General features: G+C 43.3%; 55 protein-coding genes and 4 pseudogenes. 43 read left to right on the forward strand and 16 right to left on the reverse strand.

Annotation, left to right across the window (positions count from 1 at the left end):
* Positions 1-53: 53 nt before the first annotated feature.
* Positions 54-854 (forward strand): annotated as a pseudogene (locus LIQ05_RS13350) (VirD4-like conjugal transfer protein, CD1115 family); the annotation flags it as partial.
* A 152-nt stretch (positions 855-1006) separates the two neighbouring features.
* On the opposite strand, the gene LIQ05_RS13355 reads toward LIQ05_RS13350, so the two are convergent.
* Positions 1007-1858, reverse strand: a complete 852-nt coding sequence (locus LIQ05_RS13355; RefSeq protein ID WP_013976927.1) for a helix-turn-helix domain-containing protein — start codon at positions 1856-1858, stop codon at positions 1007-1009.
* 388 nt (positions 1859-2246) lie between these two features.
* Between LIQ05_RS13355 and LIQ05_RS13360 the strand changes: the two genes are divergently transcribed.
* From LIQ05_RS13360 to LIQ05_RS13390, 7 genes are all read left to right on the forward strand, one after another.
* On the forward strand, positions 2247-2540 hold the full coding sequence (locus tag LIQ05_RS13360) for a hypothetical protein (RefSeq protein ID WP_013976928.1): 294 nt from the start codon (positions 2247-2249) through the stop codon (positions 2538-2540).
* On the forward strand, positions 2524-2829 hold the full coding sequence (locus tag LIQ05_RS13365) for a hypothetical protein (RefSeq protein WP_013976929.1): 306 nt from the start codon (positions 2524-2526) through the stop codon (positions 2827-2829). Before LIQ05_RS13360 ends, LIQ05_RS13365 begins: the two co-directional genes overlap by 17 nt.
* A gap of 473 nt (positions 2830-3302) precedes the next feature.
* Positions 3303-4547: a serine/arginine repetitive matrix protein 2 gene (locus LIQ05_RS13370; protein ID WP_226821396.1), complete on the forward strand. Its 1245-nt coding sequence runs from the start codon at positions 3303-3305 to the stop codon at positions 4545-4547.
* A 33-nt stretch (positions 4548-4580) separates the two neighbouring features.
* Positions 4581-5282 carry a CHC2 zinc finger domain-containing protein gene (locus LIQ05_RS13375; protein WP_207742213.1) on the forward strand — a complete coding sequence of 234 codons (702 nt, stop codon included), beginning with the start codon at positions 4581-4583 and terminating at the stop codon, positions 5280-5282.
* On the forward strand, positions 5209-6567 hold the full coding sequence (locus tag LIQ05_RS13380; RefSeq protein WP_118217504.1) for a virulence-associated E family protein: 1359 nt from the start codon (positions 5209-5211) through the stop codon (positions 6565-6567). The genes LIQ05_RS13375 and LIQ05_RS13380 overlap by 74 nt, the downstream gene beginning before the upstream one ends.
* Positions 6568-6822: 255 nt before the next feature.
* Entirely contained in the window at positions 6823-6990 is a 168-nt protein-coding gene (locus tag LIQ05_RS13385) for a hypothetical protein (protein ID WP_013976933.1), read from the forward strand.
* 71 nt (positions 6991-7061) lie between these two features.
* Positions 7062-8714: a recombinase family protein gene (locus LIQ05_RS13390; RefSeq protein WP_013976934.1), complete on the forward strand. Its 1653-nt coding sequence runs from the start codon at positions 7062-7064 to the stop codon at positions 8712-8714.
* Positions 8715-8810: 96 nt separating this feature from the next.
* On the opposite strand, the gene LIQ05_RS13395 is transcribed toward LIQ05_RS13390, so the two are convergent.
* The 5 genes from LIQ05_RS13395 to LIQ05_RS13415 form a co-directional block, all read right to left on the reverse strand.
* The gene (locus LIQ05_RS13395; RefSeq protein ID WP_013976935.1) at positions 8811-11144 is read right to left on the reverse strand and encodes an ABC transporter permease; all 2334 of its coding nucleotides are present in this window, start codon (positions 11142-11144) and stop codon (positions 8811-8813) included.
* The gene (locus tag LIQ05_RS13400) at positions 11141-11824 is read right to left on the reverse strand and encodes an ABC transporter ATP-binding protein (protein ID WP_013976936.1); all 684 of its coding nucleotides are present in this window, start codon (positions 11822-11824) and stop codon (positions 11141-11143) included. The genes LIQ05_RS13395 and LIQ05_RS13400 overlap by 4 nt, the downstream gene beginning before the upstream one ends.
* Positions 11825-11934: 110 nt before the next feature.
* The gene (locus LIQ05_RS13405) at positions 11935-12972 is read right to left on the reverse strand and encodes a sensor histidine kinase (protein ID WP_041727635.1); all 1038 of its coding nucleotides are present in this window, start codon (positions 12970-12972) and stop codon (positions 11935-11937) included.
* An 8-nt stretch (positions 12973-12980) separates the two neighbouring features.
* Entirely contained in the window at positions 12981-13667 is a 687-nt protein-coding gene (locus tag LIQ05_RS13410; RefSeq protein WP_013976938.1) for a response regulator transcription factor, read from the reverse strand.
* Positions 13660-13848 (reverse strand): helix-turn-helix domain-containing protein, encoded by a 189-nt coding sequence (locus LIQ05_RS13415; protein WP_013976939.1) that lies wholly within the window; start codon positions 13846-13848, stop codon positions 13660-13662. The genes LIQ05_RS13410 and LIQ05_RS13415 overlap by 8 nt, the downstream gene beginning before the upstream one ends.
* A gap of 143 nt (positions 13849-13991) precedes the next feature.
* On the opposite strand from LIQ05_RS13415, the pseudogene LIQ05_RS13420 reads away from it, so the two are divergent.
* From LIQ05_RS13420 to LIQ05_RS13440, 5 genes and pseudogenes are all read left to right on the forward strand, one after another.
* Positions 13992-14222, forward strand: a pseudogene (locus tag LIQ05_RS13420) (type IV secretory system conjugative DNA transfer family protein); the annotation flags it as partial.
* 241 nt (positions 14223-14463) lie between these two features.
* A pseudogene (locus LIQ05_RS13425) lies at positions 14464-14616 on the forward strand (Maff2 family mobile element protein); the annotation flags it as partial.
* 161 nt (positions 14617-14777) lie between these two features.
* The gene (locus LIQ05_RS13430; protein WP_002593556.1) at positions 14778-15050 is read left to right on the forward strand and encodes a helix-turn-helix domain-containing protein; all 273 of its coding nucleotides are present in this window, start codon (positions 14778-14780) and stop codon (positions 15048-15050) included.
* Entirely contained in the window at positions 15010-15387 is a 378-nt protein-coding gene (locus tag LIQ05_RS13435; protein WP_005335912.1) for a TnpV protein, read from the forward strand. Before LIQ05_RS13430 ends, LIQ05_RS13435 begins: the two co-directional genes overlap by 41 nt.
* 29 nt (positions 15388-15416) lie before the next feature.
* Entirely contained in the window at positions 15417-16379 is a 963-nt protein-coding gene (locus LIQ05_RS13440; protein WP_005335911.1) for a DUF3658 domain-containing protein, read from the forward strand.
* Positions 16380-16440: 61 nt separating this feature from the next.
* Here LIQ05_RS13440 and LIQ05_RS13445 read toward each other — a convergent pair whose 3' ends face one another.
* Positions 16441-17247, reverse strand: coding sequence for a helix-turn-helix domain-containing protein (locus tag LIQ05_RS13445; protein WP_008372835.1), 807 nt, complete (start codon positions 17245-17247; stop codon positions 16441-16443).
* Between the two features lie 482 nt (positions 17248-17729).
* On the opposite strand from LIQ05_RS13445, the gene LIQ05_RS13450 reads away from it, so the two are divergent.
* The 7 genes from LIQ05_RS13450 to LIQ05_RS13480 all read left to right on the forward strand — a co-directional run bounded on the left by LIQ05_RS13450 (position 17730) and on the right by LIQ05_RS13480 (position 23192).
* Positions 17730-17918 (forward strand): hypothetical protein, encoded by a 189-nt coding sequence (locus LIQ05_RS13450; RefSeq protein ID WP_002304353.1) that lies wholly within the window; start codon positions 17730-17732, stop codon positions 17916-17918.
* Entirely contained in the window at positions 17915-18256 is a 342-nt protein-coding gene (locus LIQ05_RS13455) for a DeoR family transcriptional regulator (protein WP_005335900.1), read from the forward strand. The genes LIQ05_RS13450 and LIQ05_RS13455 overlap by 4 nt, the downstream gene beginning before the upstream one ends.
* A complete protein-coding gene (locus tag LIQ05_RS13460; RefSeq protein ID WP_005335898.1) occupies positions 18249-18545 on the forward strand; it encodes a DUF3847 domain-containing protein in 297 nt (98 codons plus the stop codon). Before LIQ05_RS13455 ends, LIQ05_RS13460 begins: the two co-directional genes overlap by 8 nt.
* A gap of 525 nt (positions 18546-19070) precedes the next feature.
* Complete coding sequence (locus LIQ05_RS13465; protein WP_003509323.1) at positions 19071-19409, forward strand: helix-turn-helix domain-containing protein; 339 nt, start codon at positions 19071-19073, stop codon at positions 19407-19409.
* A 186-nt stretch (positions 19410-19595) separates the two neighbouring features.
* Positions 19596-21176, forward strand: a complete 1581-nt coding sequence (gene mobQ / locus LIQ05_RS13470; protein WP_226821398.1) for a MobQ family relaxase — start codon at positions 19596-19598, stop codon at positions 21174-21176.
* 65 nt (positions 21177-21241) lie between these two features.
* On the forward strand, positions 21242-21886 hold the full coding sequence (locus tag LIQ05_RS13475; protein ID WP_116705726.1) for a CHC2 zinc finger domain-containing protein: 645 nt from the start codon (positions 21242-21244) through the stop codon (positions 21884-21886).
* The gene (locus tag LIQ05_RS13480; protein ID WP_116705727.1) at positions 21855-23192 is read left to right on the forward strand and encodes a virulence-associated E family protein; all 1338 of its coding nucleotides are present in this window, start codon (positions 21855-21857) and stop codon (positions 23190-23192) included. Before LIQ05_RS13475 ends, LIQ05_RS13480 begins: the two co-directional genes overlap by 32 nt.
* A gap of 28 nt (positions 23193-23220) precedes the next feature.
* Here the strand turns inward: LIQ05_RS13480 and LIQ05_RS19920 are convergent, their stop codons facing one another.
* A complete protein-coding gene (locus LIQ05_RS19920) occupies positions 23221-23460 on the reverse strand; it encodes a tweety protein (RefSeq protein ID WP_101105774.1) in 240 nt (79 codons plus the stop codon).
* On the opposite strand from LIQ05_RS19920, the gene LIQ05_RS13485 reads away from it, so the two are divergent.
* From LIQ05_RS13485 to LIQ05_RS20360, 14 genes and pseudogenes are all read left to right on the forward strand, one after another.
* Positions 23434-23631 (forward strand): hypothetical protein, encoded by a 198-nt coding sequence (locus LIQ05_RS13485; protein WP_015524259.1) that lies wholly within the window; start codon positions 23434-23436, stop codon positions 23629-23631. The genes LIQ05_RS19920 and LIQ05_RS13485 overlap by 27 nt on opposite strands.
* On the forward strand, positions 23632-25302 hold the full coding sequence (locus LIQ05_RS13490) for a recombinase family protein (RefSeq protein ID WP_003509313.1): 1671 nt from the start codon (positions 23632-23634) through the stop codon (positions 25300-25302). It abuts the gene before it with no gap.
* 89 nt (positions 25303-25391) lie between these two features.
* Positions 25392-25475: pseudogene (locus LIQ05_RS13495) on the forward strand (Maff2 family mobile element protein); the annotation flags it as partial.
* A gap of 4 nt (positions 25476-25479) precedes the next feature.
* Positions 25480-26352, forward strand: a complete 873-nt coding sequence (locus LIQ05_RS13500; RefSeq protein WP_226821400.1) for a VirB6/TrbL-like conjugal transfer protein, CD1112 family — start codon at positions 25480-25482, stop codon at positions 26350-26352.
* Between the two features lie 14 nt (positions 26353-26366).
* On the forward strand, positions 26367-26795 hold the full coding sequence (locus tag LIQ05_RS13505) for a PrgI family protein (protein ID WP_005426563.1): 429 nt from the start codon (positions 26367-26369) through the stop codon (positions 26793-26795).
* A gap of 55 nt (positions 26796-26850) precedes the next feature.
* Positions 26851-29232 (forward strand): VirB4-like conjugal transfer ATPase, CD1110 family, encoded by a 2382-nt coding sequence (locus tag LIQ05_RS13510; RefSeq protein WP_226821461.1) that lies wholly within the window; start codon positions 26851-26853, stop codon positions 29230-29232.
* 27 nt (positions 29233-29259) lie between these two features.
* A complete protein-coding gene (locus LIQ05_RS13515) occupies positions 29260-32100 on the forward strand; it encodes a CD1108 family mobile element protein (protein ID WP_226821402.1) in 2841 nt (946 codons plus the stop codon).
* Between the two features lie 12 nt (positions 32101-32112).
* The gene (locus tag LIQ05_RS13520; RefSeq protein ID WP_021652602.1) at positions 32113-32361 is read left to right on the forward strand and encodes a DUF4315 family protein; all 249 of its coding nucleotides are present in this window, start codon (positions 32113-32115) and stop codon (positions 32359-32361) included.
* Complete coding sequence (locus LIQ05_RS13525) at positions 32345-33841, forward strand: CD1107 family mobile element protein (RefSeq protein WP_226821404.1); 1497 nt, start codon at positions 32345-32347, stop codon at positions 33839-33841. The genes LIQ05_RS13520 and LIQ05_RS13525 overlap by 17 nt, the downstream gene beginning before the upstream one ends.
* A gap of 48 nt (positions 33842-33889) precedes the next feature.
* Positions 33890-35992, forward strand: coding sequence for a DNA topoisomerase 3 (locus LIQ05_RS13530; protein ID WP_129795753.1), 2103 nt, complete (start codon positions 33890-33892; stop codon positions 35990-35992).
* The gene (locus tag LIQ05_RS13535) at positions 35982-42719 is read left to right on the forward strand and encodes a SpaA isopeptide-forming pilin-related protein (RefSeq protein WP_226821406.1); all 6738 of its coding nucleotides are present in this window, start codon (positions 35982-35984) and stop codon (positions 42717-42719) included. Before LIQ05_RS13530 ends, LIQ05_RS13535 begins: the two co-directional genes overlap by 11 nt.
* 63 nt (positions 42720-42782) lie before the next feature.
* The gene (locus LIQ05_RS13540) at positions 42783-43253 is read left to right on the forward strand and encodes a helix-turn-helix domain-containing protein (RefSeq protein WP_226821408.1); all 471 of its coding nucleotides are present in this window, start codon (positions 42783-42785) and stop codon (positions 43251-43253) included.
* A gap of 130 nt (positions 43254-43383) precedes the next feature.
* A complete protein-coding gene (locus tag LIQ05_RS13545) occupies positions 43384-43485 on the forward strand; it encodes a putative holin-like toxin (protein ID WP_015524590.1) in 102 nt (33 codons plus the stop codon).
* Between the two features lie 1085 nt (positions 43486-44570).
* The gene (locus LIQ05_RS20360) at positions 44571-44912 is read left to right on the forward strand and encodes a TnpV protein (RefSeq protein ID WP_118049814.1); all 342 of its coding nucleotides are present in this window, start codon (positions 44571-44573) and stop codon (positions 44910-44912) included.
* A 1076-nt stretch (positions 44913-45988) separates the two neighbouring features.
* On the opposite strand, the gene LIQ05_RS13555 is transcribed toward LIQ05_RS20360, so the two are convergent.
* A complete protein-coding gene (locus LIQ05_RS13555) occupies positions 45989-47740 on the reverse strand; it encodes a BlaR1 family beta-lactam sensor/signal transducer (RefSeq protein ID WP_226821410.1) in 1752 nt (583 codons plus the stop codon).
* A gap of 10 nt (positions 47741-47750) precedes the next feature.
* A complete protein-coding gene (locus tag LIQ05_RS13560) occupies positions 47751-48125 on the reverse strand; it encodes a BlaI/MecI/CopY family transcriptional regulator (RefSeq protein WP_092073165.1) in 375 nt (124 codons plus the stop codon).
* A 118-nt stretch (positions 48126-48243) separates the two neighbouring features.
* On the opposite strand from LIQ05_RS13560, the gene LIQ05_RS13565 reads away from it, so the two are divergent.
* Entirely contained in the window at positions 48244-48657 is a 414-nt protein-coding gene (locus LIQ05_RS13565; RefSeq protein WP_118045776.1) for a winged helix-turn-helix domain-containing protein, read from the forward strand.
* A gap of 23 nt (positions 48658-48680) precedes the next feature.
* Here LIQ05_RS13565 and LIQ05_RS13570 read toward each other — a convergent pair whose 3' ends face one another.
* Both LIQ05_RS13570 and LIQ05_RS13575 read right to left on the reverse strand, forming a co-directional pair.
* Positions 48681-50060 carry a relaxase/mobilization nuclease domain-containing protein gene (locus LIQ05_RS13570; RefSeq protein ID WP_226821412.1) on the reverse strand — a complete coding sequence of 460 codons (1380 nt, stop codon included), beginning with the start codon at positions 50058-50060 and terminating at the stop codon, positions 48681-48683.
* Positions 50009-50350, reverse strand: coding sequence for a plasmid mobilization protein (locus tag LIQ05_RS13575; protein WP_005426517.1), 342 nt, complete (start codon positions 50348-50350; stop codon positions 50009-50011). The genes LIQ05_RS13570 and LIQ05_RS13575 overlap by 52 nt, the downstream gene beginning before the upstream one ends.
* Positions 50351-50750: 400 nt before the next feature.
* Between LIQ05_RS13575 and LIQ05_RS13580 the strand changes: the two genes are divergently transcribed.
* A complete protein-coding gene (locus LIQ05_RS13580) occupies positions 50751-51110 on the forward strand; it encodes an MmcQ/YjbR family DNA-binding protein (protein ID WP_008703804.1) in 360 nt (119 codons plus the stop codon).
* Positions 51111-51163: 53 nt separating this feature from the next.
* On the opposite strand, the gene LIQ05_RS13585 is transcribed toward LIQ05_RS13580, so the two are convergent.
* From LIQ05_RS13585 to LIQ05_RS13595, 3 genes are all read right to left on the reverse strand, one after another.
* Positions 51164-51502, reverse strand: a complete 339-nt coding sequence (locus LIQ05_RS13585) for a type II toxin-antitoxin system RelE/ParE family toxin (protein WP_019162149.1) — start codon at positions 51500-51502, stop codon at positions 51164-51166.
* A complete protein-coding gene (locus LIQ05_RS13590) occupies positions 51489-51662 on the reverse strand; it encodes a hypothetical protein (protein WP_005426514.1) in 174 nt (57 codons plus the stop codon). Before LIQ05_RS13590 ends, LIQ05_RS13585 begins: the two co-directional genes overlap by 14 nt.
* A 94-nt stretch (positions 51663-51756) precedes the next feature.
* Positions 51757-52020 (reverse strand): helix-turn-helix domain-containing protein, encoded by a 264-nt coding sequence (locus LIQ05_RS13595; protein ID WP_015541275.1) that lies wholly within the window; start codon positions 52018-52020, stop codon positions 51757-51759.
* A gap of 171 nt (positions 52021-52191) precedes the next feature.
* Here LIQ05_RS13595 and LIQ05_RS13600 point away from each other — a divergent pair, with 171 nt between their 5' ends.
* Positions 52192-52527, forward strand: coding sequence for a hypothetical protein (locus tag LIQ05_RS13600; RefSeq protein WP_005426510.1), 336 nt, complete (start codon positions 52192-52194; stop codon positions 52525-52527).
* A 63-nt stretch (positions 52528-52590) separates the two neighbouring features.
* Here the strand turns inward: LIQ05_RS13600 and LIQ05_RS13605 are convergent, their stop codons facing one another.
* The gene (locus LIQ05_RS13605; protein ID WP_015524620.1) at positions 52591-52950 is read right to left on the reverse strand and encodes a helix-turn-helix domain-containing protein; all 360 of its coding nucleotides are present in this window, start codon (positions 52948-52950) and stop codon (positions 52591-52593) included.
* 504 nt (positions 52951-53454) lie between these two features.
* Between LIQ05_RS13605 and LIQ05_RS13610 the strand changes: the two genes are divergently transcribed.
* From LIQ05_RS13610 to LIQ05_RS13635, 6 genes are all read left to right on the forward strand, one after another.
* Positions 53455-53892, forward strand: a complete 438-nt coding sequence (locus tag LIQ05_RS13610; RefSeq protein ID WP_005426505.1) for an RNA polymerase sigma factor — start codon at positions 53455-53457, stop codon at positions 53890-53892.
* Positions 53879-54151, forward strand: a complete 273-nt coding sequence (locus tag LIQ05_RS13615; RefSeq protein ID WP_118248127.1) for a helix-turn-helix domain-containing protein — start codon at positions 53879-53881, stop codon at positions 54149-54151. The genes LIQ05_RS13610 and LIQ05_RS13615 overlap by 14 nt, the downstream gene beginning before the upstream one ends.
* A gap of 459 nt (positions 54152-54610) precedes the next feature.
* Positions 54611-54805 (forward strand): excisionase, encoded by a 195-nt coding sequence (locus LIQ05_RS13620; RefSeq protein ID WP_118608528.1) that lies wholly within the window; start codon positions 54611-54613, stop codon positions 54803-54805.
* Positions 54806-54891: 86 nt separating this feature from the next.
* Positions 54892-55128 carry a type II toxin-antitoxin system Phd/YefM family antitoxin gene (locus LIQ05_RS13625; RefSeq protein WP_118608554.1) on the forward strand — a complete coding sequence of 79 codons (237 nt, stop codon included), beginning with the start codon at positions 54892-54894 and terminating at the stop codon, positions 55126-55128.
* 64 nt (positions 55129-55192) lie between these two features.
* Positions 55193-56449, forward strand: coding sequence for a tyrosine-type recombinase/integrase (locus LIQ05_RS13630; RefSeq protein WP_226821414.1), 1257 nt, complete (start codon positions 55193-55195; stop codon positions 56447-56449).
* A 486-nt stretch (positions 56450-56935) separates the two neighbouring features.
* The gene (locus LIQ05_RS13635; protein ID WP_226821416.1) at positions 56936-57163 is read left to right on the forward strand and encodes a hypothetical protein; all 228 of its coding nucleotides are present in this window, start codon (positions 56936-56938) and stop codon (positions 57161-57163) included.
* The last annotated feature ends 508 nt before the right edge of the window (positions 57164-57671 follow it).

Raw genomic sequence — 57671 nt, forward strand, 5'->3', positions numbered from 1 at the left:
GTGGAGTGGGGGAAAATCCGGCGATAACTTCAAAGGATTACCTATCACTATAGGCGGAAAAACTTTATTATTGTGCCCTGATTGGCTATATCTGGTATGAAGGCAGGGAAGAAGAAAAAAATTTTAATACTCTGTTGGAAATGATCAATGCGTCAGAAGCCAGGGAAGATGATGAGAATTTCAAGAATCCAGTAGATCTGATGTTTGATGAACTGGAGCAGAAAGACCCGAACCATTTTGCGGTAAGGCAGTACAAAAAATACAAGCTGGCCGCCGGTAAGACAGCAAAATCTATTCTGATCAGTTGTGGTGCAAGACTCGCACCCTTTGATATTGCGGAACTGCGGGAGCTTATGAGTTATGACGAACTGGAACTGGATCTGGTTGGTGACAGGAAAACTGCATTGTTTGTTATTATTTCAGATACCGATGATACCTTCAATTTTATTGTTTCTATTATGTACACACAGCTTTTTAATCTGCTCTGTGACAGAGCTGATGATGTATATGGAGGCAGACTTCCAATTCATGTGCGGTGTCTCCTGGACGAGTTTGCGAACATCGGACAAATTCCTAAATTCGAAAAACTGATTGCTACGATTAGAAGCCGGGAAATCTCAGCTTCTATTATTTTGCAGTCAAAGTCTCAGCTTAAGGCAATTTATAAGGATAATGCCGATACCATCGAAGGGAACTGTGATACGACCTTATTCCTGGGTGGAAAGGAAAAAACGACATTAAAGGAAATAGCGGAGATTTTGGGAAAAGAAACCATAGATCTTTATAACACATCGGATACGAGAGGCAGTCAGCGGTCTTATGGAATGAACTACCAGAAAACAGGAAAGGATATGCCATACTTGTTGATGAAGAGTTCAGTTGCCTTGAATTTTACATGAACAGGGACACGATCAGCTGGATTCTGAAAAAGGTAGGATGTCTGTCAGAAATAACAGCATATCTTTTTTGAGCCACTCACTGGATTACCCAGCGGGTGGTTCTTTTATTAACGCTTCTGTCTGCCATTCCGGTTGGGAGGAATTGGGCTGCCCTTTCCCCGCATACTTTTAGTTCGTTTTGCTTTTTTGGATTTTCTGAGGATTCCCAAAAAGGCAGTAAATTCCGCAGAAGTCAGTTTCTCATAAGGAATTTCCATCTGGTCGCAGAAAACCTGAATAAAGGCTTCCTCTCCGCTGGTTCCCGTCTGCACAAGCTTTTCAAACTTTTGCCGGACTTCGGCTACGGTTTCCTGCCGTTCATCAGCGGTGGTAGCGTCGTTTGTGTGTGCTGTTTGGATGTCTTTTACGATCTTGTCAATGTCTTTATGGACGATGTGATTGAAATAATCCTCTCCGTCTATCTGTGCGACTTCAAGGGTTCGCATATAAAGGTCATCGTCTCCCGGCGCATAGCTTTCCATGACGCTCTGCCGGGCAGCTTCCAGTTCCAGATTCATCTGGCTGACACGCATACCGGCGATACGGTCAACGATAACGGTAATGTCCGTCATGAGCCGGGGAAAACCTTCATGGGTGGCAAGCTCGCAGAGCAGACGGTTGTTGATCCTGCCGCTTCTTAATAGCTCAATCATTTCATCGCTCAAATGGAGCGACTGGAGATCAGAATTAGGGATGGTCTTATTTTCCGACAGCCCCATCAGATAGTCGGTGGACACGCCGTAAAACTCTGCCAGCGTTGCAATCGCAAATGGGCTGATGTCCTTGTAGTCATCGCCCTCATATTTCCCCAGCGCCGACTTGGACAGGCCGGTTTGTTCTGCCAGCTGTTCCAGTGTCAGGTGCTTATCCACCACCCGCAGGTCTTTGAGCCGTTCCGGGATTGACAGTTTTGTGTACATCAAAGCACCCCCCTCTCGTCAACATTTTTCAATATTTTTTTCATTATAGCACGTTTCCGAGAGCGTGGAAATATGCGGTTTTTGTGCGCTATTCCAACGTCTTGGACATACGGGAGCAGCCCCCTTTTTTCGGTAAACTGGTTCTTGTCAGGAGACACAGAACCTTGAAAATCGAATGACCGGCTGCAAGGGGTATGACCTCCGGGGAAGTGACGCGATAAAAGGGTTCCCGCAAAATCATGGATTTTGTGACGACGGGAGCGCACCAAAGAGGACAATACGCCGGGAGAAAATCCGGGCAGGAGCGGCTTGCAGACAGACCGGCAGATAGAAAAGTAAACCATGCGGGGCATACCGCACCGCAGCAAATGAATGGAGGTAGATCATTATGAAACTGAATATGAAGGAAAAGAAAATTCTTTACGCTTACGCCTGCCCCAGCCATCACAACACAGTGACAAGGCTGAAATGGCTGACAGCGCTGACCGTTGACCCGGAGGCTAAAGGGCAGATGCTTCATCTGACCAGGAAAATTGAGGCAGAGACAGACGAAAGCTGGTACGACAGCTTCTATCACTGCCTACGCATGGAGATGGATGAGTATTACCGGATCAAGCACCGCCTGCGTGTGCTGAAAGCAAACACCGATTATGAGGAGGAACTGTATGAGGAAGCTGTCTAAATATGAAAAAGAAACCATCATCAACTGGAACGAGGGCGAGAACATTGCCAGTATTTACACCTTCAACGCCAGCTTAAAACGCAGGCTGGAAGATTTCAGTAGGAAGTATCCGCTATTGTGTAGGTTGGAGCGCAGCACACCGGAAGGCAGCGCGACCTATGTGCTGGACAAATCCCGCCTTTCTATCCGGCTGGTGCCGCCGTACAGTGAAGAACGGCTGGCGGCTGCAAGGGAGTACGCAAAGGAACATGGCTTTCAAGTCATACAGACAGAAGAAAAAATTGCTTGAAATGAGGGCGATTTACCAAAAAATACCGGGTCTGCACCCAGTATTTTGAACGGTAATCCCCGCAGGCGTATTCCGTATCCACTTCCTGCGATTGGTGCAGATGTATGGATACGGAGCCGGAAAAGCTGGCGGACACCGTATCAGCGGTGGATGCCGGTTTTTCCGGTGCAGGAGTACAGAGGGATGCAATCCCTTTGTGGCTGGGTGCAGGGGCGGCAGCGCACTGCTGGGGTCAAGGGGCAACGCCCATTGGCAGGTTAAGGGCGGCAGCCATTATCGGGTCAAGGACGAAGTGCCTTGGCGGGTTGAGGGCGGCAGTCCCATCGGGTCAAGGGTGAAACGCCTTGCCCAGGGAGAGTTGATGCCTTGCGTCAATTCGTACTGGGTATTACCTGACGCAAGATTCGCAGGATTTGCGGCTTCGCCGCCCTTCCCCGGCCCCGGAACATCTTCGCAGGAAGGAGGAAAAATGTTTGAAATTGACAAGACACAATGGGCGCTCCGGGAAGCATGGCACTTACAATCCCCGGCACAATGACCGCCGGTTCGATGTGGAGAACAGCGAACACATTGACGCTGAACGTGCCAGACAAAATGTGTACTGGGACTGCTACCGGGGATTTACCACCTACGACTTTCGGGATAACCCGGAGCAGCCGGATTTCAGCTTTGAGGAAATTGAGCGGATGTATTACTACGAGCATTATGCCGACCATGTAAATGCCCAGAACGCCCGGAATGAGAAAACCCGGCATATTGAGCGCAACCGTACTGTGGATGACCTCTTGAAAAATAACAAGACCTGTCCGGAAGAAAGCATCTACCAGATCGGCACGATAGAGGAATCCGTCTCACCGGAAACGCTGGCGCTCATCGTCAGTGAATTTTATGAAGAATTTGAGCGCCGTTTCGGTTCTCATATCCACATTTTAGACTGGGCGCTCCATCTGGATGAGGGAACACCGCATATTCACGAGCGCCATGTGTTCGACTGTGAAAATCGGTATGGAGAATTGTGTCCCCAGCAGGAAAAGGCGCTGGAGGAACTGGGTATCCCTCTCCCAAAACCGGAGCAGCCCAAAGGAAAGCACAATAACCGGAAACAGACTTTCGATGCAGTCTGCCGGACAATCCTGTTTGACATTGCCAAACGGCATGGACTTCATCTGGAACAGGAGCCGTCCTATGGTGGGCGTGACTATCTGGAAAAGCAGGATTATATCCTGATGAAGCAGAAAGAACAGATGGCGGCGCAGGAGCAAAAGCTGGAAGAACTGACGCTCAAAATCGAGGATGTGGAGACGCTGTTGGAGGATGTTTCCGATGTGGCCTATGACAAGGCAGTGGAGGTCGTGACAGACAAGGTACGGGAACAGACCCAGCTTGAGGATTTGGAAGTGATCGAGAAATACCGAAAGAGCGTGGTATCCCCCAATGCAAAAAATTCGCCGGAAGTGGTGAAGATTGCAAATACCCTACTGGGAAGGGCACGGGAAAAATTACAGCAGTCCGCAGAAAAGATTCTCAAAAAGGTGCAGGTTGTGCTGCTGAAGCCGGAGGTCAAGCAGGCTGGCAAAGAGCAGATTAAGAAAAAAGCCAGAGAATCCATCAAAGAGAAGCTGGCGAAAGGCAAATTGGACGCTGACCGGAAGAACCGGGAGCGATGGGAACGTGAGGGGCGGATCGCCCCGACAAAAAAACAGGATATGGAGTTGTAAGGCATCTGATTTTCTGAGGAAACCGGGTGCCTTTTGTTTTGTTTGGAGGTGGGGAAATCGAATGTATTTGAAACAGTAAAGCAGTCTGTCACGACAAGACAGGCTGCGGAATTTTATGGGATTCCAGTAAGACGGAACGGGATGGCCTGTTGTCCTTTTCACGATGACAGACATCCCAGCATGAAGGTGGACAGGCGGTTCCATTGCTTTGCCTGTCAGGGGGACGGAGATGTGATTGATTTCACTTCCCGCCTCTTTGGACTGGGCAGTAAGGAAGCTGCCTTGAAGCTGGCAGAGGATTTCTCTGTCAGTCTTGACAGCAAAGGTCATGGTCCGCCACGAAAGACAATCATCAAAAGAAAAATCAGCGAGGAAGTGCGATACCGGCAGGCAGAGCAGAAATGTTTTCGGGTGCTGTGCGATTACCTGCGTCTGCTGGAACGCTGGAAAGAAGAATATGCTCCCAAACAGCCGGAGGATGACTGGCATCCCCTGTTTGTGGAGGCTCTGCACAGGCAGCCATATATCGAATATCTGCTGGATATTCTCCTGTCTGACAACATAGAAGAACGTGCTTCCGTGGTTGCTGAGTATGGAAAAGAGGTGAAGAAAATTGAGCAGCGAATATCAGAATTTACCGCCAGCCACCCGGCAGGCTGTGATGAGCGCAGCCGAGGCCATAGCGCCGGAACAGAGCGCCCAAGATGTGCGGGAGAGCCTTTCTGTCACCGATAAGGGAAAAACCGCCAATACCATCGACAACTGCCGGATCGTGTTCTGCTGTGATCCGCTCCTGCGGGATGCTATCCGGTTAAATCTCCTGACCGACCGGGTGGACATTGTACGGGATTTGGGCTGGCGCAGGAACACCAGCGCCTTAACAGATACCGATGTGAAATATCTTCTCCTCTATTTTGAGCAGAACTACGAGCTGACCAGTGAGAAAAAGATCACAGCTGCACTTTCCATTGTAGCAAACGAAAATTGCTATCACCCGATTCAGGATGTGCTGAACAGCCTTGTCTGGGACGGGACACCCCGCATCCGTTCCTGCCTGCACCACTTTCTTGGCGCTGATGAAAGCGACTATGTGGAAGAAATGCTGAAACACTTCCTGCTGGGCGCTATCCGCCGGGTATTCCGTCCCGGTTCCAAATATGAGGAAATGCTCTGTCTGGTAGGCGGCCAAGGTGCCGGGAAGTCCACTTTCTTCCGCCTGCTGGCAATCCGGGACGAGTGGTTTTCCGATGACCTGAAAAAGCTGGACGATGACCGGGTGTTCCAGAAGCTGCAAGGCCACTGGATCATCGAGATGTCGGAAATGCTTGCCACCAGCAGCGCAAAGAGCATTGAAGAAATTCGCTCCTTTATCAGCCGACAGAAGGAAACCTACCGAACGCCTTATGAATCCCAGCCCAAAGACCGGCTGCGGCAGTGTGTGTTCGGCGGTTCTTCCAACACATTGGACTTCCTGCCGCTGGATCGGGCCGGGAACCGGCGCTTTCTCCCAATCATGATTTACTCGGAGAATGCGGAGGTTCATATTTTGGAGGACGAGGATGCTTCCAGAGCCTATCTTTTGCAGGTGTGGGCAGAAGCCATGACCATTTACCGCAGCGGACAGTATTCCATGAAATTCAGCAAGAGCATCCAGCGTCAGCTGGTGGAGGTGCAGAAGGACTTCATGCCGGAGGATACGGAGGCCGGGCAGATACAGGGCTTTCTGGAACACTACACTGGGAACATGGTCTGTTCCAAGCAGCTGTTCAAGGAGGCGCTGGGGCATACCTTTGACCAGCCGAAGCGGTGGCAGCTGCACAATATCAACGAGATCATGAACACAGTCGTGACCGGCTGGAAGCCTTTCTCCAATCCCAGGATGTTCGCCGGGTACGGCAGGCAAAAGGGTTGGGAATGTGACAATTTCGACAACGAACTGTCCGACAACGAAGGCGGATTTGTGGAACTGAGCGAGGAAGAATGCCGCCAGCTGGAACTTCCGAAGGAGTGGATTGCCTGAGAATGATGGTCTGTTGCCAGTTGGTTGCCGGGTTCGTTGCTGGCAAATCTATGGTTTTGATATAGAAAAAGCCCATAAATAAAGGATTTTTCACAAGTATTTTCTGTCCGGCAACGAAAGCAACGAGATTTTACAAGAAAACTTATCAAGCAAAGATTGACAGTCAGATATTCATTTACAGGTTTTTATAGGCTGGTTGCCGGACTTCGTTGCCGGCACACGGTTATCTGGACTGTCACACTATGGAGGTAGCCTATGGAGAAAAACAAGAAGCAGAATAAAAAAGTCCGGTTCGTGGTGGTTCGGGAGTTTTCCGGGGACAAAACCATGCGGGAAGCCTTTGAGCAGCTGATCGAGCGCCAGACCTGCGAACACTTCGAGGAATGGTTAGAACATCGGGAAATGGCACAAAAAGCGGCGTAAAGCGGTTGAATCAGGAACGGGGACATGGTATTATAATGGTATCGTGTCCCTGTTCATAGAAGGAGAACACTATGAGCAGGAAAAAACAAGTCAATCAAAAAATCACAGCGCTTTACTGCCGTATCTCTCTGGACGATGGCAGCGATAATGAGAGCATGAGCATTAGCAACCAGAAACTTATGCTCCGGGACTTTGCCGAAAAAAACGGGATGTTCCAGTATGAGTATTATGTGGATGACGGTTATACAGGCCGCAACTTCAACCGCCCTTCCTTTCAGCGTATGATTGCTGATATTGAGGCGGGAAAGATTGGCTGTGTCATCACAAAAGACCTGTCCAGACTGGGCAGAAATTATATCGAGGCCGGCAGCTATATCGAAATCTTTTTCCCCAAACACAATGTACGATATATCGCCATTACAGACGGAGTTGACAGCCTGACCCGCCAGGAAATGGACATCACGCCCTTTAAGAATATCCTGAATGATATGTACAGCCGGGATATTTCCAAAAAGGTGCTGGCGGGGCGTATGACCCGTTCCCGGCAGGGAAAGTTTTGTGGTGGGCAGCCGCCTCTCGGATTGATGCGTGACCCGGATGACCGGGGGCATTTGATCCTTGACCCGGAGACGGCGCCGGTGATCCGAAAAATCTATGACATGGCGCTGGACGGCTGGGGCTGTATGCGGATCGCAAAGCAGCTCATGGATGACAAGGTTCCTATCACGAGGGTAAAGAGCAATACGGAATGTGACGTCAACTATTATGCGTGGGGCGGTGCAAGGATCAGTCATATCCTGCGAAACCCATTCTATAAGGGCGCACATCTGGTCTGCCGGACACATCAGAAAGGGATTCGTTCCAACACCTATGACATTATCCCCCGTGAGGACTGGGAAATCATTGAGGATTGCCATGAAGCAATCGTTTCCCCGGAAGAATGGGAGCAGGTGCAGTCAATCATTGACCGCAGACCTACCATTATGAAAGGCAACTCCTGTCCCTTCTATAACCTGTTCCACGGTATCATTTACTGTGCTACCTGCGGAAAGTCCATGCAGGTGCGGTATGAAAAGGTGGGCAGAACCGGAAAAAACCGTTTTACCGGCGAGATGCGGGAGCCGATTGACAAGGCGTATTATATCTGCCAGACCTACAACCGGCTGGGCAAGAACGCCTGCACCAGCCATAAGATCGAGGCAAGGGATTTGTATGACCTTGTTCTGAAGGACATTCAGGAACTGGCGGCACAGGCTCTCAAAGATGCCGACGCATTTTATCAGCGACTGAGCAGCCGGATGGAGCGCCGGTATCTGATAGACGCTTCCCAGACGCAGAAAGAACGCCAGCGGCTGGAAGCCAGAAATCAGGAGATTGACGGGATGTTCCTGAGCCTTTACACCGATAAGGCTAAAGGGATACTGACCGAGCAGCGTTTTATGAAGCTGACGGCGGCGCTGGAACAGGAGCAGGAAGCCAACCAGAAGCGCCTGCAAGACCTGATGTTGATGATGCGACACTCTGACGAACAGGAAAGCGAAGTCCGCACCTTTATCCGGGAAATCCGGCGCTACGCCGCCATTGAAGAACTGGACGAGGCGGTGCTGAACCGGCTCATCAGCAAGATTCTGGTGGGTGAAGTCAAGAAGATTGACGGACAGAAAGTGCAGGAAGTCAGGATCATTTATAACTTTGTCGGAGAAATCCCGGAGATTACAGAATAATCAGTGATCCCCATCTCTCAATCAATGAGGGATGGGGATTTTTTCTTTGCCGTCGTCCGGCAGATGTTACATTAAATTTTCCAAAGTGGATTGCAATTATAATTCATTGATTGTTTCAGTAATTGCCATGTTTCGAATCCGCTTCGCTGGGGCATGAACCGCAAGAGCTGCGGCAGCAAATACAAATAGAATGATAAGGCAGAGCGTCATTCCTGGCAGATGCCATGTCATGCCAAAATAGCGTGTAATGAGTCGAGCGTACAGCATACGGCTCAGCAGCAGACCGGCAATACAGCCGACAATCAGCCCGGAAACAGCATAGGTAAAGGCTTCCGCAGCAACCATCCGAGTAAGCTGACTGCCATCCATTCCAATTGCACGCATGACGCCATACTGCTTTGTACGGGCAGAAACGCTCATCGAAATGCTGTTGACAATGTTAAAAAGAGAAATCAGTCCAATAATCGCCAGAAAACCATATACGACAATTCTGGAAGCCAGATAGGTAGCAGCTTCCTGCGAATTACGCTCTCGCACATCCGATACAATGATCTCGTCTGTTGCAAGGTGGGCAATTTGCATTACAGTCTGCTCTGTTGCTGAATCGTTCAGCAAAACGCCGATCATATTATAGTTCTGCGCTCCGACCAGACGGTCAAATAGCGCCTGTGGGCAGATGACTGTAACATCATCCGGGAACATTCCCTCCGAAAAAGCCCCCACAATGGTAAGGTCTCTTCCGCTTATATAAACGGTATCTCCAACCTTCAACGGGTTGTTTTTATTATAGATCGTCATGACTTCGTTGCTGCTGGCTGCCTGATCGGCCATCCTGCCTGCTACAACGAGATCCCTGCTTTTTTCCATCATAAAATCATCGTAGGAACCCAGCACCACATGCTCTACCTCTTTCTGCGGACTGCTGGCAGGAGTGTTGGTAAGACCGGTTGCGCCCCAGACATACCCAACACCCGGAATCGCACGCAGCTGTTCTGCCATACTGCGGGACAATACCTGTTCGTTTCCGTACCCGTTCAAGAGAATATCCGGCTGCCACGGAGCTTGACCGGGCAAAAGCAAGCCGGCAAATTTAAGCAGTACAGAAAAGCAGAGCACCAAAACAATACTGAGTGCAAAAGAAGATGTCATTAAAAACAGGTTCTTTTTACCGGCAATGGCGTGATGGGCTCCCAACGACAACTCGATTTTTCCAAAGCTATAGTTTGAAGCATGACGCGAAGCGGAAAGATTCTCTCCCGTGCCGGAGACCGCCGCCACAGGTGAGACCCGTGCCGCCCGTCGCGCCGGTGACTCTGCCGCCAGCAGGACGGTCACGATACCGACCACGATGCCACTGACTAAACCTACAGGACTGATTTGAAAAACCGGTGTTGTGGAAAACTCGCCACCGATGCCATAATGCAGCGCCGCGCAAATGCTCCAGCTGGCAAGTGTGCCAAGCAGAACGCCTACGGGCACAGCCGTTTTGCACCAGTTAAGCGCTTCTAAACGGACAAATCGGATAATTTGAGATTTGCTCATGCCGATACAGCGCATCATTCCGAAGAACTGGATTCGTTGTGCCAGATTGCTGTTCATGCTGCCGGAGATCATCAGTACACCTGCCAGAAGAACCAGCACAAACAGAACTGCGGCAAGGCTGTAAACATTTTTTGCGGCGCTGCTATCGCTTTGTCCGGCGATAGCCATCACACCGGTGTTTTCTGAGACAGCATTTTCCGGCAGGTTATGCTGTGCCGTCAGTTCCGGGATTGCTTTAGCTGCCTTAGACGCGCTGGTAAACTGGACATAATATGACGTTTGAAGATTATGGACGTTGTTCTGCTCCATCAGCGCTGCAAATGCTGTGCGCGGCAGGTAGGCATCCATCAAAGAATATTGCCCGGAATAGTAGCTTTCCTCCACACCGCCCAAACCGGACACTGTAAAATCCCAGTCTCCGGACGGCGTACGTAGTGTAACAGTGTCCCCAACTGCAACTTGAAGGACACGCGCTGCATTGCTGCTGAGCATGATTTCGCCCATTCCCTGCGGAAAGCGTCCTTCGGCGGCACCAGTTGAATTCATTGTCAGATAGGATTCATCAATACCATAAAGTACAACCCTTTTTCCGTCCATGCGGTAGGGCAGTTCTCCGTCCGGGTTAAATATCGTAACTGCACCAATCGAAACCACATCATCCCGCTCCGCAATTTTCAGGGCTGTTTCTTGAGAAATGCCGTCCAACTCTATGTGCCAACTTCCGTTTTTGCCGGTCATTCGGTCGCTTTGGGTTCGAATCATCATATCCGCCACGCTAAAAATTGCTGTCACCAGAAATATCGAAATAATGACACACAGAATGGTCATCCGATTCTGCCGTTTCCGCACCTTTGCAGAGATCGGCACAAGGCTTAAATAGCTTTTCATTCCCGGCACCTCCCAAAATCGGTGAGGTTACCGTCCGATACCTGCAATACCCGGTCAGCCGTTTGCGCGATACTACGGTTGTGGGTAATCATAATAATCGTCTGCTCATACTTTTTGGATGCTTCTTTCAGCAGGGCAATGACCTCGCTGCTGTTCTGGGTGTCCAGATTGCCGGTCGGCTCGTCAGCCAGGATCAGGGCTGGCCGGGTAATGAGCGCACGGCCAATCGCCACACGCTGCTGCTGTCCGCCGGAGAGCTGGCTGGGCAGATGGTTCCGGCGCTCTTTCAGGTTCAGTACCGCAAGAAGTTCTTCCAGATATTTCTTATCCGGCTTCTGGTAGTCCAGCAGCACCGGGAAGATGATGTTCTGCTCCACCGTTAACTCCGGCACAAGGTTAAACGCCTGAAAGATAAAGCCAATGTTCCTGCGGCGGAATACCGTCAGCTTGCGCTCGTCCATGGCAAAAATGTCCTTACCGTCGATCAGCACCTTGCCGGTCGTGGGCGTGTCCAGCGCGCCGATCATGTTCAGCAGCGTACTTTTGCCGGAACCGGATTCCCCCACGACGGCCACATATTCCCCCTTGGGAACGGAAAAACTGACATCCTTCAAAGCCTTGACTGCGGTTTCTCCGCTGCCATAGGTCTTACAAATGTTTTTGACCTCTAATAAATTCATCGTGCATATACCTCTTTCTTCATGTTTTGCGAAATAGGCGGGCTGCTTTTGTTTTTCCTGCCTATGAGGAAAGGATAGCACCGAAATATTACTGTAACCCTACACTCAGCCTACAATTTTGTAGGAATTAAAAAATTCATGGTGAAGGTCGTGCCTTTTCCAAGTTCACTGTCCACCTCAATCGTGCCGCTATGGGCTTCCACGATGGTCTTTGCCAGCGGCAGGCCCAGCCCGATGCCCTGCTTGTCCTGGGAAAAGCGGCTGCGGTAGAACCGCTTGAAAATATGGTGCAGGTCCTCCGGATGGATGCCGCAGCCGTTGTCCTTTACGGCGATCTGAACGGCATTGGGCAGAGCTTTCCATGTAATATGAACCGCGTCGCCGCTCTCCGTATGGTCGAGGGCGTTTTTCACGATGTTGTCAATGGCCTCGGTCAGCCAGTCGCGGTCGCAGAAAAGAAGGACCTCCTCCGGGCCGGACAGGACAAGTTCTTTATGCTCCTGTTTGGCCCGGTATGCGAAATGCAGCTCAACATCCCGCAGCATATCCGCCACATTCTCGGCCCCCTTTTCCAGCGTGACGGAACCGGCGTCCAGCCTTGTGATCTTCAGCAGGCTCTGCACCAGCGTTTCCATGCGGTCAAGCTCCTGCTCAGACAGGTCAGCAAATTCTTTCACGGAGGACGCTTCTATATCTTCCTCATGAAGCAGGCCATTATAAATATTCAGTGCCGCCAGCGGTGTTTTCAGCTGGTGGGAAATATCGGAGATCGTATTTTTCAAAAATTCCTTTTCCCGAAGCTCGTTATCTGCGTGGGCGTTCAAAACCGCCGCCAGGGAATTGACGGAATGGAACAGCCGATATAGCTCCCCCTCACTGTCGCATTCAATACGTGCGTTGCTATCCCCGTCAAGATACACATTGATCTGGGATACCGCCTGTTCCATGATCTTATTCTGCTTTTTGAAATAGGAGCAGCAAACCACCCATATAGCCGCCGCTGCCAACAAAAAAATAAACAGCAGGCACAAAGAAAGCCTTTGATAGCGCAGCCATAAAAAGCCCTGTGCCAGCAGGAGGGATGCTGCCCAGATAACCGATACCGCAAGAAACAGATTTCTGATATCCTTATTTGCAAGTATTTTCATAGGCTGCCTCACCCTACTACATTCCATTTATAGCCCATGCGACGGACGGTCAGGAGCATCTGCGGGTCACTGGGGTTATCCTCAATCTTCATGCGAAGCCGCCGCATATACACGGTGAGGGTGCTGCTGTCGATATAATTTCCGTCGCAGTCCCACAGTTTATCTAATATCTGCTCCTTGGTAAGCACCGTATTGGGGTTTCGCATAAACAGGCACAGCAGCTTGTATTCAGCAGCGGTCAAATCCAACAGCTCCCCATTTTTGAAAGCCTGACCCTGCAGCAAAAGAACCTTGATTCCGTTCGATTGCAGTTCTGTGTCCGTTGCGCTGAAATCCTTTGCACGGCGAAGCAGGGCATTGACCCGTGAAACCAGGACTCCAAGCTTGAAGGGCTTGGTGATATAGTCGTCGCCGCCCATATCCAGCCCCATAATGATACTCGTTTCTTCGTCCGAAGCGGTCAGAAAGATGATCGGCACCTTGGAAACCTGCCGCACCCGTTTGCAAAATTCAAAGCCGGTGCCGTCCGGCAGGGATACATCCAGTACCAACAAATCATACCTGCCATCCGCCCACAGCGCATCCGCTTCTTTCAACGTTCTGGCAATATTCAATTCAAATCCCTGCTTCTTGAACGCAAAGGAAAGCCCGTTGATCAGGCTCAAATCATCTTCCAAAAGTAATATCTTACTCATGCTTCTGTTCCTTTCCCTGTTTCGTCCGGCCATCAATCGGCTTTTCCGCAGTTTTGGGAATCAGCCAAACACCGGCCATCTTTACAGCGCTGGGGATACGACCACCAGCGCAATAATAATTTACCCTACGAGGTGACACGCTCCATTTCTCAGCGGCCTCTTTCAATGTCATATAATCCATTTCGCACCTCCATCGAGTATATTATAGTTCTGCGTTTCGAACAATGCAAGGCAGAAAACATGAATAAGAAAAGGACAAGCACTATGAAAGACTGCTTTCTTTGATAGTGCTTGTCCTTTTTTGAATTTACCACTTGACATTGTGGCAAAGAGTTGATGAGCCAAGATGAAATAGCAGTCATGGACGGAGGAAAATGTATTCTGCAGGTGAGAGGTGTCAGACCATTTTTCTCAAATAAATACGATATTTGCAAACATAAAAATTACAAATATCTGTCCGATTATGACAAAAAGAATACCTTTGATATTGAAAAATATCTGAGTACTAATCTGATACTGAAACCAGAGGATGAAGTGGAACTGTATCAGATGTAACTTCTCGACAAATCGTCGGGAAGTGGATCATGGGAGGAAATCATGAATAATTTGGAAAAAGGGAACAGTCGATATCCATCGACGAAAATGAATATACCGACTGTACGTGTGAGGAATTTTCCAAGTAGAAAATCCCATGCTTAGTGTAGCACAAAAGGCAGGGTTTATATAGTGTTTTCTTCCATTTCTGGAAAAAATCTAAGAAAGGACTGGAAAATGTAAGTTTTCCAAAGGTACACTTATGGCATTTTTTACAACGGCAATTACGACCTTAAAAACATTGGTTTGTGCGATCGGAGCCGGACTTGCAGCCTGGGGAGTGATCAATCTGCTGGAAGGATATGGAACGGACAATCCGGGTGCAAAGTCACAAGGAATAAAACAGTTCATGGCTAATTAAAGGGAACAAAAAGAAAGGGAATGCACAATCCAGACGGTATCAGCGGCAGGCTACAAGAATAAATTGTGATTTCACAAGATTGGTGTTATAATAAGAGAAAAGTTCCTGCCGGGGCAACCGCCCCGGTGGTATGGATAGAAAGGCAGGAAAACAATATGCACATCAGCTATAAACCACTCTGGCACACACTGTTAGAGCGTGATATGAGAAAAGAGGATTTAAGGCTTGCTGCTGGTATGACAACAAATATGATTGCCAACATGAGCAAAGAGGGAAAGCACATCAGCATGGATACATTAGCCCGTATCTGTGAAACTCTGAATTGTGAGATTACTGATGTGATTGAGTTAGTACCAGACGAGCCTGCTTCCACAGGAGGTAAGGAACATGAGCGAATTGAAACCAAGAATAACGGAAAACGGAATTGATTATATCCTTGTCGGAGATTACTACATTCCAGGCTTGAAACTGCCGGAGGAACACCGCCCTATCGGAAAGTACGGACGAATGCACCGGGAATATTTAAGAGAAGTCCACCCAGCCAGATTGAATACATTGATACTGACCGGAGAATTGTTGACATATCTTGCAGACCTGAATGAACAGGCACAAAAACGGTTAGACACTATCATGGAGCAGATGAAAGCTACCGAGGGCGTGACAGAGGAATTGAAGTGTACCCGACAAATGGAATGGGTGCAGCGTTGCAATAACATTCACAACAGGGCAGAAGAAATTGTTTTGTATGAGATGATTTATTCATAACGGGAGCAATTAAATCGGAGGTATATAAGATGATTGAAATTGTATTTGGTGAAAGTGCCTGTGGAAGTTTGAAAATTGCCCAAACTTACGGCAAGGGAAAGTATAGAGGAAGTGCTGTTTCAATATTTATGAGGCACGAAGACGGGAGTGTTCCATCTTCAGATGAAATGAAAAAGGCACAGCTTCAAGCACAGGAACAAGAACGCATTGCTTGGGAGAATGCTATTCCATTGGGAGGCAAGAGCAGTGATGTTTATTGTTTTGATATGGCTCTTAGTGTGGGAGATATTTCTGATAATGGAATTGGCGAACAGCGGAAAAATATTTTCAAGAAAATGCTGTCTGTCTGCTTTGTAGAGGATTTAGATTATCAGGTTGAAGAAAAAATACAGAAAATTAAAACTACATTGACCTCAGTGATTGAACGATATGTAGCTGGGGAAGAAATTCGCATTTGGTATAGCTATAATCCAGATGAGCTTTGTGGTATGTATTGGCTTATGAAACAACTTCAACCATTAAACTGCCAGACAACAATTTATTTGGTTAAGTTACCTACATGGGAATATGGAAAAGAAAATACTATGACATCCAAAATAGCATGGGGCGAGGTCTCTCCTGGCGAATGGGGAAACTATATAACTCTACAAGAGAAAGCTAATCCTGTATTTCTTTCAGCTTGTACTATGAAATGGAATCAACTTCAAAATGAAAATGCACCTTTGCGTGCAATGTTAAATGGTAAATTGCAAAGCGTTTCAGAAGATATATATGATAGTTTCATTCTTCGTGAAATTGCGGAACAGCCAGAGCAATTCAAAATGGCTATTGTCATAGGTAATGTTTTAGGAAAATATCAACTTGGAATTAGTGATGTATGGATTTCCAATCGCATTGATAAAATGCTTGAAGATGGTGTGTTGGAAATTATACAGGACGCACCAAAGGGAGAAACAAATTATCGCCGAATATTAAGAAAACGAATGAAATAATAACCACAGCACAAACCGCTGCTACATGGAATCCAACAAACCATGCAACAGCGGTTTTCCTTTACCGTTTTTTCCTCTGGCTGATAGGCGTTCCCATTTTCTTTGATTTTTTGAGAATACGAATGAACCAGCGAAATTCTTCTTCTGACAGGTTTTTATAGTTGATACCAAGCTGCTTGCAGTAAAGGATAACCAGTTTTTCATCTCGACTGCCCTTGAAATTTTCGACCGCTTCCAGATTTTCTTTCAGTTCATCGGCAACGGTAGTTTGGGGCGCACTCTCGCTGTCCTTTTTGTGGAATTCCCGAATATCCCGGATAATCAGGTTGAGGTCATCCAGAACCATGTGACTGAAATACTCATCATCACTGATATGTGCGGCTTGCAGCACCTTCAAATGCGGGTCATCTTCGCCGGGGCGATACCGTTCAATAATTTCATGCCGGACGGTATCAACAAGGGAGTTGAGATTTTGGATTTGCATGGTGGCAATCCCGTCCACATAAATCTCAATGTCCGCAAGAAACTTGATAAAGTCCTTATGGGTGGCAAGTTCGCAGAGCAGACGGTTGTTAATCCGACCGCTTTTCAGCAGTGCCACCATCTCATCGTTCAAATGCAGCTCCGTCAGTGGCGTGTTGATCTGCTCCCTGTTCTCTGTCCGGCACAGCAGATAATCGACGGAAACCCCATAGAAGTCTGCCAGCGTGATAAGGTTGCCATGATTGATTTCCTTATAATCCTCTTTTTCATAACTGCCAAGGGCTGATTTAGAAATGCCCGTCAGCTTTGATAGTTCTTCCAGATTTAAGCCTTTGTCTTTGCGGAGTTCCCAAAGGCGTTCCTGTATGCTTGTTGCAACTTTCATGGGCGCACGCTCCTTTCCGGTGGTTTTATTTCTGCCGTTTAACTGGATTATATCACACTTTCCGCAATCGTGGAAATTTCTGATTTTCCCCCTGATTCCTACTTTGTGGATATACGGCACAGGGCACAAAAATGTTCTATGATACAGGTAGTTCATCGATGGATTATTCCAATCGAATGACCAGCCTGTGTGGGATATGCTTCCCCGGCGATGTAGCGCCATGACTTTTGGCAGGGATATGGAGGAACCCTGACCGAAACGAGCGTACCAAAGGGAGCGATACGCCGCTGTGAGATTCAGGGGAGGAACGACACCAGGGAGAACTGGCGAACTGACACCGAAATGATACCGAAACACGACAATTTGATAGGGAGATAGTCTACCCTATCGCTGAGACTTCGGGAGATTTTAAGCGGCTCTATGGCTGTAATTTTGCCGAAAATCGCCCCGAAACCATACACGAAAACGGGAGGAAACGTAACATGCCGAGAATGAGCAAAAAGCGGAAGCATGAGCTTTCCTTTTACCTCAATGACCGGGGGCGTGTCACTTACAACGAATTATGCCGGAAATGCCAGCATGGGTGCAAGCAGAGCTTCCGGGCGGTTGTGATTGACTGCCCCCGTTATTTATCCAAACGAGCAAAGAAAAAGGAGGAACACACCGAATGAATTTTGAATTTATGACGATAGACACACCATTGCCGCCCTGTATGCCATTTCCCAGAGCGTTGACAGGATTTCCAGTCAGCAGCACCGCAAAGGTCATGTACTGCCGGATGTTGGACGCTATGCTTTTCAGAGGGCAGGCGGACGAGAACGGGATTCTTTTTGTCTGCTTCCCTATCACAGCCATTGCCGCAGTCCTGTCCCGCAGCCTCATGACGGTCAAGCGTTCTTTGAATGAACTGGAAACCGCCGGACTTATCATGCGGGTGCGTCAGGGCGTGGGAGAACCGAACAGGATTTATGTGCTGATACCGGGAAAGGAGGGCGCTACCCTTGCCTGATACCTCAAAGCTGGGAAAGCTCAACCGGGAGTTGGAGAAAAGCGAAAAGAAACTGCGGAAAGCCATCAATGATGAAAAGGCATTGCAGCACCAGTTGAAGCAGCTTACCCGAAAGGAACGGACGCACCGGCTCTGTACTCGTGGCGGTATGCTGGAAAGTTTTCTGCAAGAGCCGGAACGCCTGACGGACGATGATGTCATGCTGTTGCTGAAACTCATTTTTCACAGGCAGGACACGCAAGATATATTGAAAAAACTGCTGGAACGGGAGAAGCCGGAAACCCCTTAGTTTACTAAGGGCGCAATTATACACCACCCAAAGGTTGGTGCATTGCGTTCTCCGAAGGCTCCTCGCCGGAGGGCTGTGATTTTCCGCAGTCATGGTCTGCTCCAAATCATACAGGGGACGCTACGCTTCCCCTGCGCTGGCTGTCGCCAGCTACCCTTTTGTGGACTTGCCGCCCGGAAACACCTTGCGCTGCAAGCTGTTCCCGTCCAGCAAGTTTTATCAGTCGAGCTATCCTTATCTACGGTAATTTAGTATAATAAGGTCAAAAAACAGAACGCTATCATTGTGCAACCGATATGCAACTGATAATTGCTTGATAGTTGGTGGTAGCAACACGGTAATTCAGATAGAATAAAGCCAACAAAGAAAGGAGGTCATCCAAATGTTAGTAAACATCATTATGATTGTAGTCGGAATAGTTTTCTCATGTATCTTTGTCGGCTTGCTTATCCTTGTTATTCGTGCATTGCTTAAATATATCCGTACAGAGAAATGAAGCCAACAGCAACATTAGGAGGTGGTCAAATGAAAGTAACCGTATTTATGATAATCGTTGGAATAATTTTCTTATGTATCTTTGTTGGTTTGCTTACCCTTATTGTTCGTGCATTACTCAAATATATCCATTCAAAAGATGTACGGCAGGAAAAATCCGTAGTGAGGAAATCGTTGGGTGAAGCACTCAAAGTACACAGAACACAGTGCAAAATGACGCAGGAATTTGTTGCTGAAACGATTGGTGTTAGCAGGCAGGCTGTTTCAAAATGGGAAAATGGAACATCCGACCCTTCCACATCAAATCTTTTTGCACTTGCAAAACTTTACGGTATTTCTGTTGAAGAATTACTAAAAGAAGTTGAATAATCTTCATGCAGATATTTTATTTCATCATCGGGCCACCCTGACCCGAACTTTCAAAACTGAATACCAGCCGCCCACCGGCGGCACCACCGAGCAGGAAATCTGAAAAGGTCTCCTGCTTTTTTTCTGCCCCAAATGAGGTGGTAAAACGCCACCCCATCCACCAATTACCGAAAGGAGGGACACGAAATGCCCTGTCCACACAACGAAATCTCGATTGTGCAGCGAAGCCAACAGCAGTCTGCGGTTGCCGCCGCTGCCTACCAGAGCGGCGAAAAGCTGTTCTGTGGATACGATCAGGAAGTGAATCACTACCCGGAAAAGCGTGGTATCGTCCACAATGAAATCTTGCTTCCGGCAAATGCCCCACGGTCGTATGCAGACCGCAATACTTTATGGAACGCCGCCGAAGCGGTGGAGAAGCAATGGAATTCCCAGCTTGCAAGGCGGTGGGTGCTTACCATCCCCAGAGAGATACCGCCCGACCAGTACGCTGTCCTTGTCCGGGAGTTTTGTGAACAGCAGTTTGTTTCCAAAGGCATGATTGTTGACTTTGCCATCCACGACCCCTATCCGCCGGGACACAATCCCCACGCCCATGTCCTGTTGACTATGAGAGCAATGGACGAACATGGGAAATGGCTTCCCAAGAGCAGCAAGGTTTATGACCTTGATGAAAAAGGGGAACGGATAAAGCTGCCATCCGGCAGGTGGAAAAGCCACAAGGAGGATACGGTGGACTGGAACGACCAGGAGTATTGTGAAATCTGGCGGCATGAATGGGAGGTCATCCAGAACCGCTATCTGGAAGCCAATGACCGCCCGGAGCGTGTGGACTTGCGTTCCTATGCCAGACAGGGGCTTGATATTGTCCCCACTGTCCATGAGGGGGCTGCTGTCCGGCAGATGGAAAAGCGTGGTATCCAGACGAATATCGGCAACCTGAACCGGGAAATCAGAGCCGCCAACCGCCTGATGAAGTCCATCCGGCAGCTTATCCAAAACCTCAAAGGCTGGATTACCGAGCTGGGAGAAAAACGGAAAGAGCTGCTTGCACAAAAAGCGGCGGAGGAAGCGACACTTCTTCCCAATCTGCTGATGAAGTACATGGAGATACGAAAGGAAGAACGGAAGGACTGGACGAGGGCTGGACAGAACCGGGGGACTTCACAGGACTTAAAGGCAGTCAGCGAAGCCCTGTCCTATCTCCGGCAAAAGGGGCTTTCCACTGTGGAGGACTTAGAAGCGTTTCTGGAATCTTCCGGGAAATCAGCCGCAGATTACCGCAATCAGATGAAGCCAAAGGAAGCCCGCAGCAAAGTGATTGACGGGATTCTTGCCAGCCGGACAGACTGCAAGGAATGTAAGCCTGTCTATGAGAAGTACCAGAAGATATTATTTAAGAAAACAAAGGAGAAATTCAAACAGGAACACCCGGAGGTTGCCCGGTATGCGAAAGCCGCCGCCTACCTTGCCAAGCACCCGGACGATAAGGACAGTACCCAAAAGGAGCTGCAAGAGGAGCAGGAAACGCTTCTGGAAGAAATTGCAGAGCTGAAAGTACCACTGACCGAGGTACAGGAGAATTTGAAGAAGCTGCGGGACATCCGCTACTGGGTACGGAAAGCCACCCCCGGCACAGAAGAAAGCAAAGAGCCGCCCAAGAAACAGCCTATCAAAGAAGTCTTGCAGGATAAGGCTGACGAGAAAAAAGCACAAAGAACTGCCCCGGTGCAGACAAAACACAAACAACAGGATATGGAACTTTAACAGGCACTTGCCATTTTCAGATTGAGAATGTCAGGTGCTTTTCTTTTTTTCAAGGAGGGATAGATTTGAATTTATTTGAAGCTGTGAAGCAGTCCGTCACAACAAGACAGGCTGCGGAGCATTATGGAATCCATATAGGTCGGAACGGGATGGCTTGCTGCCCGTTCCATCACGATAAAACCCCAAGCATGAAGCTGGATCGGCGTTACCACTGCTTCGGCTGCGGTGCGGATGGGGATGTGATTGATTTTGCCGCCGCCCTGTATGGGCTGGGAAAGAAAGAAGCCGCCATACAACTGGCAAATGACTTCGGGCTTTCCTATGAGGACTGGAAGCCGCCGGGAAAGGCAAAAAAGCCCAAGCCCCGGCAGAAATCCCCGGAGGAACAGTTTCAGGAAGCAAAGAGCCGCTGCTTCCGTATTCTTGCTGATTATCTCCATCTGCTCCGGGCATGGAGAAAGGACTACGCCCCGCATTCCCCGGAGGAAGTCTTTCATCCCCGGTTTGTGGAAGCCTTACAGAAGCAAGCCCATGTGGAATATCTGCTGGATGTGCTGCTGTTCGGGGAGACAGAGGAAAAAGCGGCTTTGATTACGGACTACGGAAAGGATGTGATACAGCTTGAAAAGCGAATGGCAGAGCTTGCCGCCGCAAACGCAGCAAGAACTAAAAAACACCATGAACGCCATGCAGCCGCCCCAGAGCATTGAGGAAATCAAGGCGGGGCTGGAAACTACCGAGAAAGGCGGTGTCCGTCAGAGCATACGGAACTGCCTGACCGTATTCCAGCGTGACCCGCTGCTTTCCGGGGCTATCGCATACAACATCCTGACCGACCGCAAGGACATCATAAAGCCCATCGGCTTCCACAGGGAAAGCACCGCCCTGAACGATACGGACATGAAGTATCTGCTTCTCTATCTGGAAGAAACCTACGGGCTTACCAATGAGAAGAAGATTGATAACGCCATCGGGATTGTGGCGAATGAAAACAAGTACCATCCCATCCGGGACTATCTCAATACCCTTGTGTGGGACGGGACAGAGCGAATCCGTTTCTGCCTGCGGCACTTTCTGGGGGCTGACGCAGACGATTACACCTATGAAGCGTTGAAGCTGTTCCTGCTGGGTGCAATCTCACGAGCCTTTCAGCCGGGGTGCAAATTTGAAATCATGCTCTGTCTGGTCGGCGGTCAGGGGGCTGGCAAGTCCACCTTCTTCCGTCTGATGGCAGTCCGGGACGAGTGGTTCTCCGATGATTTGCGGAAGCTGGACGATGACAATGTGTACCGCAAGCTGCAAGGTCACTGGATTATCGAAATGTCGGAAATGATGGCAACCGCCAACGCCAAGAGCATTGAGGAAATCAAGTCATTTTTAAGCCGGCAGAAAGAGGTTTACAAGATACCCTATGAAACCCACCCGGCAGACCGCCCCCGTCAGTGCGTGTTTGGCGGCACTTCCAATGCCCTTGACTTCCTGCCCCTTGACCGTTCCGGCAACCGCCGCTTTATCCCCGTCATGGTGTACCCGGAGCAAGCCGAGGTTCACATTTTGGAGGACGAAGCTGCTTCCAGAGCCTATATCGAGCAGATGTGGGCGGAAGCGATGGAGATTTACCGAAGCGGCAGGTTCAAGCTGGCTTTCAGCCCCGACATGCAGCGGTATCTGAAAGAACACCAGCGGGATTTTATGCCGGAGGACACCAAAGCCGGAATGATACAGGCGTATCTTGATAGGTACACCGGGAGCATGGTCTGCTCCAAGCAGCTCTACAAGGAAGCTTTGAACCATGCCTTTGACGAGCCGAAGCAATGGGAAATACGGGAAATCAACGAGATTATGAACCAGTGCATTACCGGCTGGCGGTACTTCCCGAATCCAAGAATGTTTTCCGAATACGGCAGACAAAAGGGCTGGGAGCGTGAAAACCCGGCAACGGACTTATGCAACCCGTCTGAAAAAGCAATGGATGGCTTTGTGGAGGTCACAGAACAGATGGAGCTTCCATTCTGAAAATGACAGCCCGTTGCACCCCCTGTTGCTATCCCGTTGCCGAGCCGGTTGCCGGGGAAAACCCCTTATTTCCGGGCTTTTCTCCCTTATAACAACCAAAACAACAGAAAAATGAAAGAAAAGTATAAATAGTAATCATCGCCAGATTGAGATTGTTTGCAAGGTCTTTTGAAGCCCGTTGCCGGACTTCGTTGCCGACACCCTCTGTCTGGCTATTTTCATGTATGGAGGATAACTGCCTATGGCAAAAAACAAAACAGAGATTCATGTGACTACTGTGTTTGACGGGGAGCTTGACGCAACCGATGTGTTCGTCAGCCTGATTTCCCAGAAATATGGAAAGACAAATGCAAAAGAATATCTTGCTAAAAAGAAAGATTCGAAGTATAATGAAGATGAGGTTCAAAAGAGCCAGATACCGTCTGGATTGTGTGGGTAAATGGCTATGATGAACGAAATGGAATACAGAACAATCGGTTCGGCACTTGCCGGGGGCTATCGTGCAGCGGTCTATTGCAGACTGTCAAAGGACGATGACCTGCAAGGCGAAAGTGCCAGTATCGCAAACCAGCGTGATATGCTGGAAAAATACTGCGAAAAGCAGGGATGGGAGGTTGTGGCAGTCTATCAGGACGATGGCTTCACAGGTCTTAATATGGAGCGTCCTGATTTACAGAGAATGTTGAGAGCCATTGAGCGCAGGCAAATCAACCTTGTCATCACGAAAGACCTCAGCCGACTGGGGCGGAACTATCTGCAAACCGGGCATTTGATTGAGGACTTTTTCCCAAGAAACGGTGTCCGCTATATCGCCATGAATGACGGTATCGACACCCTGCGGGATAACAACGATATTGCCCCGTTCAAGAATATCCTGAATGAAATGTACAGCAAGGATATTTCCAAGAAAGTCCATTCCTCCTATCTTCTGAAAGCGCAGAAAGGACAGTTTACCGGGTGTCTTGCCCCCTTTGGGTATCGGAAAGACCCGGAGGACAAAAACCATCTGCTCATTGACGAGGAAACCGCCCCGATTGTGCGGCTGATTTTCGGATATGCCCTGAACGGTCATGGTCCGAACTATATCCGCAGACGGCTGGAGGAAGAAAAAATCCCCTGCCCCACATGGTGGAACCGGGAACGGGGGCTTCGCAATACCCGCACCAAATGGGAAAAGAAAGACCCGGAAAACGGGCGGTATATGTGGGACTTCTCCGTTATCAAAGACCTTTTGATGAATCCCGTCTACACCGGGGCGATTGCTTCCCAGAAAAAGGACTACCGCTTCAAAATCGGCACGATTGGGGAAAAGAAGCCGGAGGACTGGATTGTGGTGGAGGGACAGCATGAACCGCTGATTGACAGCATGAGCTTTGACATTGTGCAGAACAAGCTGAAATCCCGCCAGCGTCCGGGGCAGACCAATGAAATCAGCCTGTTTGCCGGACTGTTAAAATGCGGCGAGTGTGGGAAGTCGCTGACGGTACGCTACACAAACGCAAAACATCCCCAGCGGATTTATTCCTGCAAGACCTACAACGCCTTTGGAAAGAACCACTGCACCCAGCACCGGATTGATTATGACACCCTTTACAGCCATGTGCTGCGGAAAATCCGGGAATGTGCCAGAGCTGCCCTGATGGACGGGGAAGCGGTTGCCGACCGCCTGACCAATACCTGTGAAGCAGAGCAGCGGGAACAGCGGGAAGCAATGGAACGCTCCCTTACAAGGGACGAGGAACGGATTGAGGTTCTGGACAAAATGGTCATGCGGCTTTATGAGGATATGATTGCAGGGCGTATCAGTGAGCAGAATTTCAACACCATGCTGGAAAAGACACAGACCGAGCAGACGGAGCTTAAAACAAAAGTGTCCGAGGGCAGAAAACGGCTGTCCGATGAAGTCCAGCTTGCCAATGACGCAAAACAATGGGTGGAAGCCATTCAGGAATATGCCAACATCACAGAGCTGGACGCAGCCACCCTCAACCGCTTAATCAAAGAAATCGTCGTGCATGAGCGCATTGACGAGGATAAAACAAGACACATTTCTATCGAAATTCATTTTAATCTCAAACCCATCCCGGAGGTGGAACAGGTCACTGCCTGACCTGTCCCGCCGGGACGTTTCTCTTACAAACACCATATAGATTTTTGTACGCCGCCGCCAGCCATCGAGCAGAGTTTTACACCTAATTGGGGATAAAACAGTTGATGGCGGGCGGTGGCATCGTACTGATTGGAATAAACCTGATTCCACAGCTTGCAACTTTGTTTGGATAAATAAATGGGTGGAATAACCGAAAAAATAACAGAGTTCATAAAGGATCTGCTAACAGGCTGGATCACATCAAACCTGGATACCATGTTTACCGATGTAAATACCAAAGTAGAAACGATTGCTGCGGAGGTTGGGAAAACACCCCAAAATTGGAACAATGGCATTTTTTCCATGATAAAAAATCTGTCGGATAATGTCATTGTCCCCATTGCGGGGATGATTATTACATTTGTACTGTGTTATGAGCTGATTTCCATGATTATGGAAAAAAACAATATGCACGATACGGATACGTTTATGTTTTTCAAATATATTTTCAAGATGTGGGTAGCGGTATATCTTGTTACTCATACTTTTGATATTGCGATGGCAATTTTTGATGTAGCGAATCATGTGGTATCCAATGCTGGCGGTATGATAACCGGTTCCGCATCTATTGATGTTACAGAAGCATTGAAAACGCTTCTTGAAACGCAGATTGAAGATATGGGAATCGGAGAATTACTGGGGCTTGGTCTGGAAACGATGCTGGTCAGTTTATGTCTAAAAATCATATCAGTCCTGATTACCGTCATTTTATATGGACGAATGATAGAAATATATCTTTATGTCTCTGTGGCACCTATTCCGTTTTCAACATTTACGAACAGGGAATGGGGAAGTATTGGAAATAATTACGTGAAGGCATTATTAGCGTTGGGATTCCAGGGATTTTTTATGATGGTATGTGTTGCGATTTATGCGGTTCTGGTAAATGCCATTACAGTTGCGGATAATCTTCATACAGCTATCTGGTCAGTTGCAGCATATACAGTTATTTTATGTTTCAGTCTGTTTAAGACCAGTTCCCTGGCAAAATCAATCTTCAATGCACATTAGGAGGAAACAAGAATATGGCATATGTTCCAGTGCCGAAAGATTTTTCAAAAATAAAGACAAAATTAGCACTGAATTTAACTAAAAGACAAATTATATGTTTTTCTCTGGCAGGAATTTGTGGTGTTCCGGTCTATTTGCTGACAAAAGCAGGACTGGGAACAGATGTGGCAGCAACGCTTATGATCATAGTGATGCTGCCATTTTTCTTTTTTGCAATGTATGAAAAGGATGGATTTCCAGCAGAGAAAATATTGCTTCACATTATCCGGCAGAAATTTTTAAGACCTGGAATCAGGGTCTATCGTTCCCAAAACTTATATGACCGGATTATAGAGTACGATAAATTAGAGAAAGAGGGTGCATGGCTTGAGAAAAAGGCAAAAGAAGCCAGGGAAGCGAGAAATCCGTTCCATTTCCTTAAAAAAGCAGACCGAAAAAAATAAGAAACAGAAAACCGGACTTACGAAAGAAGAAAAAAAGCGTCTGAAAGAACTTCGGATGATAAAAGCGGAGAATCAGAAGAAGAGGAAGCCTTTTACAGCGCAGGATACGATTCCATATAAGGAAATATATAAGGATGGTATCTGCAGGACAGATGATAACTATTATTCAAAGATGGTGCAGTTCTACGATATAAATTACCAGTTAGCGCAGAATGATGATAAAGCGGCTATTTTTGAGAACTATTGTGAGTTCCTGAATTCATTTGACAGCTCTGTTGAGGTACAAATTACATTTCTTAATCAACAGGTGAATTTTGATGAGTATGCAAAAAATATTGATATTCCAGAGCAGGATGACTGTTTCAATGATATTCGGAAAGAATATTCGGATATGTTGAAAATGCAGCTTTCCAAAGGAAATAATGGGCTTGTAAAAACAAAATATATTACATTTTCCATTAAGGCGGATAATCTGCGAAATGCAAAATCCAGGCTGGAGAGAATTGAAGCCAGTGTATTGAATAATTTTAAGGTGATGGGAGCCATGGCAGAGCCTTTAAATGGGGTAGAACGTCTGAAAATTCTGCATGATGTGATGAATATGGACACAAAAGAATCTTTCCATTTCCATTATGGGATGGTTGCAAAAACAGGTCTGCAGACAAAAGACTTTATTGCACCTACCGGATTTGATTTTCGCAATGACAGCTATTTTCGGATGGGACAGACTTTTGGATGCGTGTCATATTTACAGATTACATCACCAGAACTTACGGATAAACTGCTGGCAGATCTGCTGGATCTGGAAGAGAATCTTATCATCAATATGCACCTGCGTCCAATTGATCCCAAGGCAGCTATTAAAAGCCTGAAAAGTACGCTGTCAAATATTCAGAAAATGAAAATTGAAGAACAGAAGAAAGCGGTCAGAAGCGGATATGATATGGATATTATTCCAACGGACATTTCTACATACGGAGAGGATGTGGAGGGATTGCTCAATGAAATCCAGTCCAGGAATGAGAAACTTTTTGAACTTACTTTTTTGCTGATGAATACAGCGGACAATAAGAGAAAACTGGACAATATTGTGTATCAGACTGCAGGAATCGCCCAGAAATATAATTGCAATATACGGAGACTTCAATATCAGCAGGAACAGGGACTTGTGGCATCACTACCACTGGGAATGAACCAGACTGGAATACAGAGAATTATGACTACGACTTCTACAGCAATCTTTGTTCCGTTTACCACCCAGGAACTTTTCCAAGGCGGTGAAGCTCTTTACTATGGCTTAAATGCACTGTCAAACAATCTCATTATGGTGGATCGGAAACGATTGAAAACACCTAACGGCTTGATTTTGGGTACTCCTGGTTCCGGTAAGAGTTTTGCAACGAAAAGAGAAATTCTCAATGTTTTCCTGATTACAGACGATGACATTATTATCTGTGACCCGGAGGGAGAATATTTTCCGCTGGTAAATGCCTTAAATGGTGAAGTTATTAAAATCAGTGCAAAAAGTAATGATTACATCAATCCTATGGAAGTGAACCTGGATGTTATTTATCATCCGGAGAAATACAGGATTAATGGCGATGTGGAGGATATTGATACCATTATTGCTGATAAAGCAGAGTTTATCACATCTTTCTGCGAGGTCATTATGAAGAAACCTCAAAATGCAGAATTAAATGGTGATGAGGTTTCCATGATTGACCTGTGTGTAAAAGACATTTATAAAAAATATCTTTACAATGATCCAAAACCGGAAAATATGCCGACTTTGCAGGATTTCTATGAACGTCTGAACTTTTATGCACCAGATAAACCAGCAGCACAGAACATTGCCAACAGTCTGCAGTTGTATGTAACAGGATCGCAGAATGTATTTAACCATCGAAGTAATGTCGATACGCAGAACAGAGTGGTATGCTTTGATATCCGGGAACTTGGAACCACACTACGAAAAGCAGGGATGTTGATTGTCCAGCATATGGTTTGGACAAGAGTATCACAGAACCGCAGTCGCAGGAAATCAACCCGTTATTATGTGGATGAATTTCACCTTTTGCTGAACCAGTCACAGACTGCTAATTATTCTATTGAAATGTGGAAGAGATTTCGTAAGTGGGGTGGAATCATTACAGGAATCAGTCAGAATGTAACAGATTTTCTTGGCTCTCTGGCAGTAGAAAGTATTGTGGGAAACAGTGATTTTATCCTGATGTTAAATCAGCACAGCGGGGATCAGAAGATCCTTGCGGAGAAATTGAATATTTCCAAGCATCAGATTTCTTTTGTAAATAACAGTAATGCAGGAGAAGGGCTGCTTTTTTACGGAAATGTAATCATACCTTTTGCAGACAGATATCCGCAGGATACCAGAACCTATGCTTTGATGAGTACTAAACCGGATGAGATTCAGACTTAACGGACAAAAAAGCAGAGGTGAGGTACATTGGGAAAACAAAAATATACGGCGAAAGAGAAGAAAGTCAGCCGTATGACCAGAAATGGTCTGGTTGAGGAAAATCTTGCAACAAAGGAGACCAGAAAAGTTACAAACAGCGATCAGGAGTTGCCTTATAAACAGAAGGATGTAGAACAGGCATTTATTACTTCTGAAAAGAAGAAAAACTCTCATAAAAAAGCTGAAAAGAAACAATTTTCCGAAAAAGTTCAGGAGGGAAATCCTGCCAAAAAAGAAGAGGCTGCAAACAGTCCTCCGGGAAAACGAAAAACACAGGGACGGTACAGATACCGGGACAAGCCTGCAGGTGTATCTGTGGATTCAGCGGTAGAAATACGTGAGCGCAAAGAAAAACACAGGAGCCAGTATCAGCGACAGAAAAAGAAACAGCAGAGACTGCAGTTTGGAAAACTGGAGACAGATGGAAGTCTGAAGAAAGAAAAGAAAACTTCGGCTGAAACAGATGGAGGACATTTTCAGGCAGAGAAGAATGATGTTTCTACAAACCGAAAAAAAGGAAAGCAGAAATATAGCCGAAAAACAATAAAAACTTATCAGGAAGTGGATAAGGCTGCGAGAAAACAGGAAGCTGAGAGGCAGAACAAAATTCCGAAAGATTCTGTTTATACCAAGAAAACAAATGAGGAACAGAAAGCAAAGGTAAAGTACCATTTATATTTCGACAAAAAAACAGGGAAAGCGGATGGTAAAAAGAAAACCTTGTCTTCTGTTCCAAAGAAAGCATTAAAAAATGCAGTATATCAGAAAGCAGGCGAAGACGAAGAGGAAAACAGTGCTGTAGATGCAGCACATAAGCTGGTGCGTTCAGGTGAGTGGATATTACAGGAACATAGCAGTAGAAATATCCGGAAGAACCGCAGTCAGATACATAAAGAAAACCGTTTAGAGAAAAGAGCCTGGAAGAGTGCATCCAGGTATCAATATCAGAAATATCTGGAAGAACATCCAGAGATGCAGAAAAAGCTGATCAGAAAATTAATACAGAAGCAGAGGATTAAGCGAGAGTATCAGATGGCATACCGGGCTGGGAAGATTGCAAAAGAAACAAAAGACACCTCAATCCGGTCAGTAAATCTTGCTACTAAAATTGCAAGAAAGGCACAGGAAGTATTTGTAAGAAATGTAACTACTCTGATCTCAATGGGGTTGTTATTGATTTTGCTTCTTTCCGTAATGACAGGATTTGCTTCCTGTTCGGCTATGTTTTCTAATGGAATTTCTACGGTAATCGCTTCCAGTTACATTGCGGATCCGGACGAAATTGAAAAAGCAGAGTTGTATTATACGCAGTTGGAAGCCAGTCTTCAACAGAAAATAAACCAGATGGAAGCCCGGTATCCAGGAAAAGATGAATACAGATATAACATTGGTGAAATCGGCCATGATCCTCATACATTGATCAGTTATCTGACTGCCAGTTATGGGGATTTTAAGTTTGATGAGATAAAAGGAGAACTGGAAACAATTTTTTCTTTACAGTACGGAATCACCGTAGAGGAAAAAAGTGAAACCCGGCAGGAAACATCTACAATACAGGTAGGGCAGTCATTGGGAAACGTTGTGACCAGTGGATACTGTAATTGTCCCATCTGCTGTGGCGTGTGGAGTGGAGGACCTACTGCTTCAGGGGCAATGCCACAGGCTAATCATACGCTTGCGGTTGATGCTGCAAACCCATTTCTTCCAATGGGGACGAAAGTAGTGATGAATGGGATTGAGTACACCGTAGAAGATACTGGAAACTTTGCCCAGTATGGTGTCCAGTTTGATGTTTATTATGATAATCACGCAGTAGCTGAGGCACATGGTCATCAGACCTGGGAATGTTTTCTGGCAGAGGGCAATCAGAACTCTGTGGAAGTTACCCGTACAGTAACTGCAGATGTACTGAATGTTTCTGTTCAGGCAAAACCGCTTAGAAGTGTTATTCTGTCCAGAATGGAAGAGGATGAGCAGGAAATTTATGAAGAGGTCTATTCCAACAGAGGAAATTTACAGACATATAAAACTCCGGTTGAGTTAAACTGGTATGCCTATATCAGTACCTATTATGGATATTCTGTAAACAATGGAACCGGGCAGACACAACTTCACAGAGGTGTGACGGTTAATGTACGACAGGGAACAGAAGTGAAGTCAGCGATGAATGGTTTTGTTGTAGATGTAGGATATAGCGGAACTTTTGGAAATTATGTAGTTACGCAGGATAAAAAAGGTGTGCAGATTAAATACGCTTATCTGCAGAGCATTTCGGTAGCAAATGGTCAGGAAGTAACAACAGATACTGTAATTGGTACAACGGGAAGTACAGGAAGTGCAACCGGAAGCCAGTTATATTTGGAACTGGTCAAAGATGGGGAATATTATAATCCTGTTTTTTATATCAGTACCGGAGATAGCGGGCTGTATGTTGGAGGCGGCAGTTATGATGATGAGACTGTGCGGAGATTATTTGCGGAAGCAGACAAATATCTTGGTATGCCGTATGTATGGGGCGGTTCCAGCCCGGAGACTTCTTTTGACTGTTCTGGTTTTGTAAGCTATGTGTTTACCAATTCGGGTGTCTGCAATATGGGAAGACTTACTGCACAGGGAATTTATGACATTTGTATGCCTGTATCACCAGAAGAAGCAAGGCCAGGAGATATTATCTTTTTCACTGGGACGTATGATGCGGGAGAGCCGGTTACCCACGTAGGAATTTATGCCGGAGATGGACAGATGCTCCATTGTGGAAATCCAATTCAGTATACGTCCATTAATTCTGCATACTGGCAGTCTCATTTTTATGCTTTTGGCAGGCCATAAGGAGGGGCGTATTTGAACATTGAACGAATAAAAGAAGAACTTGCAAGAACCTACGTTAAGATTGAAAAGCTACAGAAAAAAGCAAGGGATCTGGAAGAACAGAAGAAACAGGCAGAGGATATGGAGTATCTGAAAATTATCCGAAGCAATGGAGTTTCCGCAGAGGAACTTCAGTTAATGATTGATATCAGCAAGGAGGAACAAAAAAAGATATTGGAAACCAGAGAAAAGGAGCAGACAGAAAATGAAGAAATTTCATAAAAGAGCAGCTGTATTTTTAACCGCAGCTACGTTAGCAGGACTTCCGGCAGGAGCTTTCTTTTATAGTTCGCCCGGAAGTCTGACTGTATGGGCAGATAATGTAGAAGTGGAATCATCAGAAGAAAGCAGCCCGGAAGATGTTGATTTTTCAGATGAATCAGAAGCTGAAATTCTTGCAGATCTAGTGGAACAGGCACAGGAAGATGCAGGAAATGATGTGACGGAAACACCGGAAGTAGGGATTACCTTTACAGAACCCGAAGGCTGGCAGACAGATACGGCAACCGTAAAAATTCAAGTGGAAGATACAAAGAATACAGGTGCTTTTTCTATTGCAAAAGTAGAAGCAAGACTTTCAGAAAATGGAGGATGGTCAGACATAACCGGAAATATGGAAGTATCCATCTCTTCTAATTGTAGTATTTATGTGAGAGTTACCGATCAGAATGGAAATACTTATGAGCAGAATCGTTACATAGAGTGTTTTGATAAAACCAAACCAACTATTATTGCGGCTGCGAAGAATGGGATACTGATCGTGCAGGGAGTTGATGCGGAATCGGGAATTGCTGCTTTGTATGTCAATGGAAATGAATTCACAGAACTGACGAATAATACATTAAATGTCCGTTTGCAAAAAGCGGATACTTCCTATGAATACTTTACCCTGCAGGCAAAAGACAAAGCAGGAAATATGTCAGAGATCTATAAAGTAGGAAACCCTTATTATGAAAATCCAGATGCAGTAAAAGAGAATACAGAGGTTTCCGGAACGGAGCAAAATGCAGCTTCTTTGCCAGCCGATGGAACTGCAAGTAAGCCCACCAGTGCTACGGCAACCGTAACGGAACATCAGACAACGAATGAGACTGCTACTGCACCAACAGAACCAGAAAACACAGGAAATGAAACGGCTACAGAAGCAGATACCGGACGGGTGCAGGGAGAAAGTTCTGCTTCCGGCATGTCAACAGGAACAGTTCAGGACAAAGGGGGAAAGGAATTTTATACGATCAAGACAAAAAGTGATAAGGTTTTTTATCTGATCGTAGATAAGGATAAAACGGATGAAAATGTTTATCTTCTTACAGAGGTAGGCGAAAATGATCTGTTGAACTTTACGGATACCAACATGGTCACACTTCCACAGAACCAGGCTATTGCAGAATCCGCACTGCCACTTGAAACAGAGAAGATCACAGAGACACCGGAACCAGAAGTTACGATCATACCGGAAGAAAAGGAAGAACCTGAGAAGAAAAGCAATAATTCCGGCACGATTTTATTAATGCTGCTGGTTCTGGCAGGAGTTTGTGGTGCTTACTATTATTGGAAATTTATGAAAGGAAGAAATACTTCTTTTGATTATGAAGAGGACGAGGACGACGATGAGGAGGAAGATACAATTCGTGAGGATGATGAAGAATTAGAAGAATATGAAATGGAAGGTGAAGTAGAAGACGAAGAATCAGAGGAATAACTTTGTTTCACTTAATTACAGCGATAGGTGCAGAAAGGAGATTGAAAATTGCAGCTTGTAATTGCGGAAAAACCCAGCGTAGCCAGAAACATTGCGAAGGTGCTTCATGCCACAAACGTAAAAGATGGCTACCTGGAAGGAAAAGAGTATCTGGTTTCCTGGTGTATTGGGCATTTGATTGAACTGGCTAGTGCGGATCAGTACCGGGATGACTGGAAAGCATGGAAATATGAGACACTTCCCATGATTCCGGAGAATTGGAAATATCAGATTAAAGAAAGTACCAAAGGGCAGTTTCGGGTTTTAAAGGAACTGCTTCACAGAGCAGATATCACAGAAGTTATATGTGCAACAGATGCAGGAAGAGAAGGGGAGTTGATTTTCCGTCTGGTATATAACCAGGCAGAATGTAAACTTCCCTTTAAAAGACTGTGGATTTCTTCCATGGAGGAAAAAGCAATTCTGGAAGGATTTCAGCAGATGAAAGATGGACATGAATATGATAATCTTTATTATTCTGCGGTGGCGAGAAGTGAAGCAGACTGGCTGGTGGGAATTAATGCCACCAGACTGTTTACGGTGCTGTATCACCATCGGTTGATTGTAGGTCGGGTGCAGACACCTACACTTGCAATGCTGGTGGAACGGGAAAAGAGCATCGAGAACTTCCAGAAAGAGAAGTATTATCTGGTTCATCTTCTGATGGATGGATTGGATGCTGTAAGCAACCGGATAAAAGAGAAAAGTGCTGCCGTTCAGATGATGGAGGATATGAAGGATGAAACTGCACAGATTCTTTCAGTAAAGAAAGAGAAGAAAAAGGTACAGCCGCCGAAATTATATGATCTGACCACATTACAGAGGGAAGCAAATCGTCTTCTTGGATTTACGGCACAGCAAACCTTGGACTATACCCAAAGCCTTTATGAGAAGAAACTGGTGACGTATCCAAGGACGGATAGCCAATATCTTACAGATGATATGGAAGAAAATGCGTTTTTGGTTATTGATGCGGTAAATAGAGTATTTCCAGAAATATCAATGAAGGGTTCGGAACCAGAGATAAAAAGACTTTTAAACAGCAAAAAGGTATCAGATCATCATGCAATTATACCAACGGTAGAAATTGCAAACACGGATTTAAAAGCACTTCCGGGTGGAGAAAAAGAAATTCTTATGCTGATTGCATCAAAGTTATTATGTGCATCGGAACAGGAATACATATATGAGAGTATTAAGACTGAAATTTCCTGTCATGGAGAACTGTTTACTGCATCTGGAAAGAATGTTCTCCAATATGGATGGAAAGAAGTGGAAGAACGGTTCTTTAAATCATATGGGAAAAATGCAGAAAAGCCAGAAGAGGAGGAAAGTGATTTTCCAGATATAAAAATAGGACAGGTATTTGAATGTGTTGTTGTAAAATTTAGTGAACATTTTACAGCACCGCCGAAACATTATACGGAGGATACGCTCCTTAGTGCCATGGAACACGCTGGAAGTTCGGATACGATAGAAGACGCAGAGAGAAAAGGGCTTGGAACTCCGGCTACCAGGGCAGCGATTATTGAAAAACTGATTGAGAAAGGCTTTATTGAGCGTAAAAAGAAGCAGATATTACCGACTGCAGATGGAAGAAATCTGATCAGGATTCTTCCGGAAATGATCAAATCACCAAAACTTACAGCAGAATGGGAAAATGATCTGACACTGATTTCCAGAGGCCAGAAAAATGTAGAAGAATTTCTCTTCGAAATTGAAAAAATGGTTACCAAATTGGTAAGTGATAATGGACAGCCAGTGGAAGAATACCAGAAACTATTTTCAGATGGTCGGAAAGAAATTGGAAAATGCCCAAGATGCGGCAATAAGGTTTATGTGGGAAAGAGAAATTATTATTGTTCAGGAAGTGATTGCAGTTTTACTTTATGGAAAAATAACCGATTTTTTGAGAGTCAGGGAAAAACACTTGATGAAGCAACTGTCAGGAAGCTGCTGAGTGAGAAGCAGGTGCATTTCAAAGATCTGGTATCAGAGAAAACAAAAAGGAAGTATGAAGCAACTATAAAGATGGAGGTTTCAGAAACCGGAAATCCAAAGTTTCAGTTGATTTTCCCGGAACGGAAGAAAGGAAAAAAGAATGAAGAATAAAAAAAATATGAGAAGATTTTTGTCGGGATTCTTGGCAATGCTTACAGTGTTATCTACAATTCTATCTCCAATACTGTCCTATGCGGCAGATGTAGTGCCAGTGCCAGAAGAGCCACCGTTATACGAAGAGGTAAAAAATGAACTTGATGCAGATGAGGTGGTAAAAGCAAAAGATCTGGAACTGGAAACAGGCAGTATTTTTGAAGTGGAGAAAGATTTTACCGGACTGGAAATACCAGATGAAAAAAAGGTGAAGATCACTTTCCATGAGGCAAAAAATGAGGAAAAGCAGGACTTTACAACAGATTATGAAGATACATACAAAGCTGTTTATTATGTAGAGCCAGTAAGTGGCCACCCAATTTATCAGATCAATCGTAAGCTGATTGTAAAGGAAGCGGTGGTGCAGGTTGCTGAATCTGAGAATCAGGAATCTGTAAGCAACCAGGAAGATGAGAATGAAGCAGAAGGCGAGGAACCAGCCATAGGCACTGCAGAGAGTGAAGAACCTGTGCAGGATGAGGTAAATGTAGAAATTCCGTCAGAGGATGGAATCTATGAAGAAGTAACTCCGACAGAAATTCCGGTTGAGGAAGAGCCAATAGATACACCAATTCCGGAAAACCCGTCTGAGGAAGTTTCAACAGAAGAACCTGCCATAGATGATAATCCGGATACAGACAGCACATTTGAAGAAATTACAGATACAGATCCGGAAGAAATGCCAGAGGCGACAGACGACTCTTTTACAGATGGAACAGAGAAAACAGAAGATGCAGATGGAAATTATCAGGTAAATATTGTTCGTGGAGAGGAATTTCATATTGAGCTGAACCATGAAGATGGACAGTATCAGCCAGGAGAAACCGTTGTTTTTTCCGGAGATATGCCGCAAGGCAGCTTAATTGCAGTAGGAACAACAAAAGTACAGGCAAACCAGACAGAGAATACAGAAGATTTATTGTATTCTGAGGTGACTTATCACGAAGAATCGGATAAATTCAGTTTTGAAATGCCAGCAGATGACATTGATCTAAGTGTTTCCATGGATCAGGCAGAAAACGGTATCATGTTACTTGCAACCGATACTCCATGGGATGATGCAACAAATATTGAAGCAAATAAATATTACTATTATTCAGATGGCCAGCTTCATCCGTTTGATACAGTTATGGGACAGGGTGGAAATGACAGCTACAAATATGTTCGTTACAAAGCAGGCGGGAAGACTTATACAGTAAATGCGTATTGTATGCAGCACTCCATGCAGTCACCTCCAAGTGGGACAACATATAAAAATATGGTTGAACTGGATGAAGGCGGAGATGATAAATATTTGAGAAAAGCCTTATTCTATGGATATGGCGGTCCAGGATGGGGACATACATTCAATGGATATAATGTAAAATCCATTATGGAAAAATATGGATGCAGTTCTGAGACAAGAGCCATGCAGCATTACCTGGTTGACTATTTATATGATGGCGAATCCGGATTTGGAGGTGCGCTTTCTACAACCGCTAAAAATATGCTGAAAGAGATTAAAGCAGCTCTTGCTAAAATGCCTGATCCGACAGCAATGAAACTTCTTCCAGGACTTTCCGTTAATGCAACGGGAAAGGAAACTGAAAGTTTTACCTGGAAGGCAAATGAAGCATTTACCATTACCATTCATCTGGAGAACGGAGTAAGCCTTGTTAATGAAACCACAGGAAAAACGGCATCTGGAAATGTCACTGTAAAGGGTGGAGAGAAATTCCATCTTGTAGCTACAACAGCCAATATGGGCAGTCTGAAAGGAAAGTATGCGATCACTTCCAATTTTCCCCTGGATTTCCATGCAATGCTTTTAAAACTGGAGAGTTCACAGGACATTGGTTTTGGCTACTATACAGATTCCTCTGACCTGCAGATTACAGTTGACTGGCCGGAAGAAGCAGTTATTGAAATTACAAAGAAAGATGGAGATACTGGAAAAAATCTGGCTGGAGCCGTGTATGGGGTATATAGTGATAACGCCTGCACAAAGCTGATTGTTAAGATGCCGCCAACAGACAGCAATGGTTCTTCACGTGTAACTCTTACCAAGACACAGGATACTGTTTACTTAAAAGAGATTACAGCACCGGAAGGTTATGTTGTCCAGGCTTCTTCGTATGGAGTGAAATTAGTAGTTGGCAGTACAACCAAACAGACTGTAACGGACAAAGAGCAGAAAGGAAATCTGACCGTTTATAAAGAGGGAGAAGTTTTTGTAGGAGCTGTATCTGATGAAAATGGAACTTCATTCCAGTATGAGAAACGCCGTCAGAAAGGAGCCGTTTATAACGTATATGCTGCCGAGGATATTGTAACAGCAGGTGGAAAAACAGTTTACAAAAAAGGCGCAGAAGTAGCGAAAAATCTGATCACAGGTGAGAACGGTTCTGTAACGGTAAAGAATCTTCCGCTTGGAAGCTATAATGTAACAGAAGCACAGGCCCCGGAAAATTTTTATAATGCAAAAGAAACAAAAAAAGTAACCATTTCTTATGCAGGGCAGACTGCAGAAGCGGCTTTCTCAGAGACTACCTTTACAAATGACCGTCAGAAAGCAGTGGTGCAGGTGATAAAGAAAGACAAAGATACTGAAAATACACTATCCGGAGGGCATTTTGCTCTGTTTGCAGCGCAGGATATGAAAACTGTGGATGGAAAAGCAGCGGTAAAAAAAGATGCTCTGATTGAGACTGCAATTACTGGTACTGATGGAAAAGCAGCATTTAAAGCAGATCTTCCAGTGGGATTTTCTTATTATGTAAAAGAAGTCCAGGCTCCGGCTGGTTATGTCAGAAATGAGAAAGATACTTATTCTTTCCAGTTCAGTTATACCAATGATGAACAGGCAAAAATTTCTTTCAGTCATACTTTTGTGAATGACAGGGTCAGTGCTGCAATCTTTTTGAATAAAAAAGATGCCGAGACAAAAGAAAATAAGGCACAGGGAGATGCTTCCCTGGAAAATGCGGTGTATGGACTTTATGCAAGAAACGACATTACCCATCCAGATGGAAAGACAGGCGTTATTTATAAAGCCGGAAGCCAGATTGGTACGCTAACTACCGATAAAGAAGGAAAAGCAAGGATAGAGAATCTTTATCTTGGAGAGTATTACATCAAGGAAATTACCCCATCCGTAGGATATCTGGCAGACGAGCATGAATATGATCTTGTATGCAGTGATGAAGGTGATCTGACAGCGGTTGTAGAAAAAGAGTGTACCTCACTGGAAACGGTGAAGAAACAGCCGTTTGAACTTATTAAAGCTGCCAATAATGGAGACACAGATGCTGCATTACTATCCGGAGCTGGATTTAGTGCATATCTGGTATCTTCTTTGGTGGTAAAAGAGGATGGAAATTATGATTTTTCCTCTGCAGAGCCGGTTGTGATCGGTGAAAATGGAGCAACGGAAATTTTTACAAATGAGAAAGGCTATGTAAAATCCATTGCAATTCCATATGGAACATATCTGGTGAGAGAAACTACAACACCCCATAATTACAAACCTGTAGATGATTTTATTGTCCGGATTACAGAGAATAAACCAACAGAGCCGCAGACATGGAGAGTTCTTTTGGATAAAGAATTTTCTGCAAAACTGAAAATTATCAAACAGGATGATGAGACTAAAAAATCTGTTCTAATTCCGGGAACAGAGTTTAAAATTTATGATATGGATCATGAAAAATATGTAGAGCAGGTAACTACATACCCAACAACCGTTACACATATCTCTTATTTCACAGATACAGATGGATATCTGATCCTGCCGCAGAATTTAAAAATCGGTCATTATAGAATCGAAGAGGTAACAGCACCGGACGGTTATACCATTAACAAAAATTATGTCGAAATACAGGTGGACACCAATACCCTGTATCAGACTGATCCGGTATCAGGTGATGCAATCATTGAAGTTGTATATGAGAATCATCCGGTGAAAGGAAAACTCACTGTACAGAAAAAAGGAGAGGTTCTTTCGACCTATAAGAATGATTTTAAGTATGAAGTTCAGAATCTTTCCGGTGCAGTATATGAAGTGTATGCTGCAGAGGATATTTATACAGCTGATTTCCAGAAAGATGACACAGGAAAAAGAATCCTGAAATATGCAAAGGGTGAAAAAGTTGCAGAACTGACAACGGATGAATCTGGAAAAGCAGAGCTTGATAATCTGCCTCTAGGAGAATACAAAGTTGTAGAAAAGACTGCACCGGAGGGATTTGTATTAAATGAAGAAGAACAGAAGATTTCTTTCGTCTATGCAGACCAGGATACACCAGTGATCTCACAGAGTGCAGAGTTTATAAATGACCGCCAGAAAGTAGAAATGTCAGTTGTGAAAAAAGATGCTGAAAATGAGAAAGGGCTTTCTGGAGCAGAGTTTGGTCTTTACGCAAAAGAGGATATAAAAGCAGGGGATAAGGTACTGGTAAAAGCAGACGAACTGCTTACAAAAGCGGTAACAGGTGAAGATGGAAAAGCTGTTTTTGAGCAGGATCTGCCATTTGGAACTTATTATGTGAAAGAACTGGCAGCCCCAGATGGTTTTGTATCTTCGGATGAGAAGATTGAGGTGACTGCGAAATATCAGGGACAGGAAGTAAAAACAGTAAAACTGGAAACTGTTTTTAGGAATGCGCCGACAACAACTGAATTTACGAAATCAGATATTACAACAGGTGTGGAACTTGACGGAGCAACACTGACGGTTTTGGATTCAGACGGAAAAGAAGTAGAAAAATGGACTTCTGTAAAAGGAAAAGCTCATGTAATAAAAAGACTCCATGTGGGAAAAACCTACACACTTCGGGAAGAGTTTGCACCATATGGTTATCTGCAGGCGGAGGAAGTGAAATTTACAGTTTCTGATACTGCAGATGTTCAAAAAGTAGAAATGAAGGATGCTGTTCCGGTTGGACGAATCATCATCAATAAAAAAGGTGAATTTGTCAAAGAAGTTACCTGGAAAGATATGCTGGCAGGCGGCATGGACGCAGCATTTGGCTATGTTACAGGTTCTTTGAAAGATGTTACTTTTGAAATTTATGCAGCGGAGGATATCAAGGCTGCAGATGGGGAAAGCAGTGATTATTATAAAAAGGACGAACTGGTAGCAACAATTACGACAGATGCTCTTGGATATGCAAGATCAGAAGATCTTCCTTTAGGCAAATATTATGTAAAGGAAAAAGAGACGGCGGATGGATATGTTCTGGATGGAGAAATCAGAGAGGTTGATCTGACTTATCGTGATCAGAATACTCCGGTTGTGACTTATGATGAGGACTGGCAGAATAACCGCCAGAAAGCAAAAGTAACTGTAGTTAAGAAAGAAAAAAATACAGACCGTGTTCTGGAAGGCGGAGTATTTGCACTTTATACAAAGAATGATATTTTAAATGCAGAAGGCGAAGTAATCCTGAAAGCAGATACCATGATCGAGCAGAAAGCTACGGATCAGGATGGAAGGATTGTATTTACGGCAGATCTTCCAATCAATGGCAGCTACTATGTAAAAGAAGTGCAGGCTCCTGCTGGATTTGTGACAACAGAAGAAATCAAGGAATTTGATTTTGCTTATGCGGGAGAAGAGGTTGCAGAAGTATCCTTTGAGTTCACTTATGAAGATGAGCCAACTACTTTTGAAATCACAAAATCAGATATTACAACCGGGGAAGAATTACCAGGTGCAAAACTGAAAGTATCCGATTCAGAGGGAAACGTTGTGGATGAGTGGACATCCGGAAGCACACCACACATCATTAAGGAACTGGAAGTTGGAAAGAAATATACATTAACAGAGACAATTCCTGCTGATGGTTATGCAACTGCAGAATCCATTACGTTTGTAGTAGAAAATACTGCAGATATACAGAAAGTAGAAATGCAGGATGATACAACAAAAATTCTGATCAGTAAAATTGATATGACAGATGGAAGCAGCGAGGTAAAAGGTGCTAAACTGTATATTCTTAATGAAAACCAGGAAGTTATGGAAAGCTGGACATCTGGTGATCAGCCCCATTATGTAGAGAAACTTCCAATCGGTACTTATACATTATTGGAGGAAACAGCACCGAAGGGTTACATTGTGGCAAATAAAGTGACATTTGAGGTTAAGGACACCGGAGATGTTCAGGGAGCCAAAATGGAAGATGAACAGGCAATGGGCAAGGTAATCTTAAATAAAACAGATAAAGACACCAAGAAGCCAATGAAAGGTGTAGAATTTGCCCTTTGTGACAGTAAAGGTAAAGTTCTGGAAACTCTGGTAACAGACAGTGCCGGTCATTCAGAATCAAAGAATTATCCGATTGCGACTTTTAAGAATGGGCAGTATAAAAAAGCAATCACATACATCCTGAAAGAAACAAAAACACTGGATGGATATCAGCTTGATGAAACAGAGCATAAAATTCAGTTTGAGTATGTCAATGACCGTACTCCTGTGATTGAATATACTCTGGATCTGACAAATGAGAAAGCTCCGGAAAAAGATACTCCAGAAACATCAGAAAATCAGGAAGGCAGCACTCCTGTTTCCCATAGTTCTGATGCGACTTCCGTATCCAGTTCACCAAAAACAGGAGATAACACAAATATTGCTATTTTTGTGCTGGTTCTTGCTGTATCAGCAGGATGCCTGGGAACTGTAGTGGCAGTTAAGAGAAAACGTAAATGATAATATAAATAGTGTTCTGGGGCTGTGGTTACTGCACAGCCCCATTTTGAAAAGGAGAAGAAATTGAAATTAGGAGCAAGAATAAGAAAAATCCGTATGTTTCGCAACATAACTCAAAAGGAATTGGGACGCAGATTAGGATATGGGGAAAGTAGTGCGGATGTGAGAATCGCCCAATATGAAAGTGGACAGCGTACACCGAAGCAGGAAACGCTTGTCCGGATAGCAGAAATATTGGAAGTTGATGTCCGGAATTTTTTAAGTCCTGGAATTGCGACAATGGACGAATTAATGGAAACTTTATTCTGGATGGATGAAGAAAATAGAGGGCTTTTTCATCTGTTTCTGCTAAATGATTCAGAAAGTGAAATGGCTGGAATCACAATAAGGGATAAAAAAACAATGTCTTATCTGCAGGAATGGATGGGGAAAAAGCAGAAATTGGGCGATGGAAGAATCACAGAAGAGGAATATCTGGAATGGAAACTGCATTGGCCAGAGAATAAGAGAAAAACAGAATATAAAACCGTATGAAGTAAAAAGGAATTGCTTTGCGGAGAGTTACCTGTTAGAATATTACTGGAGTAACCGTGTACAGGGTTGGTAAGAACCTCCTGGATTTTCAGATTCCGTTAAGGGATACAGAAGAAGGGAGGTGGAGCGAATGGATACATACGAAGTCTTGAGCTTATTGTTCTTAGGCGGTACGTTTCTGATTGCTTTGCTTGCCTATTTGGATAATAGGGACAACAAGCGAAAAAAATAGCCTACCCTGTCTGCCAACAGGATAGGCAGCTCTCTTTGAGAGCAAAATAAATTAAAACCTAATCCAGGAGCATCCACCTTGTGGGCGGTTACTCTTTTCAATTAGAATATAGCATTTTCTCTCCGAAAAGTAAAGTACATTTTATGCAGCCAATTCTAAAAAGAGTGGGCTGTTTTTTTATTGACAGGAGGGAAGTTAAATGTCTAAACTACAGGACATCCGAAACTTGGTACAGGAACATGCCGTATCAGTGAGCAGTTCGCCAGGGGATTGGATGGATTATATGGACACAGCATCAAGGTTATATCGTTATTCTTTTTCAGACCAGCTTCTGATCCATGCACAGCGTCCAGACGCAACAGCCTGTGCATCACTGGAACTATGGAATGAAAAGATGTTACGCTGGGTAAATCGTGGTGCAAGAGGAATTGCCCTGTTTGATGAAACCTGGCAGAATACCAAACTTCGTTATGTGTTTGATATTTCGGATACCCACATGGTAGCCGGAGGCAGAAGCCCGTATCTTTGGAAGATGCAGGAACACCAGAGAGAAGAGATCCTCACCCATCTGGCAGAAGTCTATGCTCTGGAAGAAAAGGATGCGGCAACTTTGCAGGACGCATTGATGGCGGTCGCAAGGGAAATGGTCAATGACAATCTGGAGGAATACCTGGATGGATTGGAATATGCTGTAGAAGGTACTTATCTGGAAGATCTGGATGAGGTGACGATCCGCAGTGATTTTCGTCAGCTGGCAACAGACAGTGTTTACTATCTGCTTTCCAGGCGATGCGGGCTTGACCCGATGGAACTTCTGGAAGAAGAGGACTTCATGCATATCACAGATTATAACCGTCTGTCAGTTCTCACCTTCCTTGGAAATGCGGCAAGCCAGCTCAGTGAGAGTATTCTGATTGATATTGGAAAGACCGTACATAAAATTTCTCTGGAAGAAGCGAGAAAAGAGGTTGAAAATTCCAATGAAAGGAATTATAATAACTTTACCACGTTAATTTGTGAAACCAAATATCAGGATGCAGAAACGAAAAAAGAAGAAAATATTGAAAATGGAGGAGGAACCGATTATGGAATTGACATATCATCGCAAGGGAGATTATCTGTTTCCGAATCTGACCGTCGAAGAGGAAGAAGTGACGATCGGGAAATATGGGATGCTGCGGAGGACATTTCTGAAAGAACACAAGAACAGCCTTTATCAGAGCCTGTTCCTGACCGGGAAGCTGAACAGCCATCTGGAACAGATCGAGAAAGCAGCACAGGAGAGAATGGACAGCCAGATGGAGAAATTACTGGAGAAGAATCCGGCACCGGACAAGGAAGCAGATCCGATGGCATGGACAGCACACATGAACGCACTGATGGCAACAGCGGAAGAGAGCATCTTGACGGAATTGGTATACAGTTAGTCGAAGATACAAGAGAAGATGGATTGAGTAAAGCAGAGGAAGAGATCGCCTCTGCTTTATCTTTGCCCGAATATCCTACCGCAGATGAACAAAGACGGCAGATCGAGAAAAGGGCAGCTGCCCTTTATGCCGGAGAAATCCCGATTCCAGAGGAAGTTGTCGATGAGATCTTACGGACAGGAGGAAACCGGAAAGCCAGCCAGCTCCGGATCATCTATAATTTCATGAGTGAACAGACACCGGAGGAATATACGGAGTTTGTGAAGCGTGAATACCGTAAAGGTGGAAAAGGTTTTCAGATTGATGGAAATGAATATTCAGTCTGGTTTGATGAAACCGGGATGCAGATCGCAGTAGGGCATACGGTTACAGACCATATCTTAGATAAGGCATTTTTATCATGGGAAGATGTCAGCGGACGTATCCATCAGCTTTTAGACCAGGGTGAATATGCACCGCAGTCTGTATTGGATGCGGCAAGAAGTAATGCAGTAAAAGAACACGCCCAGGCTCTTGCCTATATGAAAGGGGATATGGCAGAAGGAGTAGCGGAGATTGTTTTCGATGAGGAGGATTTACCACATCTTCGCAGTATCTATCCGGAGATCACGGATTATCTGGAAGAAAAGCTGGAGGATTCCCAGTGGCTTTCGGAACTGAATGAAAGACTGGATGCACTGGCAGAAGCCTATGAAGAAAATCATTCTATTATGCGTTTCCATCATTATAATCCTATAAATATCTCAAAGCAGTTTCAGAAGTTTGCGGATGAGGTGATTCCTTATCAGGCTAGGGACGGCTTTGCCTGGAAAGAACATCCGATGTTCATTACACAGGATGAGATTGATGCTTATATTGCAGGAGGTGGAGCGTATTCGCAGGGCAGGCTTAGGACGTATTCCTTTTATCTACTTCATGAAGATGAAAGATCGAGGACAGGTTTTATCAAGGAACAGTATGGGATCGGTGGAAGCAGTCACGCACTGTCTGGTGCCGATGATTCACACGCAAACTATGATGGAAAAGGATTGTTTCTTGCAAGAGGTGCTTATGGGAATCCATATACGTCAATTTTATTATCCTGGAATAAAGTTGCAAACAGAGTAGCTTTGGATATTGGTTGCAAAATAATAGCTGTTATCGGAAGTTTCTACATATCCGATAAACCAGCCGTTGATATCCTGTCCGTTGACACGACCGGTTCCAGTTTTTCCGTAGAAATTACCATTAGGTGTACTGGCAATTTTTATAGCATTTTTAACAGAAAATACATTTTGGGAATTTAGATGGAATTCATTTGTGTTAAATTTTTTCAATAATGTTACTTGCTCTAAAGGCGAGATTTTTAATGAAAAATCGGACCAGTATAAATCCAGATTTGAACTGGTTGTCTGGTTCCCATATTCTATTTTATTCAAAAATTCCTGGACTCTGTTAATTCCGAGCTGCGAATCAATTGCCTGGAAATACCAGTTAACGGAATTTTGCATAGCAGAGTTTAAATCCTGATCAGCTTCCCAGGATGGAAAAGGAAAGGCATCACCATTCCATGTCATGGAAGAGTGTTCTGGTGTGATGATTCCGGATTCCAACCCTAATAATGCATCGTATATTTTGTAGGTAGACTCTGGCGGAATACGTTTGGTGGCTTCTTCAAGATCGTATATTTTCCAGGAATCCAAATTATTGTCATACAAAACAAATGATCCATCATATGTTCCAAATGTTTCGGATATATCTAACAGGGAGATATTTTTGTCTGTATCACTAAAATGATATACGCTTTGAGTAGAGGCATCAATGGATAAAATGGGTGTACATCCAATAAAAACAGCACTAATGACCAGATAAATTATCAATGCTCTCATTTTTTGATAAAGAGTTTCTTTCCTAAAAACGGCGATGTTGAGAATACGTCGTTTCATCTGCCTGAAATTTCCGGACATTCCAACTGCCAGTGGAGAGGAAAAAGAGGATATTTTTTCTGCAAAATTAATCAGTGTAGTTCCATAAGCTTGGTATTCATCAGCAGAAATCATCTGCAATACAGCAGAATCACAGGCTATTTCACGGTCACAGAAAATTTCTTTTAAAGTGTACCAAACAAAAGGGTTAAACCAGTAGAGTATATTACTTATGACCATGAGGAAGCCAATAAATGTATCTTTGTGACGGTAATGCTGTAATTCGTGTAGCAGCATAAAACGCATATCATCAGGATTCAGTTCGGAAATTAAATGGATGGGAATGTAAATCCTGGGATGTATTATTCCGATTAAAACTGGTGATTTTAAAAATGCAGTACTGTAGACTGATACTGGGTGAGAGATTTTAAGTTCCTTTAAACAATTGTAATAAATAGTTTTTACCTGCTGATTTTGAAGCGGGAGAGCAGATCTTTTTATGGAACGTACATAGTTTAATGAATGAAGGGTGAGGACTGACATAATCATAACACCCGTTATCCATATTAGAAAGAGTATGGTATTCAAGCCTCCAGAAAATTGACTACTGATGGAAACTGAAAAATCATTCACCTGGTTTAACAAAATATTTTGTGTATTACTGGTAAGTTCGGATAGCGTGTCGGTACCAGAGTTAAGTCCTGAGTCAGTTTGAAAAAAATGTAACCATGAAAAAAGTTGTGAGCCATGAATCTGTACAGGAAAAAATGGCACGGCAAGTAATAAAAATAAAAGAAAACAGAGATGGTACTGTGTAGCCGCAGATAAATATTTTTTCAGAAGTTTTTTTGTTCCGATTATTACAAGTGTAAAAATACATATGAAGATATTACTGATTAAAAAGTGGATGATCCAGTTGCTCATTCAAAACCTCCTATTTCTGATGTTTTGATAATAAATGGCGTAAGTTATCAATTTCTGTTGAAGAGAGCTTATCGTCTTCAAGGTAAGAAGCCAGCATAGAAGAAAGATTTCCATTATAATATCGCTTTAAAAAAGAATTGCTTTCCTGGCGTATATATTCATCTTCTTGGACTAATGGAGTATAGACAAATACCCGGCTTTGTTTTTCGTAGGAAAGAGCTTTTTTGGAAACAAGTCTCTTGATAAGAGTTTGAATTGTTTTTGGACTCCAGCTGGTAGTTAGAGTAAGTTTTTCTGTAATTTCATTTGTATTGATGGGAGCATATTTCCATACAATTTTCATAACTTCAAATTCGGCTTCTGAAATCTGGGGTAGTGACATAATAAAATCCTCCTGCTAAATCCTACATATGTAATAAATATATTATATTACTTGTAGAAGAAAAAAGTCAAATGGCAGATGATATATAGAATATAAAATTAATAATGTAGAGGCAATAAAGGTGAAAAAGGTAGAAATTATTGAGAGAATCACAGATGCTAATGGAAGCATAAGTGAAAACATATTGACTAGCTGGGAACATAAAAACCAATTCATACCGGAAATTATAAGGTTTGGAGAATTAAAAATATATCTACAGGAACGAATTGTTAAAAAGAATGATAGTGATGTTCATCTTTCAAAATATGAATATGATATTTTACTTCTTTTAGCGAAAAGTCCAGGTAGAATATTTGGAAAAGAAATGGTTTATGATCTGGTATGGAATGAACCTTATTCCGGTGATTATAATGTGGTCATGCGACATATCTGCAATATCAGAGAAAAAATAGAAGATGATCCTGGACAACCATTATATATACAAACAGTACGAGGTGTAGGATATCGGTTTAATGGGAATTTAGGCAGCGAGTGAAATCGCTGCCTATTATTATGGTTTTACAAAGAAGGGAGTTGGTTATGAGAAGATCTTTGTATTTCAGGAGCATCCTGTTTGAGATATTTGGACAGGTTTTGATGTATCAATTCCAACTCTTTTATTTCTTGCTTAAAAGAAACGTATTGAGTATTTAGTGATTCCTTTCTGGAAATAAGATCTGAAAGTTGCTCTTGTAACTTATTGGAATTAAGATGTTTCAGGTCTATACCATTTTCCTGTAAAATATGTTCAGCACCAGCGAAAAGAATAATTTGAGATTCATATTTACGGAAATAACGATCCGGATCTTTGGAGCTTTTATAATGGTCATCGTAAATTTTATTTTTCTGATATTGTTTGGCATATTTTAGCATTTCTCGAAGATGACGTATCTGAGACTCGAGAGAAACAACAGAGGTATTTACCTCTTTTTGCTGCATATGTAACAAGGCTATGCGGTCTTCAAGTTCTGAAAAATTATGTAGATTATGTGTGAGCATCTTGTTATATTCAGCAGAGACAATTTTTAAATTTTCCTTATTTGCCCATTTCTGAAGCCCAATGTTTCCTGCTATATTGGGAGCATTGGTATCTATTAATTTGTTATGAACAGAAGGAAAAATAGCTTTCTGACGTTTATTTTCAATGCGTTCTTTGATACGTTCTTTAGTAAAATTTTTTCCTAAAGATTTAGCACTTCCACGCACTGGACGGGACATATCGGGAGAACGAAAGGTAATGTATTTTCTGCTGTTTTCGCCAAATTCTGCGTTTTTTATTTCATATCCTTTAGCTTCCATAAATGCAAGAAATTCTGAGTAAGTGGAAACAATTCGGATTGTCTGGTTGATATCTTTTCGCAGCTGCGCTTTTTTACTGGATTCAGATTTATTTGCAGCCCATTCATTGTATTTCATTCCTTTTTTACCATCTGGCATAATTGTGGACAGATTATGTTCCTGGCATAAAGTGTCGCTGAGATTTCGTATTTTCCAGTAATTCTTTTTACAGTCATGGTAATGAGAAAAAGTGATGTTATCTGCAGAACAGAAAATTAAATGGTTATGTACATGACCTTTATCAGTGTGTGTTGTCAGAACATAGGAGTATTTTCCCTCCAGTAAGCGATCCGCAAGTTTTTTGCCAATCTGATGGGCTTCTTCATAGGAAACTTCACCAGGGGAAAATGCCTGAATCAGATGAAATGCCTTATTTGTATTGTGCGGATCTCTGCAGTCATGTGTATGATCCAAAGTGTATTTAAAGTCAAGAACGGCTGTTTCGGGAGAGCAGGCAAAGGAAGAAATATATAGATTCTGGTCAGTTTTATCTGGATTGCAGATGTATTCTATTGCTTTATCAACGGTTGTTTTGATACCATGGATTTTTGTAACTGCCATATTTTTTCCATTAACTCCTTTATATCGTCCAGGTCCTTTGGGTAAACTGTATTGGTACTGTTTATACGATGGGTGATCTGATTCAAATTGCTGCTGATATTGCCCAGCAGGGTATTCATTTTTCGGATATGAGAGTAGTCTACTTCATATACAAATCCATATAAGATCATTTTCCGTAGAAAGGCAGATTTGCTTTTCATCCTGGAAAGACGATATTTTTCTTCTAAAATGTATTGTTCGTCATCATTCAAATAAAATTGTACGGGATGAATTCTGGTACGTTTGCTCATTGAAATCCTCCAATTCGTTTTTTTCTATAAAAAAGAGTACAAAAAAACTGTCTAACCAGTTCGGCTATGACAGTTATGGTACTTGGTTTTTTGTTGGTTTGGACAGATGTATCTGTAAGTTATTTTAACAGGACTGGGTGAAAGCGTCAAATTAAGAAATTATAAAATATGAGAGGGCCAGGGATACTCCCTGATACATTTTGGTAGAATGAACCGGAAAGGGAATTTGACAAAATGAGCCAGTTGTCATGACACTGGCAGTGCTTGCTTCTTTTGGGGTGTAGCCTGCAAAGCAGGCTATGCAAAAGCTATAAAACATAAATGGAACTGTGAGAAGTGGTTGAGAATATAATCCTGATAGCGTATAATCAGAGCAAGAAATCGTAAGTGAGGGATAAATTTGAAACGTGAGGAAATTTTTCAATATGTGAAAGAGCAATATGGAACGGAACCGGAATATTTATGGAAAAAAGATCCTGATTCTGCGGTGCTTCGACATAAAAATGGAAAATGGTATGCTATAATTATGGCAGTGGAAAAGAAAACACTGGGATTAGAAGAAGATGGAAAAATTAATATCCTGGATGTAAAATGTGACCCTGATCTGGTTGGGATGTTAATTCAAACGTATGGATTTTTACCGGGGTATCATATGAATAAGCGACACTGGATTACGATTCTTTTGGATGAATCTGTCAGTGAAGCTAAGACGCTAGATTTTCTGGATATGAGTTATGATTTAATTGACAGTGGGAAGTAATTAAAATTAAAAAGGAAGCCTTTCAGAAAAATCTCTGATCGGCTCCCAGGTATTCATTCTGGATATGTATAAGTTGATCTTTGCAACAGGATATTTTCCCAATCTCGTTCATGGCGCAACACTCGGAGAATATGAATCTCTTTTGTTTCTTCCATTATAATATAAAAAATAATAGATGGCGGAAAAGATCTTTTATGTATGGAATATCCTCTGTACAGAATTTGAGTTCGGGGAAAGGCAGTACTGAACTGGCCTAAATTCTGCATTTGTTCTTTCAGATCAGATTGAAAACGGTCAGCACGTTGCTGGCCGAATTCTTCTTCAATATAATCTGCAATGTCTGTGACATCGTAAATTGCTTCCCAGGTTAAAATAATTTTATATTCTTGCATTTCTTCGTGCATCCCTTAATTCTGTGATTTTGCGAAAAGCATCTTCCAGTGGCAATTCACGACCAGCTTCCATATCATCAATTCCCCGGTCTAACATGCGGAGAAGATGATTGTTTTCCTGGTTTTTATCGGTTGTAGGGACTTTTTTTGTTAATTCCATGAAATCACTCCAATCATACGGTTTATAAATAGTGTATGTTGTTCAGAAGTATCTATCCATAGTTTAGCATAGAATGGGCAGCAATACAATTGAATTATTTTGCAGGAGCGTCCGTCAGACCAAGAAGATATTCGCAGGAAACATTAAATACTTCGGCCAGTGCGACAACTTCGTAGTCGGGAACGAAACGTGTGCCTTGTTCAATTCGCAGGATTGCCAGATCATTAAAATCATATCCTGCAAGTTGTAATTTGGCAGCGAGTGTTTTCTGAGTAAGATTATGAGCCTTTCGTAATTCTTTTACCCGTTGTCCTATTCTGTTTTTACTGTTCGTTTTTTTATCCCAATAAATAATCATTCTGATCCTCAAAAGTTTCTAAAGATGAAGTATTATTATTGATTTTAAGGAAAAATATTGTTACTATACTTCTAAAGATGAAGTTTTTGGAAAGTTTATTTGATTTTTGAAATAAGAAAATGATAATGCTGCCTGTAATGAGAAATAATTCTAATGAGAGGTGGAAAGAAGATGAATGAATTTTATGAAGCAGTATCGAATTTATTTGAGGAATTGCGCTGTGACTCCGGAGAAAGAGAATATACAGTACAGCCGGAAGAATGGAAAGAAGCAGAGAAGAATTTGAAACAAATACAAAAGAAGCTGCCACTACATCTGGAAAAAATCCCAGAGCGTGAGCAGAATTTCTGGAATAAATATCTGGATCAGTTAGAACATTTCCATTATGAAGAGGAGCAGCGGGCTTATTACCAGGGAATGATGGATGTAGTTGAGTTTCTTATTAATATAGGGGCAATAAAGAAATCCACGAATGTTAAGAGAATGATAGAAAAATATGCACGTTAAGAGTGGCGGTATGGGAAACCATACCGCTTCTTCAGAATAATTCAGATAGAATTCAAATGAATTTCAGGGATCTTGTTTATCGTGGTCTGTAGGAATTTTGTATGTGCGCAGGTATGCTTCTACGATGGCAAGGATAGCGGTAATTTGCTCATCGTTGCATTTTGACAGGTACATGAGCAGGCGTTGATAATCAAGATTATCTGTATGATTGTTTGGATAAAACAATGGTTCAGGAGGAACATTTAAAGCGCGTACCAGTTTTCTGATTTTATGAAAACTGGGAACTCGGCCCCCATTTTCAATTTCCTTTAAATATCGGCTGGACATTTCTGCTTTTTCAGCTAATTCTTCATAAGTCAATTTTTGCTCGTGTCGGGCGTTCTTAAAAAACAATCCCAGTTCTTTATCTGTTTGTTTTGGCATATGATACACCTCCATGTTTAGTGTATAGTTCCCTTTCTTGAAAGAAAATGAACTAATATTTCACTAAAAAAGAGGGTGATATTTCACTTTTTAAAAGACATATAAAATTCTGAATTTCCGTAAAACAGATCCGGAGGTATTGGAAAGATTAAGAATTTTATTGTCTGGTATCACATCCGTCATTACGTGACGGATGAAATAGATAAATAGTTCAAAAAAGCAAATAAATTTCTTTACCTCAAAAAGTGAATTATATGCCACAAGAAATGATGGCAAAATATTATCTTTTGATATAAATAGCGTCCGATGGGTTAAAAACTACCCATTAGGACGTTTTTTATATACCTCAAAATACAGGAAAAACAATTTTCTCGTATTTATTAAGAAATTTTTTAAAAATTTCTTCCCACACCCCGACAAATGCACTTATCCGTTTGGGATATGTGTGAAGGGGAAGCAAGAACTTTGCTTATTGCCTACCGGCGGGGAAGGAGGTGAACTCTTATGGAGCAATCCTCTTTTCAAGATGAGCAGACAGTCAGACATCAGTTTGATTCTCTGTGCAAGCTGGCATTGAAAAGTGAAGTTATTAATTATGAAAAGCATATGGCATATCGCCAGAAGTATGAAGTGATGTTGTCAGAATTATCAGAAAAGGAGTTGAGCAGACTTTTTATAATGGATGAGCATGAAATGGAAACACATCGTTTTCAGGTTCTGGGTTACGACATAGAAGTCAAAGATGCATTGATTGCTGAAGCACTGCAGACACTTACTGAAAAGAAAAGGAATGTTGTGTTATTATCATATTTTATGGATATGAGTGATGCAGACATTGCCAGAGAAATGAATCTTGTACGCAGCACAATTAATGAGCATCGTAGACGATCACTGGAACTGATGAGAAAAAATATGGAGGAATCTGCAAATGAAAAAAAGTAAAAAACAGAAATGCGCATTTGATTTGCTGCCATTCCATGTTATTGAGGCAGCATCAACTGGTGATACTGAGGCAATCCAGGCAGTGTTGAAGCATTATGAAGGGTACATAACAGTTTTAGCTACCAGAAAAATGTTTGACGAATTTGGACAGGTGCATTACTGTGTAGATGAAACTCTGCGTCAACGCCTGGAAACAAAACTGATTACTAAGACCTTGGGATTTGATACGAAATCATATGTAAGGAAAAGTAATCAGTAAAGGGAGTATTTATATTAACTGCTAAAGATTTCTGCTCCCCTTTAGAAATCCGTGGGCAGTGTAACTGTACCTTGAAAATTACATATAGTTAACTTGCAGGAACGTGTGAAATAGTGGAGCTATGTAGCAAATACGCGGAGACTATCTGCTTTTTAACTTCCCGACAAATTGTCGAGAAGTGTGGAAGTGAAAACTGAGGAAGTGCTGATTTTGGCATTGAAGGAAAGGTACGAGCGAGAAATATATTGTTACCAACAGAGCTTAGGAACTTTGTAGCGAGGAAACTGTTTTTGATAATGATACTTCCGATAAAGATTCGGTCTGAAAAGATGGTGCAAATCCAATGAGGCCATGCCTGGTGGCTGCCTGCAGGTTTTTGATAAAATGCCTGTTGATAAAAGAACATTTTAACCATGAAGTGTTTTTTTATCAGCGGGCATAAAAAGAGGGGGTGACAATTTGGAACTTGAAAAGACTTTGTTGTCTGTAGAGGAATTCTGTACATATATGGGAATTGGAAAAACGAAAGCGAGAGAACTGCTTTCTAATCCTAGTTGTAAGTATGTAGTTCGGGTCGGACGACGAGTGTTGATTCATAAGGAGCTTTTAGATGCTGAATTGAAGAAAAGTGCTAAGTTTCAATTGAAAATGTAATGTTCAACAAAAGTAAAAAAGGCGGTAATAGACACTTGATGTTGAAGCACAATTATGCTACAATATGGAAGAAAGGAGATGAAAAGATGCCCAGAATAATTCCTATTAGAGAACTAAGAGATACGAATAGAATGTCAGAAATGTGCCATGAGTCAGAAGAACCAGTTTTTATAACGAAAAATGGCTATGGAGACATGGTAATCATGAGTTTGGAAACTTTTGAAAAAAACTCTGGTATGAGTGACTTTTATGGAAATGTGAAATTTAAAAAAGGCAAGTATTCTGATAGGACAGAAGAAAAAGAGCATCCCATTTCCGAGTGATCTGATAGACCGCCGATAGTTTTTACTTTTGAAATTGCAAGCAACAATTATGAAGGTGAAAATTATGGGAAAAGACTTAAAAGGAAAAGAACTTGGCAGAGGTTTAACACAGAGACCTGATGGACGTTATATGGCGAGAGCGCAGGTTGCAGGAAAAAGCGTTTTATTATATGGTTGGAAATTGAGGACTCTTAAAAAAGAATTTGCTGAAGCAGTGGAAGAAGCCAGAAAAGGTTCAATATGGTTAGGCTATGAAACTGATACTCTTACATTAAATGAATGGTTTGAGGAATGGTACGAAAAATATAAGGCTCCGACATTGAAAAATGGAGGATCAGCTCAGTATAGGCGTAAATTTGTAAACTATTATGGTGTGAGAATTGGATCAAAAAATCTGAAAGATATTCGGCAATTACATGTTCAGACAGCGATTGCTGATATGCTCGAAGCTGGGAGATCATCGAAATCGGTCAGAGAAGCGACTGGTATTTTACAGAACTGTATTGAGGCAGCTATGGCGAATGGTTTAACTTCTATTAATCCGACTGTAGGAGTTGTTATTCCAAAGTGTGATAAAGTTGAAAGAAGAGTACTGACAGTAGAAGAGCAGGAAATTTTTATAGAACATTTGGAAAGAACAAAAAGCTGGTATGAAGAAATGTATAAGCTGATGTTGCTTACAGGAATGCGTATCGGGGAGGTTGGTGGACTTCAGTGGGGAGATATTGATTTTACGAATCGATTTATCAGTATAAAAAGATCTCTGTCATATCAATATGAGGATGGCGTGAAAACTATGTTTTTTACATCACCCAAGACAGAAAATTCTGTCAGAAAAATTCCTTTTTTTGGAGAGACAAAAGATATACTAATGAGGCAGTTTGAAAAACAGAAAGCCAAGCGAGCTGACATGGGAAAGAAATGGAAACAGCCCAAAGATATGGACGATCTGATATTCACTACATCATTAGGAACTCCAATAGGTCGTTATACGATTGAAAATGATATGAGAAACATTACAAAACAGATAAATGAGACGCTTCGAATAGAAGCGGAATATTCGGGAACAATTCCTAAGAAATTTGAAAGAGTCCATCCACATGCTTTGAGACATACTTTTGCAACAAGATGTTTTGAAAAAGGAATGACCCCTCGGACAGTACAGGAGATTATGGGACACTCAAATTATAATACAACGGTGTCATATACACATGTATTGGACGATATAAAACTAAAAGAAGCAGAACGTTTGGGGGACTTCCTAGATAATACGAAAGCAGCACAAAGAGTTGTGCAGGACGAGCTTCTTGGTATTATGTAGGCAATAGAATTACTCAATTAGTTACGTAATGAGGTTGTTGAAACGTTTTTAGACTGATTGTTAAAGTAATATAAAACTGAAAGATCCGCATAGCGGAAAATGCTGATTTTAACTGGATTATTCGCATAGCAGGTAGGAATGTAAGACTTAAAACTTTGCATAGCAGGAGGTATGTAAGTCGAAAATATCGCATCGCAGATGGGTAAATAATCTGATATTTGCAGATCTTTAATAAGAACCATAAAACCTTTGAAAATCCAGTATTTTCACAATGTTATTAACTTAAGGAATCTTTTACATTTTGAAGTGTAAGAGGTTCCTTTTTTCTGCGATTTTGCTGTATAATAAAAATAGATAATAGGTGTCTTTTCCATAGGGCAGGTGATTTTATAAAAAATTCTCAAAAACGTACCTGTTGTGATATCATCTTCTGAAAACTGCACATCCGGGAACCGAAATATCACCCCAGGGTATTTAAAACAACGTATGAAGCTGAACACACTGGCTTTTTATGAGCTTTACCGCCATCATAACAGAAACTTTTACAAAGACCCCGGTTTCTCTACTTTTCAAGGCTATCTGGCTTTAGCGGCAGATGGTTCAGGAGTCAATATCCCCACTACCAAGGAGAAACTGGAAAAATTTGGAACTTCCAGCAGAAAAGGAACAAAACCACAGGCGTCCATGGTTTTGGATGTCTATATGATGTCATGAATCGCATGATTTTGCATTCCGCATTATTACGTACTATAGAACTCCCAAATTGGGAAAATAGTTTATGGTTATAAATAAAGCGGTTTACATGAGAATATTTATTTTGCCTGTGGCAAATAGAAAAAAGATGGTAGAACTTCTGAGTTCTGCCATTTTTTTTGGGGGGTATTGTGGAACTACATGTATTACAGTAAAAGCATATTAGAATGTTGGAATCCCAAGGTCAAAAGTTTTATCGTGCAAGCTTCCGGAGAGCAAAAAGAATGTGATGGAGGCAGAGCGGTACTGAATGGAAAAAAGCTGTGTAGTTGCATAAAGATATAATTATCCGGGAGATGCGTATGAAAAAGTGCTATAGACTCTTTTTCTTTGCATTGAAATCTGATATACTCATATAAGTCAGATGAAACTAACTAGAACTTATTTTTGTATTTTGCATACAAATAAAACATTTTGATATTATTATAGAAATTGTTTGTTAAATACACATGCATGGTAATGAAAAAAT

Origin of the sequence: Blautia glucerasea (assembly GCF_020537505.1) — a bacterium.
Classification (GTDB): domain Bacteria; phylum Bacillota; class Clostridia; order Lachnospirales; family Lachnospiraceae; genus Blautia_A.

What these genes read in the sequence shown, in the direction of transcription:
- LIQ05_RS13355 (WP_013976927.1), bottom strand. Translation starts at nt 1,858, where the DNA reads ATGTACACAAAACTGTCAATCCCGGAACGGCTCAAAGACCTGCGGGTG.
- LIQ05_RS13360 (WP_013976928.1), top strand. Translation starts at nt 2,247, where the DNA reads ATGAAACTGAATATGAAGGAAAAGAAAATTCTTTACGCTTACGCCTGC.
- LIQ05_RS13365 (WP_013976929.1), top strand. Translation starts at nt 2,524, where the DNA reads ATGAGGAAGCTGTCTAAATATGAAAAAGAAACCATCATCAACTGGAAC.
- LIQ05_RS13380 (WP_118217504.1), top strand. Translation starts at nt 5,209, where the DNA reads ATGAGCGCAGCCGAGGCCATAGCGCCGGAACAGAGCGCCCAAGATGTG.
- LIQ05_RS13385 (WP_013976933.1), top strand. Translation starts at nt 6,823, where the DNA reads ATGGAGAAAAACAAGAAGCAGAATAAAAAAGTCCGGTTCGTGGTGGTT.
- LIQ05_RS13390 (WP_013976934.1), top strand. Translation starts at nt 7,062, where the DNA reads ATGAGCAGGAAAAAACAAGTCAATCAAAAAATCACAGCGCTTTACTGC.
- LIQ05_RS13395 (WP_013976935.1), bottom strand. Translation starts at nt 11,144, where the DNA reads ATGAAAAGCTATTTAAGCCTTGTGCCGATCTCTGCAAAGGTGCGGAAA.
- LIQ05_RS13400 (WP_013976936.1), bottom strand. Translation starts at nt 11,824, where the DNA reads ATGAATTTATTAGAGGTCAAAAACATTTGTAAGACCTATGGCAGCGGA.
- LIQ05_RS13405 (WP_041727635.1), bottom strand. Translation starts at nt 12,972, where the DNA reads ATGAAAATACTTGCAAATAAGGATATCAGAAATCTGTTTCTTGCGGTA.
- LIQ05_RS13410 (WP_013976938.1), bottom strand. Translation starts at nt 13,667, where the DNA reads ATGAGTAAGATATTACTTTTGGAAGATGATTTGAGCCTGATCAACGGG.
- LIQ05_RS13415 (WP_013976939.1), bottom strand. Translation starts at nt 13,848, where the DNA reads ATGGATTATATGACATTGAAAGAGGCCGCTGAGAAATGGAGCGTGTCA.
- LIQ05_RS13430 (WP_002593556.1), top strand. Translation starts at nt 14,778, where the DNA reads ATGCACATCAGCTATAAACCACTCTGGCACACACTGTTAGAGCGTGAT.
- LIQ05_RS13435 (WP_005335912.1), top strand. Translation starts at nt 15,010, where the DNA reads ATGAGCGAATTGAAACCAAGAATAACGGAAAACGGAATTGATTATATC.
- LIQ05_RS13440 (WP_005335911.1), top strand. Translation starts at nt 15,417, where the DNA reads ATGATTGAAATTGTATTTGGTGAAAGTGCCTGTGGAAGTTTGAAAATT.
- LIQ05_RS13445 (WP_008372835.1), bottom strand. Translation starts at nt 17,247, where the DNA reads ATGAAAGTTGCAACAAGCATACAGGAACGCCTTTGGGAACTCCGCAAA.
- LIQ05_RS13450 (WP_002304353.1), top strand. Translation starts at nt 17,730, where the DNA reads ATGCCGAGAATGAGCAAAAAGCGGAAGCATGAGCTTTCCTTTTACCTC.
- LIQ05_RS13455 (WP_005335900.1), top strand. Translation starts at nt 17,915, where the DNA reads ATGAATTTTGAATTTATGACGATAGACACACCATTGCCGCCCTGTATG.
- LIQ05_RS13465 (WP_003509323.1), top strand. Translation starts at nt 19,071, where the DNA reads ATGAAAGTAACCGTATTTATGATAATCGTTGGAATAATTTTCTTATGT.
- mobQ (WP_226821398.1), top strand. Translation starts at nt 19,596, where the DNA reads ATGCCCTGTCCACACAACGAAATCTCGATTGTGCAGCGAAGCCAACAG.
- LIQ05_RS13480 (WP_116705727.1), top strand. Translation starts at nt 21,855, where the DNA reads ATGAACGCCATGCAGCCGCCCCAGAGCATTGAGGAAATCAAGGCGGGG.
- LIQ05_RS13485 (WP_015524259.1), top strand. Translation starts at nt 23,434, where the DNA reads ATGGCAAAAAACAAAACAGAGATTCATGTGACTACTGTGTTTGACGGG.
- LIQ05_RS19920 (WP_101105774.1), bottom strand. Translation starts at nt 23,460, where the DNA reads ATGAATCTCTGTTTTGTTTTTTGCCATAGGCAGTTATCCTCCATACAT.
- LIQ05_RS13490 (WP_003509313.1), top strand. Translation starts at nt 23,632, where the DNA reads ATGGCTATGATGAACGAAATGGAATACAGAACAATCGGTTCGGCACTT.
- LIQ05_RS13500 (WP_226821400.1), top strand. Translation starts at nt 25,480, where the DNA reads ATGGGTGGAATAACCGAAAAAATAACAGAGTTCATAAAGGATCTGCTA.
- LIQ05_RS13505 (WP_005426563.1), top strand. Translation starts at nt 26,367, where the DNA reads ATGGCATATGTTCCAGTGCCGAAAGATTTTTCAAAAATAAAGACAAAA.
- LIQ05_RS13510 (WP_226821461.1), top strand. Translation starts at nt 26,851, where the DNA reads ATGATAAAAGCGGAGAATCAGAAGAAGAGGAAGCCTTTTACAGCGCAG.
- LIQ05_RS13525 (WP_226821404.1), top strand. Translation starts at nt 32,345, where the DNA reads ATGAAGAAATTTCATAAAAGAGCAGCTGTATTTTTAACCGCAGCTACG.
- LIQ05_RS13535 (WP_226821406.1), top strand. Translation starts at nt 35,982, where the DNA reads ATGAAGAATAAAAAAAATATGAGAAGATTTTTGTCGGGATTCTTGGCA.
- LIQ05_RS13545 (WP_015524590.1), top strand. Translation starts at nt 43,384, where the DNA reads ATGGATACATACGAAGTCTTGAGCTTATTGTTCTTAGGCGGTACGTTT.
- LIQ05_RS20360 (WP_118049814.1), top strand. Translation starts at nt 44,571, where the DNA reads ATGGAATTGACATATCATCGCAAGGGAGATTATCTGTTTCCGAATCTG.
- LIQ05_RS13555 (WP_226821410.1), bottom strand. Translation starts at nt 47,740, where the DNA reads ATGAGCAACTGGATCATCCACTTTTTAATCAGTAATATCTTCATATGT.
- LIQ05_RS13570 (WP_226821412.1), bottom strand. Translation starts at nt 50,060, where the DNA reads ATGGCAGTTACAAAAATCCATGGTATCAAAACAACCGTTGATAAAGCA.
- LIQ05_RS13575 (WP_005426517.1), bottom strand. Translation starts at nt 50,350, where the DNA reads ATGAGCAAACGTACCAGAATTCATCCCGTACAATTTTATTTGAATGAT.
- LIQ05_RS13585 (WP_019162149.1), bottom strand. Translation starts at nt 51,502, where the DNA reads ATGCAAGAATATAAAATTATTTTAACCTGGGAAGCAATTTACGATGTC.
- LIQ05_RS13590 (WP_005426514.1), bottom strand. Translation starts at nt 51,662, where the DNA reads ATGGAATTAACAAAAAAAGTCCCTACAACCGATAAAAACCAGGAAAAC.
- LIQ05_RS13595 (WP_015541275.1), bottom strand. Translation starts at nt 52,020, where the DNA reads ATGATTATTTATTGGGATAAAAAAACGAACAGTAAAAACAGAATAGGA.
- LIQ05_RS13600 (WP_005426510.1), top strand. Translation starts at nt 52,192, where the DNA reads ATGAATGAATTTTATGAAGCAGTATCGAATTTATTTGAGGAATTGCGC.
- LIQ05_RS13605 (WP_015524620.1), bottom strand. Translation starts at nt 52,950, where the DNA reads ATGCCAAAACAAACAGATAAAGAACTGGGATTGTTTTTTAAGAACGCC.
- LIQ05_RS13610 (WP_005426505.1), top strand. Translation starts at nt 53,455, where the DNA reads ATGGAGCAATCCTCTTTTCAAGATGAGCAGACAGTCAGACATCAGTTT.
- LIQ05_RS13615 (WP_118248127.1), top strand. Translation starts at nt 53,879, where the DNA reads ATGAAAAAAAGTAAAAAACAGAAATGCGCATTTGATTTGCTGCCATTC.
- LIQ05_RS13625 (WP_118608554.1), top strand. Translation starts at nt 54,892, where the DNA reads ATGCCCAGAATAATTCCTATTAGAGAACTAAGAGATACGAATAGAATG.
- LIQ05_RS13630 (WP_226821414.1), top strand. Translation starts at nt 55,193, where the DNA reads ATGGGAAAAGACTTAAAAGGAAAAGAACTTGGCAGAGGTTTAACACAG.
- LIQ05_RS13635 (WP_226821416.1), top strand. Translation starts at nt 56,936, where the DNA reads ATGAAGCTGAACACACTGGCTTTTTATGAGCTTTACCGCCATCATAAC.